Source organism: Bradyrhizobium sp. GW821-FHT13H05, assembly GCF_058804065.1.
Genome location: NZ_JBXAPO010000003.1, coordinates 838,913 through 895,409 on the forward strand (window position 1 = coordinate 838,913; position 56,497 = coordinate 895,409).

Consider the following 56,497-nt stretch of genomic DNA (forward strand, 5'->3'; position numbering starts at 1 on the left):
TGCGCGACAGCCCTTCGTGCCGCCGGATGATCTCGCAGATCTGCGCTCCGATGGTCAGCACCGGGTTCAGCGACGTCATCGGCTCCTGCAGGATGATCGAGATCCCCTTGCCGCGAATGCGGCGCAGTTCCCGCGATGACACCGTGGCGAGATCCTGTCCGTTGAACACCACCTGTCCGCCGGCGATCGAGGCGGTCGGCGGCAGCAGCCGCAGAATCGAAAACGCAGTCAGCGACTTTCCGCAACCGGACTCTCCGACGAGCGCCAGGGTCTTGCCCTGCTCAATGGCAAAGGTGATGCCGTGCACCGCCTCGCCGCGCGGAAAGCCGATCCTGAGATCGAGCACTTCGAGGACGGGATGAGGTCGTTGCGGCAGACTCATCGTGTCTCCGATCGCGGATTGAGGATGTCGGTCAACCGGTCGCCAATGATGTTGATCGAGAGCACCGTCAGCACGATCGCGAGGCCCGGCAGCGCGGTCAGATACCATTCACTGCGCAGCATGGTCCGGCCGCTGCCGATCAGGCTGCCCCAGCTCACCCGATTGGGATCGCCAAGATTGAGGAACGACAAGCCGGCTTCGGCAAGAATACCGTTCGCGACCAGCACCGATGTCGCCACGACCAGGGTCGGAAGCGCGTTCGGCAGGATTTCCCGGACGATGATCCGCGAGGTGCCATAGCCGAGGCCGCGAGCGGCCATGACGAAGTCGGCATCGCGCAATGTCATGAACTGGGACCGCGCCAGCCTGGCGATCATCGGCCAGGAGGCGAGGCCGATCGACAGGACGATCAGGAAGATCGAGGGGTCGCCGATCGCGAGAATGACGATCACCAGCAGGATCGCCGGAATGGTCTGGAATAGTTCGGTCAGGCGCACCAGGATGTTGTCGACGATGCCGCCGAAATAGCCCGCGAGCGCGCCGATCGTGGTGCCGATCACGAGGCCGATGAGGGCGGCGAAGAACCCGACCAGCAGCGAGACCCGCGCGCCATGGACAATTCCTGCGGCGAGGTCGCGGCCGAGCGCGTCGGTTCCGAGCGGATAGTCCCAGTCCTGTCCGGGCCACAGCAGCGCCGGCGCGACCATGTCGAGCGGGTCGGTAGGGTAGATCAGATTGGCGGCCAACGCGATCGCGACGACGCCGATCAACAGCATCGTCGCGAGACACAGGAACGGGTCGCGCAACCACGTCAGCAGCCATCGCCGCCGGGTGTTCATGACGCGCGTCGCAGCCGGCAGGGGAGCCGCGACCGGAGTGGTGGAATTGTCAGCGACGACATCTGTCATGGTCCATCCGTTTGCCGGTTGAAACTAGAGCTCGATCCGGGGATCGAGCCACATCACGATCCAGTCGATGATGACGTTGGTCACGATGACGACGACGCACGACAGCAACAGGATCCCCAGCAGCACGTTGAAATCGCGGGCGACCAGCGAATCCATGGTCAGGCGACCGAGCCCCGGCCAGTTGAAGACGGTTTCCACCACCACGGCGCCGCTCAGCAGGTTGGCGAGGTGGAGGCCCGCGACCGTGGTCACGGGAATCAGGGCGTTGCGCAGCGCGTGGCGGAATTGCAGGACGAGTGGGTGAAGGCCTTTGGCGGCCGCGGCGCGCATGAAATCCTGCCGCAGCACGTCGAGCATCGCGGCCCGGGTCAGGCGCGCATAGATGGCGACGAAGAATGTCGCAAGCGCAAGCGCCGGCAGGATCAGATGGAGAAGCCGGTCGCGCAGCAACGCGAGGCCGGTCATCCCGGCGCCAATCGTCTCGCTGCCGCCGGATGGCAGCCAGCCGAGACGCGCGGAAAACAGCACGATCGCCATCAGGCCGACCCAGAATCCCGGAGCGGAATAGAGCAGCAGGACGATCGCGGTCAGCAGTCGGTCCGGCCATTTATTGGCGAATGCCGCCATGATCCATCCGAGCAGGATGCCGAGCGTGACGGCAACGAAGAAGGCAGACAGCATCAGGAGCAACGTATTCGGAAGACGTTCCATGATGACGTTGATGACGGGCACGCCATAATTGCTCGACGTGCCGAGGTTGAGGACGGCAATGTTGGCGACATAAGTCATGAATCGTGTGGCCAGGGTCTGGTCGAGCCCGAGCGTCCGACGCAGCGTCTCCATCGTTTCCGCGGTCGCGGAGCCCGACATGCCTGCAATCGCGTCGGCGGCGTCGCCCGGCATCAGGTTCAGCAGCAGGAAGTTCAATGCGACGATGCCGAGGATGGTCGGGATCGCCTGGATCGCGACGCGACGAAGCATCTGTCGGGCGGGGCCGAAGGTCACGATCCCGCGCTCTCCCCGAACCGGCGATCGACAGTCGGCGGGCGGCGACAGGTCATACCGGCGCTCCCGTCACGATGTGACGCTCGAGAAAGTCCAGCCGGTCCTGACCCCAGTAGAGCTCGCCCTCGAACAGGTAGGTCGGTGAGCCGAAGACACCGCATTCGATCGCTCGAGCCCGGTTCTCCTTCCAGCGCTCGCCGACGGCTTGCGTCTGTTCGCCGGAAAGCAAACCCAGGCCGTCGTAGCCATTCGCATCGGCAATCTCGCGTCGAATCTCGGCGACGCCGATATCGGCGGCGCTCTCCCAGTATGCGCGCTGCAGCGCGAGGGCGAGCGGCAAGCTTTCGGCGCCGGTGGTTTCCGCCGCGACAACCATCATCGCGGCGGGTGTCGGGTCTTTCAGATCGCTCGGGCGGCTGTCCAATTGCATGTGGACGCCGAGATGGCGGCTCCATCGTCCAATCTCCGCGCGAACGTAGCGCTGGCGCACCGGTGGCTTGTTCTTCAGCGGAATCCAGCCGTGTTCGTCGATCGTGGTCATCAGCAGCGGCCTGATGCGCAAGTTGTGGCGCCCCGCCAAGGCGACCAGTCGCGCGGTGCCGAGATAGGCCCAGGGAGAACTGATGGAGAAGAAATACTCGATGACCTGCGTCATGTGACCGGCTGTCGCACCAGGCGCTCTATCGTGGAGTCCGTCGCCGCAGTGTGAGTGCGACATTCGAGCGGGGATTAGTGCAAATATCGCAGCCGTTCGCTATCGCTTTCGACACGCCTTTGGCCGGTCTTTTGCAATAGATCATTTCAAAAATGACGCTATTCACGGTGATGGGGCTCGTGCCAGAAATTGCGGCGCGCGAGGCATCATCGATCGCCTGGCATGGTTCGGCGGAGCCTGCGTGACGACGTCGATGCGATGCCATCTGTTGTGATCGGTCCCTTGTCGCGCACGGCAACGATAAAGGACCGAGATTGATGGGTGAGCCGAAGCTCAAGCTGTCTGCCGACGTTGGCGGAACGTTCACGGACGTCGTGCTGGAACATGGGGCGCGGCGCTGGACCGGAAAGGTTCTGACCACGCCATCGTCGCCAGAGGAGGGCGTCCTCCGCGGCGTGAGCGAAATTCTGGCGCGCGCGGACAAGGCCATCTCCGACGTCGACATCTTCATTCATGGAACGACCCTGGCGACCAATGCAATCATCGAGAGGCGTGGCGCGAAGGTCGCGCTCATCGTCACCGATGGATTTCGCGACGTGCTCGAGATCGGCACCGAAAGTCGCTACGACCAGTACGAACTGGCGCTGATACGGCCGAAGCCGCTGGTCGAGCGACCGCTGCGATTTGCGGTGCGCGAACGGATGGACGCACGCGGCGGCATCCGCCTTGCGCTGAACGGGGCGGATGTCGTGAACGTCGCGCGGCAGTTGAAGGCGGAGAAGGTCGAGAGCGTGGCGATTGCCTTCATGCATGCTTACGCAAATTCGGCGCATGAACGGGCCGCGGCGGATCTGTTGCGCTCGGAGATGCCGGATCTCTATATCACGCTGTCCTCGGAAGTATGTCCTGAGGTCCGGGAGTTCGAGCGGACATCGACTGCGACTACGAACGCCTACGTTCAGCCCCTGATGGATGGCTATCTGGCGCGCATGCAGAACAAGCTCAAGGCAATGGGCTTTGGCGGCGCGCTGTGCCTGATGACGTCAGGTGGCGGTCTCACCTCGGTCGAAACGGCGCGAAAGTTTCCGGTGCGGCTGGTTGAGTCCGGCCCGGCGGGCGGAGCGGTGTTCGCTGCGCAGATTGCGGCGCAGCTCGGCGAACGCAAGGTGCTCGCCTTCGACATGGGCGGCACGACAGCCAAAGTCAGCCTGATCGAGGACTTCCGTTCCGAAACGGCGCGTGTGTTCGAGGTCGATCGGGCGGCACGGTTTCTGAAGGGGAGCGGTCTGCCGGTTCGTATCCCCGTGATCGAGATGGTCGAGATCGGTGCCGGCGGTGGATCGTTGGCGCGACTCGATTCACTGAAGCGCGTGACGGTTGGTCCGGAGAGCGCATCCTCCGTCCCGGGGCCGGTTTGCTACAATGGCGGCGGATCCGATCCGGCGGTGACCGACGCCGACGTCGCGCTCGGCCTGATTGATCCGGCGAGCTTTGCCGGCGGCACCATCAAGCTCTATCCCGAGCTGGCGAAGGCGGCGCTCAAGAAGGTCATCGGGGATCCGCTCGGGCTCGAGGCGGAGATGGCTGCCTATGCCGTCTACGAGATGGTGTGTGAGAACATGGCCAGCGCCGCGCGCGTCCACACCGTCGAGCGCGGCGCGGTGGCCAGCAGCCACACGGTGATTGCGTTCGGCGGCGCCGCGCCGTTGCATGTGGCGCGGGTCGCGGAGAAGATCGGGGCCGATCGCGTGATCGTCCCGCCCAATGCAGGCGTCGGTTCTGCCGTCGGGTTTCTGGCGGCGCCGATTTCCTACGAGATGGTCAAGACCAAATACATGCGGCTGGAGGGGTTCGACGCCGCGGCTGCGACCGAATTGCTAAGCGGCATGTCGCGCGATATCCGCGCATGGGTGGAGCCGGCGGCGCAGGGCGAGCCGGTGGTCGAGCGCCGCGTTGCGTTCATGCGCTATGTCGGTCAGGGGCATGAGATTGCCGTCGAACTGCCGGTCCGTGATCTCCTGGCAACCGACACGCCCGCGTTGCGCGCGCGCTATGAGGCCGATTACGAGAAGCTTTTCCGCCGCTCGATTCCGGCGGCAGCGATCGAGATCATGGCTTGGTCGGTCAACGTCTCGACCATTTCGCAACTGCCCGAGCAGGTCCAGGACGTCGATTTGCATTCGGTGGCCGCGCCGGGTGAAAGCATCCGGATTTTCGACGGCAAGGCCGGCAAGGCGATCGACGTCTCGCGCTACCGTCGCGAGAAGCTGGCGGTCGGCGCTCGCCTGTCGGGGCCGGCGATCATCGCGGAAGAGGAAACCTCGACATTCGTCACGGAGAGTTTTGATGCCTGGATCGATGGCCTGGGGGCGATCGTGATGGAGCGGAAGGGGATGATGGCGTGAGCGAAGCGCGTCTCAATCTCATCGACAAGCAAATCATGTGGAGCCGCTTGATCGCGGTCGTCGAGGAGCAGGCCCAGACCCTGCAACGGACGGCTTTCAGCACCATCGTGCGGGAATCCGGCGATCTCGCCGCCGGCGTGTTCGATGCAAGGGGCCGGATGCTGGCGCAGGCGGTGACCGGAACGCCCGGCCACATCAATTCGATGGCATTGGCCGTCGGACATGTGATCGATCACTACCCGATCGCGACGATGCAGCCTGGCGATGTCTTCATCCATAACGACCCCTGGCTGGGAACGGGGCATACCAACGATTTTTCGCTGACGACACCCTGCTTTCGCGACAGCGAACTGGTCGGGTTCCTCGCCTGCAACAGCCATCTGATGGATATCGGCGGGCTGCGGGACATGTCGTCGTCGACCGACGTGTTCATGGAGGGGCTGTACCTGCCGATCCTGAGGATCGTCGATGGCGGCGTGCTCGACGAAACGCTGATGGCGGTGATCCGGGCCAACACCCGCCAGCCGGTGGAGACAATCGGGGACGTCTATTCCCTGATGAACTGCAACGATGTCGGCTGCACGCGCCTCCTGGAGATGATGGACGAGTTTGGGATCGATGAGCTCGACGAACTCGCCGATCACATCATTGATACCTCGCGCGCCGCGGTAAAGGCCGAGATCGCCAAACTGCCCAAGGGAACCTGGCGTTCGTCGCTGATGATCGACGGTCAGTCGGAGCCGATTGAGCTCATGGCGACGCTTACGGTCTCGGAAGGCAATATCAACGTCGACTACGCGGGGTCGGCGGCGATGACGCGGCACAATTTCAACGTGCCGTTCTGCTACACATTGGCCTACACCTCCTATGCGCTCGGCTGCATCATCGCCCGCGATATTCCCAACAATGCCGGCTCGCTCGAGCCGCGTACCGTCGCTGCGCCGCAAGGCTCGATCGTCAATGCGATCAAACCGGCCGCAGTGGTGGCTCGGCATCTGATCGGCCTGATGTTGCCGGATCTTGTGTTCGGCTGTCTGCGCCAGGCGATTCCGGATCGTGTGCCCGCTGAAGGCTCCGGCGTGCTCTGGAACATCGGCGCAAGCGGTCCGAGATCAAGTCCGCCGCGTTTTGGTGAAGAGTTCATGGTCGGTGTCGTCACGACCGGCGGCATGGGGGCGCTGCCGTTCCGTGACGGCCTGTCGGCGACAGGCTTTCCAAGCGGGGTGCGCGGTGGCCCGATCGAGATCTTCGAATCGATGTCGACGGTCATCGTCTGGCGCAAGGAATATCGCCGCGACTCCGGCGGCGCCGGCCGTATGCGCGGCGGCCTCGGCCAGCACATCGAGATGGAAAACGGCATCGACGAGCCGTTCTTCTTCAACTGCGCCTTCGAGCGGATCAAATTCGCACCGCGCGGCTTTGACGAAGGCCTGGACGGCGCCGTCGGCTATGTCGGCCTGAAATCCGGCGCCAAATTGCCGGGCAAAGGCCGTCATCTCGTCCCCGCCGGTGAGCGGGTTGTGATCATGTCGCCTGGCGGTGGCGGCATTGGCGATCCCAGGCAACGTGATCGGGGCAGCGTCGAGACTGACTTGAGAAACGGTCTGGTCTCGGCGCAAGCCGCGCATGAAGTCTATGGCTTGGAGAGAAAGCCATCCGACGCGTCGCGAACCGAGCCTCTGCGGGAATATCGGCATGGATAGAGCAGTGTCTTCGAGCCTTATCGACAAACAGATCATGTGGAGCCGTTTGATCGCGGTGGTCGAGGAGCAGGCCCAGACGCTGCAGCGGACGGCCTTCAGCACCATCGTTCGGGAATCCGGCGACCTTGCTGCCGGCGTGTTCGATGCAAGGGGCCGGATGCTGGCGCAGGCGGTGACCGGAACGCCCGGCCACATCAACTCGATGGCGTTGGCGGTCGGCCACGTGATCGACCATTATCCGATCGCGACCATGCAGCCGGGCGATGTCTTTATCCATAACGACCCGTGGATGGGGACCGGCCACACCAACGACATCTCGCTGACGACGCCCTGTTTCCGCGGCGACGAGCTGGTCGGCTTTCTGGCCTGCAACAGCCACGTGATGGACATCGGCGGGCTGATCGACCGGGTCAGTTCGACCGACGTGTTCATGGAGGGGCTGTACCTGCCGATCCTGAAGATCGTCGATGGCGGTGTGCTCGATGAAACGCTGATGGCGGTGATCCGGGCCAACACCCGCCAGCCGGTGGAGACGATCGGCGACGTCTATTCGCTGATGAACTGCAATGATGTCGGCTGCGTCCGTCTGCTGGAGATGATGGACGAGTTCGGGCTCGATGAGCTCGACGAGCTCGCTGACCACATCATCGATGCTTCGCGGGCCGCGGTGCGAGCGCAGATCGCCAAGCTGCCGAAGGGCACGTGGCATGCCACGCTCTCTCTGGACGGACAGAGCGAGCCGATCGAACTGAAGGCCGCGCTGACGATCTCCGAGGACACCATCCACGTGGACTACAGCGGCTCGGTCAAGATGACGCGGCACAATTTCAATGTGCCGTATTGCTACACGCTGGCCTACACGTCCTACGCGCTCGGCTGCATCATCGCCCGCGATATTCCCAATAATGCCGGCTCGCTGGAGCCGCGCACCGTCTTCGCGCCGGAGGGCTGCATTCTCAATGCCATCAAGCCGGCGGCGGTGATCTCGCGCAGCCAGGTCGGCTTGATGCTGCCGGACCTGGTGTTCGGCTGTCTGCGGCAGGCGATCCCGGATCGCGTGCCCGCGGAGAGCACCTGCGCCCTGTGGGGCATCACGATCCTCGGTCCCAGGACCAGTCCGCCGAAGCTCAACGACCGCTTTCAGGTTCAGGTTACGACGACCGGCGGCATGGGCGCGCTGCCGTTCCGCGACGGCATGTCGGCAACGGGATTTCCGAGCGGCGTACGTGGTGGCTCGATCGAGATCTTCGAATCGATGTCGACCGTCATCGTCTGGCGCAAGGAATATCGCCAGGACTCCGGTGGCGCCGGCCGTATGCGCGGAGGCCTTGGCCAGCACATCGAGATGGAGAACGGCATCAACGAAGCATTTCTCTATAACACCACGTATGAACGCGTCGATCATCCCGCACGTGGTGTCGGCGGCGGCGGATACGGGGCCGCCGGCGTGATCAGCCTTCGGTCCGGCAAGAGACTCGCCGGCAAGGGCCAGCATCTGATCCCCGCCGGCGATCGCGTGATCATCCTGTCGCCCGGCGGCGGTGGCATCGGTGATCCCGGCACGCGGGATCGTGCGATGGTCGAAGCCGATCTCGCCAACGAGCTGATCTCGCCCGAGGCGGCGCGCGAGCTCTACGGCCTTGGACTTGTCGCCGCGGAATAGGTGGTCTGGTGGCTTGGCCTGGCAGACGAGGAGTTGAAAGAGTGGCTGACATGAATCCCGACAGGCGTTCCGTCCTTGCAGGCTTGTGTTCACTGCCGGCGATCGGCATCGCCGCATCGTTCGGCCCGCTGGCTGCGGCCGCGGCGGCAGAGCCGAAAAAGGGCGGCGTGCTGACACTGGTCCAGGCCGGGGAGCCGCCGGCGCTGTTGTCGTTCGTGAACTCCTCCAGCCTGGTGTTCAGCGCCAAGGTGACCGAGGGATTGCTGGAGTTCGATCACAACATGAATCCGCAGCCGCTGCTGGCCACGGCCTGGGAGGTTGCCCCCGACGGCCTGACCTACACTTTCAAGCTGCGCGAGGGCGTGAAGTGGCACGACGGCGAGGAGTTTACGTCCGAGGACGCCGCCTTCTCGATCTCGGTCTTGAAGAAGCTGCACCCCCGCGGCCGCACCACCTTTGCCCAGGTCAAGGCGATCGAGACGCCGGACAAATACACCTTGATCCTCCGACTGGAAAAGCCGACGCCGTATCTGCTGGCGGCGATGTCGTCGGCGGAGTCGCCGATCGTGCCAAAGCATCGCTACGGCGATGCGGACCCTCTGGTGCACATCAACAATACGGCTCCGATCGGAACCGGACCGTACATTTTCAAGGAGTGGGTCCGCGGCAGCCACGTCATCTGGGAACGCAATCCGAGCTACTGGAACAAGTCTCTCCCCAACGTCGATCGCTTGGTGGCGCGTTTCATTCCCGATCCGGCCGCGCGCACGGTCGCCTATGAGGTCGGCGATGTCGATCTCGGCTATCGGACGCCGGTGCCTTATCGCGACGTCGAGCGCCTGACCAAGAATCCGAAGATTGCGGTTGAGGAGAAAGGTTATGCCTATGATCCGCCCAATATCATCATCCTCGAGGCCAATCTCGAAAACGAGTATCTGAAGGACCTCAAGGTGCGGCAGGCGATCGCCCACTGCATCAACCGCGAGACGATCTGCAAGGTCGTGTTCTTCGGCAACGCCGTTCCGTCGGCCGCGCCTGTCGTGCCCTACCACAAGGATTTTCACTACGAGAAGCCGTCGCCGTATCCGTTTGATGTCGCGGCAGCGGCGAAATTGCTGGATGAGGCGGGATATGCGCGCAAAGGCAGCGCCATGCGTTTCAGCCTGACGCTGGATTATACGTCCGAGGAACAGCGGGTGCTCGCCGAGTTCCTGCGGGCGGCGATGAGCCGTGCGGGGATTGGCGTTGAGCTGCGTGGACAGGACATGGGCACCCTGGTCAAGCGCATCTATGGCGAGCGGGCCTATGCGCTGCACCTCGCCTCGATCAGCAATCTGTTCGATCCGCAAGTCGGCGTTCAGCGTCTGTATTGGTCGAAGAATTTGATCAAGGGCGTGCCCTTCTCGAACGGAACGGCCTACAGCAATCCTGAAGTTGATGCGCTCCTGGAAGCCGCGGCCGTGTCGATGGACCGCGCCGACCGCATCGCAAAATGGAAGAAGATCCAGGAGATCGTCATGCGCGACGTTCCAAATTTTCCGATCGCGATGCCGTCATGGCTGACAATCAGCCAGAGCCGGGTGAGAGACCATTCCCCTAACGCCGAGGGCTTTGAGGGGTCGCTGTCGCAGGTCTATATCGCAACGTAGCGCCATCAATCCGAAGCTTTCGCATCGTCGAAGCCGCCTGTTCCTTGCCCAAACGTCGGTTAGGAGGCATCGCAAGCACGGCTCAGATCCGAGCAGCCGTGGCCGATTGTGTACAAGCAGGGCGATCGCGATCAAGCGGTCGGCAATTTGGACAGTCTCCATCGCAAACCCAACTGCTTGTCGCCCTGAAGGCGTGGCACACCATTTGCTTAGTTCGATCGTTGGACAGGAAACGGAGGGAGGGCCGCACAACAAGGGGTGGCAATGCGGAACGTTGGTACGAATGTCCGGTCTTCGATCGACGTCGACCGGCTCAATTTGATCGCGTCGTTCGTCTCCGTCGCGGAGCATCTCAGTTTTATCGCCGCCGCAAACGTCATCGGGACTTCGCCTTCGACGATCAGCCGCAAGGTGTCCCGCCTCGAAGATGCGTTGGGATTGCGACTGTTCGAGCGGACGACGAGACGTGTAGCGTTGACCGAAGCCGGTCGTCTCTATCACGCGCAATGCGTGCAGATATTCAATCATCTTGCCGACGCGGATGCGATGATCGCGTCGCTGAACTCGGAACCGAGCGGCCTGTTGCGGGTGAGCTTTCCGGTTGCCTTCGGCCGGCTCAAGCTGTCGGAGATCATCAGCGAGTTTCTCGACGCCTATCCGAAGGTCAGGGTCGAGGCCAACTACACCGATCGCTTCGTCGATCTCATCGAGGAGTCCTACGATGCCGTTGTACGGATCGGAAGCCTGCCCGATTCGACACTGATCGCGCGCAAGATTGCCGATAACCGCAGGCTCGTCGTTGCGTCTCCGGCCTATCTCGATCGGCACGGCGTCCCTCGCGAGCCGGCCGATCTCGCATCCCATCATTGTCTGAGCTTCAGCCACTATTCCGCATCTGGCAGTGTCTGGCGCTTCAAGCTCGATCAGCGGATCGAGGAGGTCAAGGTCTCCGGCGAGTTCAGGTCGGATAACTCCGAAGCGATCTACGAGACAGCGTTGCGCGACCGCGGCATCGGATTGGTCGCCAATTATCTTTGCCACGACAGCATCCAGAGGGGCGATCTCGTTCCGCTCTTGCCGGACTGGACCAGCGTGCCGGAGGCGGGCGTCTATGTCGCCTACAGCAGCAGCCGGCATCTCGCACCCAAGGTCAGGGTGTTTTCCGATTTTCTGGTGCAGAAGTTGAAAAATGTGCCGTGGTAGCGATCATTGACTGCGACCAGGTTCGGCTCGGGCAGGAAAGTTGGCGCCGCTTTTTGTCGCTGTTCCAGTCGCTGGCGCGCGCGACATGTTGTTGTGTCGCGCTACGATGCTGGAGGCCGGCTTGATGGAGAACCTGATCTATCGTGGTTCCGCCGACCGCTCTGTGCTGGCCGCATTTTGACCCGCCACCATGCCGGTCGCTTTGGCGGCCCTGTTCCGTGGTCATGAACCACCTTGCACAGTTTTGCTACAGGTCGACACGAATTGCAGCAATCTTCGCTGCAACAACGCGCTTGACATAATATCCGATCTCAACGACCGTAATGCACGAGCGTCGGGCAAGGCAGCCCGTCAACGCGAACAAGTTCAAACCATTTCCAACGCCACGCGCAAATGCGTGTTCGGTTGGCGGCGAGGGCGCCCTCGGCTTCACAGCCGGCGGGCGTTTTTTTGTTTTGGATCGAGTGATGATGCGAAGACATTATCGGATCGGCGTGATGTTCTCGACGACGGGCTCCTACAGCGTCGTCGCGCGCTCGATCCTCAACGGCGCGCTGCTCGCCTTCCAGGAGGTCAACGCCAGCAGCCCTGACATCGAGCTGGAGCCGGTCGTTGTCAACCCGTCCGGCGATCTCGCGCGCTATCGTTCGCTCAGCCTCGAGCTGCTCGGCTCCGGCATCCGCCAGGTGGTCGGCTGCTACACCTCGTCGAGCCGCAAGGAGGTGATCCCGTGCTTCGAGAAGTTCGACGGGCTGTTGTGGTATCCCTCGCACTACGAGGGTTTCGAGAGCTCCGATAACGTCATCTACACCGGTGCTGCGCCCAACCAGCACGTGCTGCCGCTGGTCGACTATCTGGCGTCCCGGGTCGGCTCGCGCGCCTTCTGCATCGGCTCCAATTACATCTGGGCCTGGGAGAACAACCGCATCTTCCGCGAGGCGCTGATTGCCCGCGGCGGCACCGTGCTCGCCGAGCGCTATCTTTCGGTCGGCGATACCGAGGTCGACCAGGTCATTGCGGCGATCATCGACCAGCGCCCGGATTTCGTCTTCAACAATCTGATCGGCACCAGCGCCTATGCCTTCTTCCGCGCGTTCCGCGCTGCCTGCCGGGCGCGCGGCATCGACCAGGCTGCGGAAATTCCCGTTGCCAGCTGCACGCTGTCGGAACCGGAATTGCCGGAGATCGGGCCCGACGCGATCGACGGGCATCTGTCGTCGAGCGTCTATTTCTCGTCGCTGAATTCGCCGGAGAATGCCGCCTTCATCGATGCCTATACGCAATCCTTTCCGGATGGACCGGTCTCGTCCGCAGACGCCGAGTCGTCTTACATCGCCGTCAAGCTGCTCGCAGCCGCATTGTCGCAGGCCGGCACGGACGATGCGCGCACGGTGCGCGGGGCCGTGGCCGATCAGCGGCTGCGGGCTCCGCAAGGCGAGGTCCGGATCGATCGGCAGACCTTTCACGCCTGGCTCACGCCGCGGATCGGCCGCTCGGCTGCGAATGGGCAGTTCGAGGTGCTGCTGGAATCCCGCGAGCCGATCGCGCCCGATCCCTATCTCGTCCAGTCGTCGCCGCGCTTTGCCAGCGCGATGCGCTCTCCGCTGTTGAAGGTGGTGCAATCATGAGCTCTCGACTGTTACAGAATTTCAAGGGCGGCCGCGCCATCGTCGTGACACGGCGAGGCGGATGGGAGAGCACGCTCGAAACGACGCTCGCCAAGCTCGGCGTCTCGACCGAATATCCTGAAATCATCGACGGTCGCGCGCAGATCGAGATTGCGAGCCTTCAGGCCGATCGCGATATTCTGTTCGTGGACGGCGATCTCGAAGGCGCCGTCGCGATCGAGGTCCATCCGGCCTCGCGGTTGCCGCCGGTACCGGTGATCGGCCTCGTCGGCGTCGAGGCGCCGAGCCGGTTGAAGGCGCTGGTCAATCTCGGCGCGACCTCGTTCCTGCGCAAGCCGGTGCATGGTGGCGCGGTTTACACATCCCTGTTCATGGGCATCAACCAGTTCCTGCTGCGCGCCGAAATGAGCGAGCGCCTGCGGGACCTCGAGGAACGCCGTCGCGGCCGTCGCGCGGTAATCCGGGCCGTGATCCTGCTGATGCAGCAGGGCGGCCTCGACGAGGAGGGTGCCTATTCCCAGCTCCGTCGCGAAAGCATGCGCGCGCGGCAGAACATGGAACTCTACTGCGAGGAGTTCCTGAGCAAGCGGGCGAAGCCGCCCGACACGACCGGCCGCACGACCGGCACCATGCTGCAAGGCGGCAACAAGCAAGCCATCTAGGAGAAGCAAAATGAGCAAGTCTGTATTGCGGGGGCTGCGTGCCGCAGCCCTCACGGGGACGCTTGTCCTCGGATCATCCATCGAATCAAACCCGGCCCTCGCGGCGGAAAACCCGATCAAGCTCGGCGTGCTGGAGGATCAATCCGGCGACTTCGCCGCCGCCACGATCGGCAAGGTCCACGCCATCCAGCTTGCCGCCGACGAGATCAACAAGGCGGGCGGCATCATGGGCCGGCCGCTCGAGCTCGTTCCCTACGACACGCAGTCCGACAACACGCGCTACCAGGAGTTCATGCGCCGCGTGCTCCAGCGCGACAAGGTCGACGTCGTGTTCGCCGGATTCTCCTCGGCCTCCCGCGAGGCGTATCGGCCGATCGTCGACCAGTTCAACGGCTTTGCCTTCTACAACAACCAGTACGAAGGCGGCGTCTGCGATGGCCACATGATCGTCACTGGCGCCGTGCCGGAGCAGCAGTTCTCCACGCTCATTCCCTACATGATGGAGAAGTACGGCAAGAACGTCTACACGCTCGCCGCCGATTACAATTTCGGCCAGATCTCGGCGGAATGGGTGCGCAAGATCGTCAAGGAGAACGGCGGCAAGATGGCCGGCGAGGAGTTCATCCCGCTCGGCGTGTCGCAATTCTCGCAGAGCGTCCAGAACATCCAGAAGGCCAAGCCCGACTTCGTCGTCACGCTGCTGGTCGGCACCGCACAGGCCTCCTATTACGAGCAGGCAGCCTCCGCCAACGTCAACCTGCCGATGGCGTCATCCGTCAACGTCGGGCAGGGTTACGAGCACAAGCGCTTCAAGCCGCCGAGCCTGAAGGACATGTACGTCACCACCAACTACATCGAGGAAATCGACTCGCCCAAGAGCAAGGAATTCTACGCCAAGTTCAAGGCGAAGTTTCCGAGCGAGCCCTATGTGAACCAGGAGGCGGAAAACTCCTATCTCGCCGTCTACCTGTACAAGCAGATGGTGGAGCGTGCGAAGTCGACCAAGCGCGAGGACATCCGCAAGGTGATCGCGTTGGGCGACGTCTGCATGGATGCGCCGGAGGGCAAGGTCTGCATCGACCCGAAGAGCCAGCACATGTCGCACACGATCTATCTCGCCAAGGTCGGCGCGGATCATTCGATCTCCTTCCCGAAGACCTGGGAGGACATCAAGCCGTACTGGCTGGGTGAGGCCGGCTGCGATCTTACCAAGAAAGATCCGATGGCCCAGTACACGCCGTCGAATCCGCCGCCGAAACCCTGACCCGGCGGTTGATCGCTCCGGCGTACCTGCACGCCGGGGCGATCACGGTTACCCGCGACGGCAACGTCGTCCCTCTCATCGATCTGGTTGGTTCATGGACATCGCGACGCACGTCTTCTCGGCACTCTATCAATTCGGTGACGCCTTCGCATTCCTGGTGCTCTCGGCCTGCGGGCTCGCGGTGATCTTTGGCATGATGGGCGTGATCAATCTCGCCCATGGCGAGTTCATCATGTGTGGTGCCTATGTCACCGCGGCGACCGTGCATGCCGGCCTGCCGTTGCCGTTGGGGATTCTGGCCGGGACGATCGTGTCCGCGCTGGTCGGCGTCTTGGTGGAGCTTGCGGTCATCCGTCATCTCTACGACCGGCCGCTCGACACCATCGTCGCCACCTGGGGGCTCAGCCTGATCGCGACGCAGGGAACGCTGATCATGGTCGGCTCGACCATGGCGGGCGTCGGCACGCCGTTCGGCAGCTTTCAGGTCGGCGACTACTCCTATTCGATCTACCGCATCGTGCTGTTCTGCTCCGCGCTCGGTGTGCTCGCCGCGCTCTATGCGCTGTTCAACTGGACGCGCTTCGGCGTGCTGGCGCGGGCGACGATCCAGGTGCCGCACATGGCGGCAGCCCTCGGTGTCGATACGCGCCTGGTCTACAGCCTCACCTTTGCCTGCGGTGCAGGGCTCGCCGGCCTTGCCGGTGGCCTCTATGCGCCGACCATGACGCTGGTGCCGACCATGGGGGCGACCTTCATCATGGAGGCCTTCGTCACCGTCGTGATCGGCGGCGCCGACGTCTTCCTCGGCACGGCGCCGGCAGGCGGCGTGCTTGCGGTGGTGAAATCGGTGATGACGTCCTGGCAGGGGCAGTTGTTCGGCCAGATCGGCCTGCTGGTCGCTGTCATCATCGTGGTCCGGGTTCTGCCGAAAGGCATCTCCGGCTTCGTGCTGCGCGAGCGCACCTGACGGAGTAATGGCGTCGTGACCGGTTTTTTCTCGCTGTTTCGCCGTCTCGAAGGCCCGCAGACCGTCGGTCGCGGTCCGGCCTTCTGGGGCTTGTTTGCAATCGTGATGCTGGTCGCGCTGGCCTATCCGCTGTTCAGCGACGGCTACACGGTCGGCAACACCGTCTACTTCTTCGTCTGGGTGTTTATCGCTCTCAGCCTGTGCCTGATCTGGGGCTACGGCGGCTCGCTGTCCTTCGGTCAGACCGCGTTCTTCGGCATCGCGGGTTATGGCTACGGCGTCCTCACCCTCAATTTCGGCGCGGCCTATGGCTTTACGCTGGTCGCCTTTGTCGCTGCGGTCGCGATAGCTGCACTGTTCGCCGTCCTGCTCGGCTACTTCATGTTCTTCGGCCGGATCGCCGGCGTCTTCCTCGGCATCGTCACGCTCGCCGTGACCTTGATGCTGGAGCGCTTCATGGCGCAGACCGCGGGGCCGGAATGGCATATCGGCAGCGCGCGGCTCAACGGCTTCAACGGCATGAGCGCGATGCCGCCCTTGACCATCCCCTGGCCGGGTGAGCCGATCGTTCTGTTTGCCGATGTTGGGCTCTACTATTTCGTGCTCGGCCTTTTGGTCTTCGTCTATCTGGCCTTGCGCATCCTGATGAACTCGTCGTTCGGCAACGTCATCGTCGCGATCCGCGAGAACCCCGAACGCGCGGAAATGCTGGGCTATGACGTGCGCAAGTACCAGCTCATCACCTTCGTCATCGGTGCCGCGCTCGCCGGGATATCCGGCGTGCTCTACACCGCGTGGGGCCAATACATCACGCCGTCGAGCATGGGCATGACGGCGGCCGCGCTGCCGCTGATCTGGGTCGCCGTCGGCGGCCGCAGCGACCTGACCTCGACCGTGGTCGGCACGCTGGTGGTGCTCGCCGCATTCCAGGCGCTCACCATTTACGGCAGCCAATATGCGCTCGTCTTCATGGGCGTGCTGCTGGTGCTGACCGTTCTCATCGCCCCGAACGGTCTCGTGCTCGGCGCAATGCACTGGCTCGCGCGGCTCGCCGCGCGCCTCACGCAGAGGGCCGGCTGATGTCGCTGCTTGAGCTTCGCAATCTGAATAAGCATTTCGGTGGCTTGCACGTCACCAACGCCGTAGATCTCAAGCTCGAGCCCGGCGAGATCCATTGCCTGATCGGTCCGAACGGCGCCGGCAAGAGCACGCTGTTCCGCCTGATCCTCGGCGAGCACCATCCCGGCAGCGGCGATATCTTGTTCGCGGGAGAGAACATCACGGCGCTCAAATCCTTTGCGCGGATTCATCGCGGCCTGTCGGTCAAGTTCCAGGTGCCGGGCGTCTTCAAGGGTCTGTCCGTCCGTCAGAACCTCGAGATCGCCTTGCAGAGCCGGCATCGCGGCGCCGAGCTCGAGGCCGAGATCGGCCGTTTGCTCGGCTTCCTTGGCCTCGAATCCGAGCAGGCACAAACGGCGGGTAATCTCAGTCACGGCCAGAAGCAATGGCTGGAGATCGGCATGGCGATCAGCCTGAAGCCGCGCCTGCTGCTGCTGGACGAGCCGACCGCCGGCATGTCGCCGGAGGAAACCCGCATGACCGGCGAGATGGTGCAGCGGCTCAATGCCGGTGGCATGACCGTGCTGGCGATCGAGCACGACATGGCGTTCGTGCGCCAGGTCGCGCAGCGCGTCACCGTGCTGCATCTCGGCCAGGTGTTTGCGCAGGGCTCGATCGACGAGATCGTGGCCGACGAGCGCGTGGCGGCGATCTATCTGGGGCAGGCCCATGCTTGATATGCCGCGCAAGGAAGTGATCCTCTCGACGCTGGCTCTGCGCGCCGGCTATGGCGGCAAGCCGGTGCTCCAGGGCCTCGAGATCGAGGTGCGGGAAGGCGAGATCGTCGCGGTCATCGGACGCAACGGCGTCGGCAAGTCGACGCTGATGAAGAGCCTGATCGGGCTGGTGCCGGCGATGAGCGGCTCGATCGTCTATCGCGGCGAGGCCGTGGAATCGCTGCCCGCACACAAGCGGGCGCGCCTGGGCATGGGCTACGTGCCTCAGGGGCGCGACGTGTTTCCGCGCCTGACCGTCGGCGAGAACGTCGCGGTCGGCGCCGCGATCAAGGGCGGCGGCATTCCCGAGGCGGGGCGGCGCAAGATCGTCGAGGCGTTTCCGATCCTCGAAGAGCGCTGGCACCAGCGGGCCGGCACCATGTCCGGCGGCCAGCAACAGCAGCTTGCGATCGGACGGGTGCTGATTGCCGATCCCAATCTGATCCTGCTTGACGAGCCGTCGGAAGGCATCCAGCCCAATATCGTCCAGGACATCGCACGCAACATGGTCGAACTCAACCGCAGGACCGGCGTGACCATCATCCTGGTCGAACAGAATCTCGACATGATCCGCGCCATGGCGCAGCGCTGCTACGTCATGGACAAGGGCCGCATCGTCGCAAGTCTCGACCGCCCCGCGCTCGACGACGAGGCGGAGATGCGCCGCCACCTCGCGGTTTGAAGAAACGACGCCTAACCAAGGAGAACAGCAATGGCCTGGCAAAATGATTCCATCATGGCACGCAAGGGCGTCGCCAAGGGCGAGCGCGGCAAGGAATACACGATCACCGAGACCGAGCAGGGCAAGTACCACTACGTCTACGGTCCCTATGTGAATCCCGTGCTCACCGTCGATCCCGGTGCAGTCGTCTCCGCCGAGACGCATGATGCGTTCGAAGGCGCGATCAAGAACGAGACCGACAGCCCATCCAAGATCCTCAACTTCCCGTTCCTCAATCCGCAGAACGGGCCGATCCACGTCAACGGCGCGGAGAAGGGCGATGTGCTCGCGGTCTATATCGAGAGCATCGTGCCGCGCGGACCGCAGCCGTGCGGCACCACCGTGGTCATGCCTGATTTCGGCGGCCTGGTCTCCACGGGACAGACCGCACTGCTCAACCCGGCACTGCCGGAGCGGGTCAAGAAGCTCGTGATCGATGCCAAGACCGGGACCAAGTGGAACGACAAGATCACGCTGCCCTATGAGCCGTTCATCGGCACCATCGGCACCTCGCCGGAGATCGAGGCGATCTCCTCGCTGGTCCCGGACTATTACGGCGGCAACATGGATCTGCCGGATGTCGGCGTCGGCGCCGTCATCTACCTGCCGGTCAACACCAATGGCGCGCTGCTCTATCTCGGCGATTGCCATGCCGCACAGGGCGACGGCGAGCTCTGCGGCGTCGCCATCGAGCATCCGACCGTGACCACGGTGCAGATCGACCTCATCAAGAACTGGACCATCGCGTGGCCGCGGCTCGAGACCCGCGATTTCATCATGACCATCGGCTCGGCGCGGCCGATGGAGGATGCGGCCCGCATCGCCTATCGCGAGCTCTGCCGCTGGATGGCGGCCGATTACGGTTTTGACGAGATCGACGCCTACATGCTGCTGACCCAGGCCGGACGCGTCCGCCTCGGCAACATGGTCGATCCCAAATACACGCTCGGCGCCTCCATCAAGAAATCCTATCTCGTCTGAGGCCGGCCGCATCATGTCCACCAAGCACAAGGTCGCCGCCGTCCAGTTCGAGCCGACCATGTTCGAGAAGGAGCGCAACGTCGCGCGCCTGCTCGAACTCTGCGAGCAGGCGGCGGCGGCTGGCGCCAAGCTGATCGTCACGCCGGAAATGGGAACGACCGGCTATTGCTGGTTCGACCGAGCCGAGGTCGCGCCCTTCGTCGAGACGATCCCGGGCCCGACCACGAACCGCTTTGCGGCGCTGGCGGGCCAGCACGGCTGCCACATCGTGGTCGGTATGCCCGAGGTCGACGAGGACGGCATCTACTTCAACACGGCCGTCCTGATCGGGCCCGACGGCATCGTCGGCCGCCACCGCAAGACGCATCCCTATATCTCCGAGCCGAAATGGGCGGCAGCGGGCGATTTGCACAACCAGGTGTTCGAGACGCCGATCGGGCGGATCGCGCTCCTGATCTGCATGGACATCCATTTTGTCGAAACCGCGCGGCTGATGGCGCTCGGCGGCGCCGACGTCATCTGCCACATCTCGAACTGGCTGGCCGAGCGCACGCCGGCGCCGTACTGGATCAGCCGCGCCTTCGAGAACGGCTGCTACGTCATCGAGAGCAATCGATGGGGGCTGGAGCGCACCGTGCAGTTCAGCGGCGGCAGTTGCGTGATCGCGCCGGACGGGCAGGTGACGGCCGTGCTCGACAAGGGCGACGGTGTACTGCTGTCCGAGATCGATCTCGATGCCGCGCGCGCGCGCCGCGTGCTCGGCGAGACCGTGCTCGTACAGCGGCGGCCGGAGCTTTATCCGGAGTTGCTGACTGACACCTTCAGCTGGAACCCGCGTGACTTCTTCGGCCTCTACGGCCACGAGCCCTGGCCGGCCGGCAAGACGTCGCAGGTCAGTGTCGCGCAATTTGCGCCTGGCGATGACGTCAGCCAAAATCTTATGGAGATATCAGCACTCGCGCGCAAGGCGAGGGCCGAGGGCGCGGAGCTCGTCGTCTTTCCGGAGCTTGCCTTGACGGGACTTGGCGATCCCCAGACATCGGCGCAACCGATACCGGGGCCGGCGACCGACAGCCTAGGCCGGCTCGCAAGGGAGCTCGGCCTGTATCTGGTCTGTGGCCTCGCCGAGCGGGACGGCGATCTGATCTACAACAGTGCCTGCCTGATCGCGCCGGATGGAGACATCTCGGTCTATCGCAAGACGCATCTTACTGCCGACGAGCAAAGCTGGGCCACTGCCGGTGACGATTGGACCGTCGTCGACACACCAATCGGCCGCATCGGGTTGTTGGTTGGTCACGACGCGTCTTTCCCGGAAGCGGGCCGGGTGCTGGCGCTGCGCGGCTGCGATCTCATCGCCTGTCCCGCCGCAATCAAGGGACGCTTCAGTTCGTCGCATGCCGGCACCGAGGTGGTGCAGCCGAAACCGATTCCGACCGGTCCCGATCCGCATCACTGGCATCATTTCCGGGTTCGTGCCGGCGAAAACAACCTGTTCTTCGCCTTCGCCAATGTCGTCGATCCCGAGCGCGGCTATCCTGGCTTAAGCGGTGTGTTCGGCCCCGATACGTTCGCGTTTCCGCGGCGGGAGGCGATCGCGGCCGACGGCACGGGCCTTGCAACCGCGCTGGTCGACACCTCAAATCTTGACAGCGTCTATCCGACCAATGTGGTGCGGCGAAAGGATCTGGTGTCGATGCGCATGCCGCACAGCTATCGTGGATTGGTCAAGGCAGCTGCGAATAACTACTGAACCAAGAAAAGGAAACGGGCCATGGATCTGGGACTTAAGGGCGCCAAGGTTCTCGTCACGGGAAGCACCAAGGGAATCGGCCGCGCCATCGCCGAGACATTTGCCACGGAGGGCGCCGATGTCGGCGTGTGCTCCCGCAATCAGGCCGAGGTCGAGAGCACGGTCGCTGCACTCAAGGCCATGGGAGTTTCGGCCTATGGTGGTGCGGTTGACGTCGCCGATGCGGCCGTGCTGAAGGCCTGGGTCGGCGATATGGCAGCAAAGCTCGGCGGCATCGATGTCGTCGTCGCCAATGTCAGCGCGCTTGCGATCGGACAGGACGACGAAAGCTGGGAGAAGGAGTTTTCGACCGACATGATGGGGACGGTCCGGCTGGTGAATGCGGCCATGCCCTATCTGGAGAAGAGCTCCGCCGGCGCGATCGTCACCATATCGAGCGTGTCCGGGCGCGAGGTCGATTTCGCCGCCGGTCCCTACGGCACCTTCAAGGCGGCCATCATCCACTACACCCAGGGGCTGGCCAATCAGCTCGCGGGGAAGAATATCCGCGCGAACTCCGTCTCGCCAGGCAATACCTATTTCGACGGCGGGGTTTGGAACATGATCAAGGACAACAATCCCGAGCTCTACAAGACCGCGCTGGCGCTCAACCCGACGGGGCGGATGGGCACGCCGCAGGAAATGGCCAACGCCGTGGTGTTTCTGGCCAGCCGTGCGGCCAGCTTCATTACCGGTACGAATCTCGTCGTCGACGGCGCGCTCACGCGTGGGGTGCAGTTCTAGCGTCGGTCGCGGAAAGTGCCGCTTTCCCGCGCTGCATTCATGGAGCTGTGCCTGCGACCTGTTCGATCGGCGTCGGTTGCAGGGCGCCTCAGGAACCGCCGGCGCCGGCCGAGCCGGAAGAGCGCGAGCGGCGCGCCTGAAGGATTTCGATGATCGCAAACATGACGATCACGACAATGAGGACGACGACGGACGCTGCGGCGATGACAGGGCTGACCTGGAGCAGGATTCCATCCCACATCTGCTTCGGCAAGGTCGTCTTGATGCCGCCGCCGACGAACAGCGCGATCGTCAGTTCCTCGAACGATTGCAGGAAGCCGGTCACGAAGCCGACGGCGAGGCCACCTGCCACGAGCGGCAAGGTGATGCGCCAGAAGGTGCGCAGCCGTCCGGCGCCGAGCGTCGAGGCCGCCGCGTCAAGCCTCCAGTCGTAGCCCTTGAAGGTCGCCAGCATGATCATGAACACCACCGGCATGGCGATAATCGTGTGACCGATGGTGATGCCGATGTTGCTCGCCACCAGCCCCATCCTCGCGAACAGATAGAACAGCGCGATCGCGATGACGATGGATGGGACCATCATTGGCGAGAGGCAGAGCAGGAATGCGATGCCGCCGAGTCGGCTGCGAGTCCTGGTGACCCCATAGGCCGCCATCGATGCGATCAGCAGCGTGATGGCCGCAGCCGCGAACCCGATGCCGAATGAACGGGTCATGGCGCCGAGCCAGAGCGGGGAGGCAAAGAACTGCTCGAACCAGCGCGCGCTCCAATTGGGAGGTGGAAACGACAGAAAGCTCGAACCGGTGAAGGCCATCGGAACAAAGGCGATGATCGGTGCCAGCAGCAAGGCGATCATGACCCAGGCATAGACCGAGAGCAGGACGCGCCCGCGCAGGCCGCGGATATTGCGCTTCCAGAGCTCCTCGATCGCGCCGAAAATCAGCCCGGCGGCGTTGACGATGGCAAGCCCGGCACGGCGCACCGGGCCGTCCGCTTTTGTCGTTCGGCCGCTGCCCGTCGTCACCGCCGACAGGTCGAAGATCCGGTCATAGATGAAGCAGATCGTGATGGTCGAGACCAGGAGAATCGCGGCGAGCGCGCTGCCGAGCTGCCAATTCTGCAGCTCGTTGATCTGCAGGATGATGAGCTGCCCGATCATGGTGTCCCTGGCGCCGCCGACGAGCGCCGGCGTGATGAAGAAGCCGAGTGAGGCCACGAGAACCAGGAGCCCAGCCGAAGCGACGCCGCGTACCGAGGGCTGGAAGAACACCTGCCAGAATGCGCGCGCGCCGTTGGCGCCGAGCGTCGATGCTGCCATCGTGAGGCGGCGATCGATCTGGTTCATGACCGGCAGCATCGTGACGACCGCCAGCGGCAGCAGCGTGTGCACCATGGCGAAGATGACGGTGGTGCGCCCGAACAGCAATTGATCTCCGCCCTTCAGGCCGATCGCGGCCATGGTCTTCGCCATGATCCCGTTGCGCCCGAGCAGCACCAGCCAGGAAAAGTTCTTGATCAGCGCGCTGGTCCAGAACGGCAGCAGGACGAACAGCGCGGCGATACGCTGCTGCCGGGGCGGCTTTTGCGACAGCCAATAGGCGAGGGGATAACCCAGCACCAGGCAGAACATCGTGGTCCAGCAGGCGACCTGGAATGTCGTCGAGAGCACGGCGAGATAGGGGCCGCCGTTCCAGATGCGCAGGAACGGCGCGAAGGTCAGTGCGCCCGTGACCTTGTCCATCACGCTCACGGACAACATCTGCGCGGTCGGCCAGACCAGGAACAGGGCCAGGAAACCGAGGCCGGGCAGCGCCAGCCACAGCGGATCGAGCTTGAGCTTGCGCGCCTTGGTGCGCGGATGCTCGGCAACTCCGAGAGACGTCGTCTCGGCCATCTTTCAGTGCTCTCGTTCGATCCGTCGCAGCGTGGTCATCTCGGTCTATGCGCGCTTGGCAAGCGGCGTCGTCGCCAGTGAGGTGTGGCGGTTCTCGGGGCGCGCGAGGCCAAGGTGCTCGCGGAGGGTCCGTCCTTCATAGTCGTGGCGGAACCGTTCGCGCCGCTGCAGCTCCGGCACCACCTTCTCGACGAAGTCGGTCATCGTGCTCGGCAGTGCGGCGAACGAGATCATGAAGCCGTCGCAGGCGCCTGCGTCGATCCAGGCTTCCATGTGATCGGCGACCTGGGTCGCGGTGCCGCAGAACGTCGCCTTGGCGCGATTGAATCGGCGCGCGATCTCGCGCAACGTCAGGCCTTGCCGGATCAGGCCGGCGATCTCGTCGAAATAGCCCTTGTGGAGGTTGGACGTCGCAGGAATCCGGCTGACCGGCACCGGCTCGTCGAGCGGCAGATCCGACAGATCGGTTTCGAGGTCCTGCGCGAGGCGCAAAACGCCGACGTCGGGATGGACCAGGTCCTGCCAGCGATCGAGCTTGTCGCGCGCCTCCTGCTCGGTCTCGCCGATCACGACCGAAATGCCCGAGGCGATCTTCAGGTCATCAGGCCGACGGCCAAACTTGACCATCCGGGCCTTGAGATCGCTGTAGAAGGCCTTGGCGGCGTCGAGATTGCCGCTCGAACCGAACACCACTTCGGCATGTTCGGCCGCGAAATCCCGACCCGTGTCGGATGCGCCGGCCTGGATGATGACCGGGCGGCCCTGCGGCGAACGCTCGATGTTGAGCGCGCCATGCACGGTGAAGTACTTGCCCTTGTGGTCGACCAGATGCTGCTTCTCGGGCAGGAAGCTCTGGCAGGTCTCCTTGTCGTAGACGAAGGCGCCGTCTTCCCAGGTGTCCCAGAGCGCCTCGACGACTTCGAGGAACTCCTTCGCCTTGATGTAGCGGTCGGCGTGCGGGGGCAGCCGTTCGAGACCGAAATTGCGCGCCGCGTAATCGTTGGCGGAGGTCACCACGTTCCAGGCGGCACGGCCATGCGAGATGTGATCCAGCGAGGAGAACAGTCGCGCAACATTATAGGGTTCGTAGAAGCTGGTCGATGCGGTGGCTCCGAGGCCGATACGGGTCGTCGCCCCCGCAATGGCCGAAAGCAGCGTGATCGGCTCCAGCACGTTCATGAACAGCGGCGACCGGCTCCAGGCTCTCAGATTTTCGGTGCGCGCCGCCGGTGTGTCCGCGATGAAGAAGAAGTCGAACTTGCCGCGTTCGGCGAGTTGCGCCATCTCGCGGTAATAGTCGATGTCGGTCGAGGCGTGCGGCCGCGCCTCGTCCATCAACCAGGATGCTGCGTGTGATCCGTTGGCGTGCACCAACGCGCCGATCACCATCTGCTTCTTCTTGCTCATGACCGTCCCTCGATGTTTTCCCCGCGTCGCAGGCGTTACTTCTTGCCGCCCATCAGGAGCCATTCCTGGAAGCGCTCCGAGACCTCTGCGTAGTTCTTGCCCCAATAGGCATAGTCGCGCACGGTGAGGCCTGCGAGATTTTCAGGCAGCGTCGGAAGCACCTTGGCGCGTTCGGGCGTGATGAACTTGTAAGCCTTGAGGTTGCTTGGACCATTGGCGACGATGCTGGAATAGGCGGCCTGGCGCTCGGGCTGCATGGAGAATTTCACGAACTCGCGGGCCTGCTTCAGCTTCGTCGTGCCCCGCGGAATCGACCAGCCATCGATCGAGTAGAGGCCCTTCCAGATGATGTTGACCGGAGCGCCGGAATCAATCGCGGCAAAGGCGCGCGCCGACCACGTGTCGGCCATGTCGACTTCGCCGTTCTGCAGGATCTGGGTGTTCTGCGCGCCGGCGGTCCACCACACCGCGACCTCGGAGCGGATCTTGTCCATCATCTTGAAGGCGCGATCGACGTCGAGGGGGTAGAGATCCTTCGGCGCCACGCCATCGGCGAGCAGCGCCGATTCCAGCACGCCCTTGGGATTGCGATACAGGCCGCGGCGTCCCGGAAACTTGGTCGTGTTCCAGAAGTCGGCCCAGCCTGTCGGGGCCTCCTTCTTGTAAACATCCGTGCGGTAGGCCATCACGATGCCATAGGCCGAGAAGCCGAACCAGTTCGGCATCAGCGCGCCCGAAATCAGCTCGTCGTCCGGACCCTTGGTGATCTCGAGCGGCTCGAGATAGTTCTTCTCCTGGGTCAGGCGCAGCACGTCGTCGGGGGTGACCATGCAGACGTCCCAGAGCTTGCTGTTCGTGTCGACGATGACCTTGAACTGCGTGACCGGGTCGGATTCGTGGGCAACACCTTCGACGCGGATGCCGGTGGCCTTCTCGAACGGATCATAGAAGGCGGTGCGCAGCGCGGCGCCCGGGGCGCCGCCGACGTCGGCGACGGTGATCTGCTCGGCTGCACCGGCCCGTCCGGGCCAGACAGCCGGCAGCGCGATGCCGGTGGCGGCCACGCCCGCTGTTTTCAGAAGCTTTCGTCGTGAGATGGGCGTGGTGGCGGACATTGCTGTTCTCTCCGTGATGCGCTGGTCGGGAAGGACACGACGTGATGGCGCGGTGTTACGCGCCCGACATTGATGGACTGCTTTCGAGGACCCGGGCCTGGTTACGGTCCCAACGGATAAAGACGCTTTCACCGATTTCGACCGGTAGCAGGCCGGCCGCACGACGCGCGGTGATCAGCGTGCCGCTGGCGAGCCGGACCAGAAGCCGCGTCTCCGAGCCCGCATAGATGCTTTCCTGAACACGGCCGCTCAGCAGCGCCTCGTCGCCGTTGCAAAGAACGAGCTTTTCCGGGCGCACCACCAGCGCAGCCGGTCGGCCAAGCAGCATATCGCAGCCGTCCGGGAGCGGAAGGACGCCATCGCGTGTTTCAAGGCATCCGTTGGCGGCAATGCTGCCATGGATCAGGTTGGATGCGCCGATGAAATCGGCGACGAAGACGTTGGCCGGCCGTTCGTAGATATCCTCAGGCGCGCCGAGCTGCTCGATCCGGCCTTCGTTCATCAGACAAATGCGGTCGGCCAGCGCGAGGGCCTCTTCCTGATCGTGCGTCACGAAGATGATGGTTGCGCCTGTTTCGCGGTGCAGCCGCTTGATCTCGATCCGCATGTCTTCCCTGAGCTTCTTGTCGAGCGCGGACAGGGATTCATCCATCAGGATCAGCGACGGCCGATAGACGAAGCAGCGCGCGAGCGCGACGCGCTGCTGCTGGCCGCCGGACAGTTCGCGGGGAAAGCGGTTGGCGAAGTCCGACAGCCCGACCATCGCGAGCGTCGCCTCGGCCCGGTTCTTGATTTCACCCACCGGCATTCGCCGCATCTGCAGCGGGAACGCGACATTCTCGCGGACCGTGAGGTGAGGAAACAGCGCGTAGTTCTGAAACACCACGCCGATGTCACGCTTGTCCGCGGAATTGTCGGTCTCGTCACGGCCGTCGATGATCAGCTGGCCGCCCGATGGTTCGACCAGACCGCAGATGATCTGGAGGAGCGTCGTCTTGCCGGACCCGGATGGACCGAGTACCGCGAGGAGCTCGCCGGCAACCACCTTCAGCTCGACCGGGCCGAGCACGGTTGCGTCGCCGTAAGCCTTCGAGATGCCACGAACGTGCAACTTGACCGTCGATACCGCCGGGCCGGTCAGCATCGATGCCGAGCTGTGATCCGGCACGGCGAGCCCGGCGGCCGTCTCCTGTGCGTCGCGCGACGATCGCCACAACATACGAAACACGTCGCTGCGGCGGCGGTTTCGAAGAGGTGGAGCGGCGCGGATCGCGTCCATTACAGATCCTGTCAGGTCAACTCGGACAAAGTAAGCCTTCGGGATCCGCAAGGTGTAAATTACGAAAACCGGGTCCTTTGCTTAGACGACGCCTAATCGATCTGGTTGCGGAATTATTGGGCGAACAGTGATCAACCATTGATCTTTCCGCCTTCGGCGTTGGCGATCGACCGCTATAGCTTTCAGGTAATCAGCGGCGACGATTTTCTTATTTTACCTCGGCAGTGGAATCCATAAGTCTCGCTTGCCTGACCTCGCCGCTCGGAGGAGCAATAGATGACGAATTCCGCCGCCTCGCCGGACGAGCAGCAGCTTCGAGTCGATCTCGCGGCCGCCTTCCGCAGCATCGCCAGGCTTGGCATGCACGAGGCCGTCGCCAACCATTTCAGCGCTGCGATCTCCGCCGACGGGCGCCGGTTCCTGATGAATCCAAAGTGGCGGCACTTTTCGCGCGTCAAGGCCAGCGATCTCGTTCTGTTCGACCTTGATGATGTGCAAGGCGTCAAGGGACGGCCGGACGTCGATCCGACGGCCTGGGCCATCCACGGCCAGATGCACAGGCAGCTGCCCCAGGCGCGGGTCGTGATGCATCTCCACCCGCCTTTCGCGACCACGATCGCATCGCTCGTTGATCCCCAGATCAAGCCGATCGATCAGAATACCGCGCGCTACTTCAATCGCCTTGCCATCGACGACCGCTATGGAGGCATGGCTGACAGCGAGCAGGAGGGCGCGCGCCTTGCCGCGCTGCTCGGTAACAAGTCGCGGCTGATGATGGGAAATCACGGCGTGCTCGTGATCGCCAACACGGTCGGGGAAGCCTTTGACGACATCTATACGCTGGAGCGCGCCTGCCAGATCCTGGTCCAGGCCTATGCGACGGGGCAGCCGTTGAAGATTCTGCCCGACGCGGTCGCCGAAAGCACGGCGCAGGATTGGGAGCAGATCACGGATTTCTCGATTGCGCATTTCGAGGAGATGAAGCGTCTCCTGGATGCCGAGGATCCGTCCTACGCGCATTGACTGCGGTTGCGGTGCGGTGCCCGGGATAGTGCGAACGAGATCGAGACGGGAGCGGACATGATACGAACGGGCGAAGAGTACAAAGCCTCCATTCGCGACAGCCGCGCGGTCTATATGAACGGCGAAAAGATCAAGGATGTCACCATTCATCCGGCGTTCAAGCCGCTGGTCGATCTCAGGGCCCGGATATACGACCTCCAGCATGCCCCGGAGACGCGGCATCTGATGACCTACCGCGAGGACGGAGAGGTTCACGCGGTCAACAACAAATTGCCGCTCAGTCAGCAGGATTGGTGGGACAAGCGCCGCGCGACCGACACGGTCCTGGAGGATGTCGGCGGCATCATCACGCGCGTCGGCGACGAGACGGTCGGCGAAATATGGTCATTGTTCGATGGGCAGGACGTGCTCAACGACGTCGATCCGCAATTCTCCAAGAACATTCGCAACCACATCTTCAAAGTTCTGCATTCCGATCCGTTCCATGTCTCGGCGAACACCGACCCCAAGGGCGACCGCTCGAAGGCTCCGCAGGACCAGGATCCCGACATGCTGCTGCATGTCGTCAGGGAGACCGATGCCGGCATCGTGGTGCGGGGCGCCAAGTACGAGACGGCAGCGGCCTACGCCAACCAGGCCTTCACCAAGCCGACCATCGCCAATTGGGGCGATGCCGCTTATTCCGATTATGCGGTCGGGTTTATCTGCGATCTCAACTCGCCGGGCCTCAAATTCATCTGCCGCACCGGCTTTGCGGGCAGAGCTCCGGCCGAAGACTATCCGCTGTCGAACCGGTTCGACGAGGTCGATACGCTGGTGATCTTCGACGACGTCGTGATCCCGTGGGACAACGTTCTGTTCTATCGGCACACCAAGGCGGCGGCCTATATTCGGGCGACGCTGCATCGCTATTCGGCGTTTGCGTTCGTGCAGCGAAACCTGAAGCTCGCCGACATGCTGATCGGCGCGGCGCTGTTCAACGTTCGCCAGACCGGGCTAGAGCGGCAGCAGGCGGTGCAGGAGAAGCTCTCGAAGCTTGCGATCTATCGCGAAGGGATCAATGCGCATCTGACGGCGGCGATCGCGCTGCCCGAGCGCAGCCCCGGCGGCCTGATGATGCCAAACCAGTCGCTGCTCTACACCGGGCGTGTGCTGGCCTGCTCGCAGCTTCACGAGATGATGCACGTCGCGCGCGAATTGTGCGGAGGTCAGATCTGCGTGACGCCGGACAAGGCCGCGTTCGAGGATGCCGAGACCGGCCCGTGGCTGGAGAAGTTCTACACCGTCAACGAGAATTGGGTCGCCGATGACCGGCGCCGGCTGTTATCCTTCGCGCGTGATCTGCTCAATTCCGACTATGCGGGTCATCGGTTGACGTTCCAGCTGTTTGCCCAATCGGCGCCATTCGCGCACCTTGCCGCAGTCTACCGAAATTTCGATTGGGACGGCCCGCTCGATTTCGTGCGCAGATCGGCGGGACTGTCGGAGAAGGTCATGAAAGAGAAGGGCGCCCGGACCGGTGATCGCGCCGTCAACCAATGGTTCGGACAGATCCGCGATGCGGCCGAATAGCGGGGAGGGGTATGACGTGTCAGCCATAAGCGTGCAACAGACGGAAATGGACATTCGGACGCAGTTCCTCGACGGCATGAGCCGGGCCGCATTTTGCGTCAACGTCGTGACGACGGATGGTCCGGCGGGACGCGCCGGCGTGACGGTCTCGGCGATGTCGTCGGTCTCTGCCGACGGCAGCACACCGACGGTGCTGGTCTGCATCCATCATCAAAGCAAGACGGCGACGGCCATCGTCGACAATGGCGTGTTCTGCATCAATATCCTGCGCGACGACCAGGCCGATATCGCCGATCATTTCGGTGGCCGCAGCAAGTTCGGCGGCGACGACAAGTTTGCGCATGGGAGCTGGCTCGCGACCGGGACCGGCGCGCCGCGCCTCGCCGAGTCCGTGGTAGCGTTCGACTGTCGGGTCGTGTCGTCCGAACGCGTCGGGACCCATCACATCTTCATCGGCGCGGTCGGCTCTGTGACGGTGGGCTCGGGCGCGGCCTTGATCTACGCCGATCGCGTCTACGGCCGTGCGCATCCGATCGCTGCGTCACAGGCGTAATCATTGCTTTCTTCACGACATCAGGACCAGTCGATGACCCACAAGCGTATTCGCAAGTTCAACACCAAGGAAACATACCCCGAGCAGAAACTGGACAATGATTTGTGCCAGGTCGTGGTCGCCAAGGGCAGCATGGTGTTCGTGCGTGGGCAGGTCGGCCAGGATCTCGACACCGCCGTCAATGTCGCGATCGGCGATGCCGCCGGCCAGACCGAGCAGGCGATGAAGAACGTCAGGACGTTGCTGGCCGAGGCGGGTGCAGAGCTCGGCGACATCTGCAAGATCACGATCTACATCACCGACCCGCGCTATCGCGAAGCGGTTTATCGCACGATCGGAGAGCACCTCAAGGGGGTGTTCCCGGTCTCGACCGGAATCGTGGTGTCGGCGCTGGCGCGGCCGGAATGGCTGGTCGAGGTCGACGTGACCGCAGTCATCCCCGACGGTCGATGAGGGCTGCATGACCTTCTCCCTGACGGCGCGTTGCCCGGACACTGGAATGTTCGGAATGGTGATCTCGTCCTCGTCTCCGGCGGTCGCGGCGCGCTGTGTCCATCTGCGTGCCAAGGTCGGCGCGGTCGCGAGCCAGAACATCACGGACCCCGCGCTTGGGCAGATCGGTCTCGACCTGCTGGCGCGTGGTTTGAGTGCGCGCGAGGTTTGCGACGCGCTGGTCGCGTCGACGCCGTTCATTGCCTACAGGCAGCTCGTGGTCGTCGATGCTCGGGGACGGACCATGTCGTATTCCGGCAGCAACACGCTCGGCATTCACGCCACCCATGACGGCGAGGGCGCGATCGCGGCGGGCAACATGCTCGCCAATGCGCAGGTGCCGGCCGCCATGGTCTCGGCTTACCAGGGCAGTGGCGGCAAGCCGTTCGTCGAGCGGCTGCTGTCGGCGCTTGAGGCCGGGATGGCCCAGGGCGGAGAAGCAGGTCCCGTTCATTCGGCGGGCCTCTGCGTGGTGCGCGACGTATCCTGGCCGATCGTGGACCTCCGGGTCGATTGGAGCGATGGCCCGATCGAGGCACTTCAGAAGCTCTGGTCGGTCTACCAGCCTCAGGTCGACGCCTACATCGACCGGGCGAAAAATCCCTCGGTCGCGCCCGGTTTCGGTGTCGCCGGCGACGACAGGACCTGACCTGTCGCGTACCCATGCTATAGTCGGCTTCGTGTAATCGGATGCAGGGGCCGAGCAGAAGCTGATGAGATATACGCTACGCCAGATCGAGTATTTCATCGCTACAGCGGAGACCGGGAGCATCACGCTGGCGTCGGAGCGCGTGAACATCTCGCAGCCTTCGATCTCGACGGCGATCGCGCATCTGGAGGAGGAGCTCGGAACCCAGCTGTTCGTGCGCCGGCACGCGCAAGGACTGTCGCTGACATCGGCAGGACGCGTTCTTCTGGTGGAAGCGAAGCGGCTGATCGAGCAGGCCGAGCAGGTCTATTCGGTGGCTTCCGAGGTGGGAGAGCGCGTCCGTGGCCAATTGTCTCTGGGAAGCCTGGTCACGCTGGCACCGATGGTGATGCCGGAGCTATCGCACTCGTTCACGTCCACCTATCCGGAATCGCGCATCATCCAGACGGTCGCCGACCATGAGCAATTGCTGGAGCGCCTGCTGCGCGCGGAGCTCGATGTCGCCATCACCTATGACCTCCTGATCCCCGACGAGTTCGAGTTCCTGCCGCTGGCGAGCCTGCCGCCGCATGTGGTGGTCAGCGAAGCCGGTCCTTTGGCGCGCCACTCCGCCGTGAGCCTCCAGGAGCTAGCGCGTGAACCGCTGATCCTGCTGGATCTGCCGATCAGCCGAGAATACTTCCTCAGCATGTTCATCAAGGAAGGTCTCGAGCCGAACATCGTGTCGCGTTCCACGCATCAGGACGTGATCCGGACCATGGTCGCCAATGGCTACGGCTATACGCTGGCGAACGTCCGGCCGCGCTGCGAGATTGCGCTGGACGGACGGCGTGTGTCCCGGGTTCGGTTGTCCGGCGACCACAGGCCGATGGTCATCGGCGTGCTGACCCTGGCGCAGGGACGGAAATCCCGACTGGTCGACATGTTCGAGCAGCATTGCCGCCGTTTCGTCTCCGACGCCTACATCCCGGGTATGGTCGCCCCTGTCATGGAGCGCCGCACCTTCCGCGGACTGGTGGAGGGCGAACAGAGCCGGCCCGAAAAAAGCACGCCGGACTGAGCGGCTGACGTCGCCGCGGTCTTGAGGTCCGGCAGCCCATATCGAAATCCGTCGAACTCCATAGGTTTTTTCGATTTTCGTCCAGATCGCACTGCTGGCTAGTGTTCGTGCGTCCGTGCGAGTTCCGACTGGTATGCGTCGTGCATCGTCACCGGTCGAAGCGAGAGCGGACTGTATTGGGCAGAGGTGTGAACGCATCCATGACGAAACCGACGATCTATTTCCTCAATGGTCCGAACGCCAATCTCTACGGCCTGGATCGCAGCGGAACCTATGGCCGCGAGAGCTTCGTCTCGATCAGGAAGCGCTGTGAAGATCATGCCGCCACGCTTGGGCTGACCCTCGATTTCCGTCAGTCGAACCATGAGGGCGTCCTCGTCGACTGGATCCAGGAGGCGCGGGAGAAGGCCGCGGGCGTCGTCATCAACGCTGCCGGACTCACTTACACCTCGGTTGCGATTCTCGATGCGCTGCTCGCATTCGAGGGGCCGATCATCGAGGCGCATATGAGCAATATCTGGAAGCGCGAGCCGTTCCGGCACCATTCCTATGTGTCGCGCGCGGCGACGGGTGTCGTTGCCGGTCTTGGCGCGCTCGGCTACGAGCTGGCCCTGACGGCCGTCTCGCGGCTGATCGCGGAGCGAACGGCTCAATGACATCCGAGTTGATGGCGTTCTACAGCGCCCACGATGATTTCGAGGCGTGGCGCGCAGCGCTTGCGGCCGAGGACGTCGAATTGCGCCAGGCCGATGATATCGAGGAGGTCGGCCGCGTCCGGCACGCGCTGGTCTGGAAGCCGCCGCATGGTTTTTTCGCGCGCTTTCCCAATCTCGATCTCGTCGTCAATCTCGGCGCCGGCGTCGATGCGCTGGTCGGGCGCTCCGACCTGCCTGACGTGCCGATCACCCGCCTGTCCGATCCGAAGATGGCGCGCATGATGGCGGGCTACGTGCTGTTCGCGGTGCTGCGTCATGCGCGCGGTATTCCGACGTTCGAACGGGCGCAGCGCCAGCGGCGCTGGCACTACATCCATCCGCGCGATCCCGAGACGATCAATGTCGGCGTGCTCGGTCTTGGCGAGCTCGGCCTGACCGCCGCGATGGAATGTGCACGGCAGGGCTTTCGGGTGCGCGGCTGGTCGAACTCGCTGAAGGCGGTCGACGGCATCGAGACATCGGCCGGCCCTGATGCGCTGGAGGCTGTGCTGGCGAGCAGCGATATCCTTGTCTGCATGCTGCCGCAGACCGCAGCGACAAGCGGGCTGCTGGATGCAGCCAGGCTGGCGCAGATGAGGTCGGGAGCTGCCTTCGTCAACGTGTCGCGCGGCAGTATTGTCGACGAGGCGGCGCTGATCGAGGCGTTGCGAACCGGCCATATCGCCGAGGCGACGCTGGACGTGTTCGCAACCGAACCGTTGCCGTCGGAAAGCCCGCTCTGGACCATGGACAATGTGCTGATCACACCGCATCTGGCATCGATCGCGCTGCCGGCGTCCGCTGCACGGCAGATCGGCGAGAATGTCCGTCGTTCCCGGACCGGCGAGCCGCTGCTAGGTCGCGTCGACCCCGGGCGGGGCTATTGATCCCGGCCCGAACAGGCCGCCGATCGCGAAGGCATCGCGCGTGTAGTCGGCGAAGCTCTGTACCGCCGGACGCGGCGTGTGCCGCTTCAGCCGCAGCACCGTGACGTGGGTTGGCGGCAAGGGCTCGACGATCGGGACCACGGCGATGCGGCTGCCGTCGTAGCCAACGGTCGTGCGCGGCACCGCATTGTGGATCGAATAGCCCTGGCCATGACCGATCAGCCCCCGGATCATTTCGAACGAGCGGCTCCGGAAGGCGACGCGCGGCTCGATTCCGGCGGCGGCAAACAGGCCGAAGAAGTAGTCGCGTGAATGCGGCAGGTCGAGCAGGATGAACGGCTCGTCGCGCAGTTCCCCAAGGCTGATTGCAGAGCGCCTTGCCTGCGGATGGTCGGCCGACAGCAGGATGTAGGGCGGCAGCTCGCATAGCTTGTCGCCCGCGATGTCGTCGGGCATGGCGAACGAATAGGAGAGGGCAAGCTCGGTCCGCCCCGACATCAGGGCGTCGATGATTTCCTGTTGGTTGCCTTCCTCGAGCTTGACCGAGATGCCGGGCTGTCGCTGGCGAAAGCCGGAGAGCAATCCCGGCATGAAGCGCGTGGCCAGGGTCAGGAAGCTCCCGACCACGATCTCGCCATGAAGCGTATTGCCGAGGGACTGTGCACTTTGCGCAAAATCGCGCGCATGGTTGAGTAACAATCGTGCATCGTTGACGAGACGCTGGCCGGCCGGAGACAACGTGACGCCTTTCGCCAGATGGCGCACGAAGACCTGAATGCCGAGTTCGGCCTCGATCTGGCTTAGCGCAGCCGAGATCGAGGGCTGCGAGACGTTCAGGCGTTTGGCCGCCTCGCTCACACTCCCCGCGTCGGCCGTTTCGACCATGTACCGAAGGGCGCGGAGAGAGAACCTCATCGCGTTTTCCTATGCATCTCCAAAGATAATTATATTTTCCTTATGCTAGCTGCTCCGGCACCCTTTCGTCCAGTGCAACAGGAGCCGATCGATGATCCGCACGGGCGAAGAGTACAAGCAGGGCATTCGCGATGGCCGCGAAGTCTGGATCGATGGTGAGCGTGTCAAGGACGTCACCACGCACCCGGCGCTGAAGCCGATCATCGACATCAAGGCGCGCATGTACGACATGGCGCATGAGGAGCGCTACAGCGGCGATCTGACCTATGTCGAGGGCAACGAGCGGCATTCGATCTTCTACCGGCCTCCGCTGGTGCAGAAGGACTGGCACGACAAGATCAAGGCCCTCGATCATTTCATGAAAGATGTCTCCGGCGTCGTTACGCGGGTCGGCGACGAGACCATCGGTGAGATGTGGTCGCTGACCGATGGTCGCGACGTGCTGGCCGAGATCGATCCGCGCTTCGCACCGAATATCGATCGTCATATCCGCGCTGTGATCGAGAAGGACGTCTTTCACGTCTCCGCCAACACCGATCCGAAAGGCGATCGTTCGCTGCCGCCGCAGCAGCAGGACCCCGATATGATGGTCCATGTCACGCGCGAGACCGACGCTGGCATCGTCATCCGCGGCGCCAAATACGAGACCGCGGCGGCCTATGCGGACCAGGCCTACCTGAAGCCCACGGTCGGCGCATGGTCGACCGAGAAGCTGTCGGACTATGCGGTCGGCTGCATCGTCAAGATGGGCGCGCCCGGCGTCAAGCACATCTGCCGCAGCGGTTTCGCCAGCCGCGGCAACCCGCAGGACTATCCGCTCGCCAACCGTTTCGACGAGGTGGAAGCGCTGGTCGTGTTCGACGACGTTCTGATCCCCTGGGAGGACGTCTTCTTTTATCGCCATACGCGCGCCGCCCAGTTCGTGCGCTCGACGCTGCATCGCTATTCGGCGTTTCCTTACGTGCTGCGCCTGCTCTATGTCGCCGACATGATGATCGGGGCGGCGATGTGGAATGCCAAGCAGACCGGCCTCGAAAAACTGCAATCGGTGCGCGAGAAGCTTGCCGATCTCGTCTGCTACCGCGAGGGCATCAACGCGCATCTCACCGCGTCGATCGCGATGGCCGAGAAGAGCTCCGGCGGGCTGTTGATGCCGCAGCAATCGATGCTTTACGCCGGACGCGTCTTTGCCTGCTCGCAGCTGCCGACGATGATGCACATCGCGCGGGAATTGTGCGGCGGCCAGATCTGCATCACGCCCAATGTGAGCGCGTTCGATGCCAAGGGCAGCGGAGAGTGGCTGAACAAGTTCTATTCCCTGAACGATCAGTGGCAGGCCGATGATCGCCGCAAGCTGCTTGCCTTCGCGCGCGACCTTCTCAATTCGGACTATGCCGGTCACCGTCTGACCTTCGTGCAATTCGCCCAGGCGCCGCACTTCAATCATCTGGCCGCTGTCTACAACAGCTTCGACTTCTCCGGCCCGCTCGATTTCGTCAAGAAGTCAGCCGGCTTGTCGGACCGCATCGATGGAAAGAGCGAATGAGCTGGCCTGCTGCGCGCGTGGATGCTGCCGCGGTCCATATCAGACTGCTGCTCGAACAGGCATCAACGGACGGAGCATGACTCTCGTTGTGACAAGCCTGGCTCCTGGAGGTCTCGCCAAGCTGACGGAGATCGACATGATCGCTGAGGCTTCGATGATTTGATCGCGTCAGGGCTGATTGACCGTCAGCTTTTCACAACATCAGCGCTGATCTCTCGGGAGAGGGATCGGTGCGTCTGTTTGTGCTTTTTCGCATGTATTTTCAATGTGTTATGGATCGAAATGGCATGCCGTTTGCTTGACCGTTGATGTCAAACATTGTTGGGAGGGTTCGAGATGAAAAATGTCCTGAAGCACTTCGTGATGGCGCTGTCGTCGGTGCTCATCATCGCTGGCGGGGCGTCCGCTGCCTCAGCTGAGGAGAAGCTCGTTGTCAGCACCTGGGGCGGCAGCTTTCGCGATTTGATCGACGAGTCGATCGCGAAGAAGTTCACGGCGGAGACCGGCGTCAAGGTCGAGTATGTCACGGGCGGCACGATGGACCGGCTCAACCAGGCCAAGCTGGCTGCCGGCAAGCCCGAGAGCGACATCACCTTCACGACTGCGCATGTCGGCTGGCTCTACGCCAATGACAATCTATTCGAGAAGCTCGATCTCTCGAAGATCCCCAATGCCGCGCATCTGGTGGAACAGGCCAAGATCAGCCCATACCACATCGGTGCCTGGGCCTATGTCTATACGATCGGCTATCTGCCGGATCAGTTGCCGAAGGGCGTCAGCTTCGACAGCTGGGAGGGGCTTTGGAATCCGGCGCTGAAGGGCATGATCTCGTCACCCGATTTCGATCCCAGCCACGTGATCGCCGTTGCCGCAAAATTGTCCGGTGCCGATGCGGCACATTGGGAGGCCGGCAAGGACAAGCTGAAAGCGCTGAAACCGAACTACAAGGCGTTCTACACCAACGACGCCAACAGCCAGCAGATGTTCGCGACCGGAGAGACGCCGGTGCAGGTGGTGCTGTCGATGAACGCCTATTACATGCGTGATCAGGGCGTTCCGATCAAGCTCGTCATTCCCAAGGAAGGCGCGGTGCTCGGCGTCGACACCATGGGCATCACCAAGGGCACGGCCAAGGCTGATCTCGCCTACAAATTCATGAATATCGCACTCGATCCGGCGGTGCAGGCACAGATCGCCAATCTCAAGAAGGGAAGTCCGGTGGTCGACAACGCCAAGCTCCTGCCGGAGGTTGCCTCGCTCCCGGGCGTGTTCACGACGCCCGATCAATGGGCACATCAGACCCTCATCATCGATCACAAGCTGCGTGCCGAAAAGACCGCCGAGTGGCGGAAATGGTTCGCCGAAAACATGATGGCTCCCTGAGCGAAGGCAGCGGCCCGGCCGAAGCCGGGCCGCAATGTCCCGCGCGGAGTTCGCCAAGGAGTCGTCATGACCAAGCGCCCGTTTCTGGGATGGTTCGTCTCGCCGGCCGGGCTTGTCGCGCTGGGGCTGACGGCCGCGATGGCGGCCGTGTTTCAGTTCAGCATCAGGACCTATATCCCGGGCTCGCTGGAGGTGGGCGGGTTCACGTTGCAGAATTTCGCGGCCATGCTCCGGCCGCTCTATGCGCTCGCGTTCTGGAATACGATCCTGCTCTGCTTCGAGACGGCGGCGTTCACGTTGTTCCTGGCCTATCCGCTGGCCTATGCGCTAGTTCGCACCAGAAGTTCGGCGGTGCGCTCTTTCATTCTGATCGCGGCGGTGACGCCGTTGTTCCTGGGGGAGGTGGTGCGGACCTATTCCTGGATGATCGTGCTCGGCAATAACGGCTTCCTGAACACGCTGCTGGTCAAGCTCGGCCTCGTCGAGCGTCCGGTGCAGATGATGTTCACGGCCGGCGGTGTGATCGCTGCGCTGGTCCATGTGACGATGCCGATCATGGTCATCATGCTGGCCGCAGGTCTGTCGCATATCGACCGGAATTGCGAGAAGGCGGCGGAGAGCCTCGGCGCGGGACCGATCCGCGTCTTTCTGACGATCACGCTGCCATTGTCGATGCCGGGCATCGTCGCCGGCTTCTCGACGGCCTTTGCCTGGACGTTCAGCGCCTTCGCGACGCCGCAATTGATCGGCGGCGGCAGGGTCAGCACGGTATCGACGCTGATCTATCAGCTCGGCTTCTCGTCCTTCAACTTTCCCTTTGCCGCGAGCCTGTCGATCATCGGCCTCGCGCTGTCCCTGGCCGTCATCGCATTGCTGAGGCAGGCGACGAGGCCGCTTGAACGACTGGCGAGCGCGACATGAAACGGTCCCCCGCCGTCATGGCGCTGAGATGGTCGGGGCGCGTGCTCGTCGCCGCGATCCTGCTGTTCGTGCTGCTGCCCGGCATCGTTGTTGCCGTGACTGCGTTCAACGACCGTGCAATTCTGGCGTTTCCGCCGCAGGCATGGTCGCTGCGCTGGTTCTGGCGGGCATTCTCCTACAGTGATTTTGGCCGGGGCTTCTGGAACGGCCTCACGGTGACGTTATGGGCCTCGAGCATTGCGCTGGTCGTCGGCGCAGCCTTTGCGATCGCGATCCATCGCTATAATTTCGTGCTCAAGTCGGTGCTCGAAAGCATCCTGCTGTCGCCTCTGATCATTCCGCATTACACCATCGGCCTCGGCGTGCTGATCCTGGCCTCGCAGACCGGCGCGGGGCGCGGTTTTCCGCTTGTCATCCTGACCCATGTGCTGCTGGTGCTGCCATTCGTGATGCGCAGCACCTTCATCTCGCTGGAAAATCTTGACAGCCGGCTTGAGCTTGCGGCGTCCAGCCTCGGCGCGACACCGGGCCGTATCTTGCTGACCGTGACGATCCCGCTGCTGCTGCCGGGGCTGGTGAGCGGCTGGCTGTTTGCCGCGATCCTGTCGTTCAATGAGTTTACGGCCACGCTGTTCGTCAGCAGCCAGGCGACGCAGACGTTGCCGGTTGCGATGTACAATTATGTGCGCGAGTTTGCCGATCCGACGCTGGCTGCACTGTCGGTGATCTATATCGCCGTCACCGCGTTGCTGCTGAGCCTCGCCAACGCCTTCCTTGGTCTCGAGAAGATCCTCAATGTTGATGCACACTGATCGGATGGGCGTAGCCGCGAGCGGCGAGGCGGGCCGGCAAGGCCGGCCAGCGGTGCAGCTCGACGGCGTGACCAAGCGCTTCGGCGACTCCATGGCCCTTCATGAAGCCTGGCTCAAGATCCAGCCGAGTGAGTTCATGACCCTGCTCGGGCCATCCGGCTGCGGAAAGACCACGCTGCTCAATCTCGTTGCCGGCTTTCTCGAAGCCGACAGCGGCGAAATCTTCATCGAGGGCGCTCTGGTCACCGAGACGCCCGCCCATCAGCGTGAGATCGGCATCGTCTTCCAGAATTATGCGCTGTTTCCGCATATGAATGTCGCCAACAATATCGCCTACGGGTTGAAGACCCGCGGGATCGACAGGAAGGAGATTGCGCGCCGGGTCGACGAGGCGCTGGCGCTGGTGAAGCTGGACGGATTCGGTGACCGCAAGCCGCGGCAGCTGTCGGGCGGCCAGCAGCAGCGCGTCGCACTGGCGCGCGCGCTCGTGATCAAGCCGAAGGTGCTCCTGCTCGACGAGCCGTTCTCGGCGCTCGACAAGAATTTGCGCGGAGCGATGCAGGTCGAACTCAAGCAGATCCAGCGCGAGCTCGGCGTGACCACGATCTTTGTGACCCACGACCAGGGCGAGGCGCTATCGATGTCGGACCGCATCGCGGTGATGTCGGCGGGGCGGATACGCCAGATTGCCGCGCCTGGCGACGTCTACCGCCGTCCTGCGGATCGTTTCGTTGCATCCTTCGTCGGCGATGTGAATGTTCTGACTGGATGTCTCGTCGAGCGGCGCGGAGAGGTGGCCATCGTATCCGTTGGTGACATGCGTCTCGAGGTTCCGGCGGCGCCGCTCGCGCAGGCGGCGATGGGTGATGTCGTGGACGTCTTCATCCGGCCGGAGCATCTGGCCGTAACGTCGGCAAGCACGCCGGCGGCGCTGCGTGGAACGGTGACCACGCAGGTCTTTCAGGGCGATCACATCGACCTCTACATCGACGTCGCCGGCGTTGCGCGCGAGCCCGTCCTGTTGCGCGCCCCGGGGATCGCGGCGCTGTCGTCCTGTCCCGTCGGCACCGAGGTCGGATTGATGGTCGGCTCCGACGACGTCGTGGCGTTTCCGCCCGAAGCGAGCGAGTAGCTTCGCCGGCGAAGCGCAGCAGGTCCATCCTCTCAAAAGGGTTTCGAGGCGGGCCCATAGGGCGTCGTTCTCCTGGGGCGGCCGGCTGGTGCGCGGGCAACCTCAGGGAGTGGACAGCGCTAACCTCTGTGTAACGAACGGTATGCCTCGCACCGCAATCCGGTGCCTCAATCCGGTGCCTGCCCGTACGGGCGATTGACAGGCAATTATTACATGTCTAAAAATATGCAAATTCATATAATTCACGAGACGCCTGAATGGACGCGCATCCGCTCAAGCTCAAGGTCAGGTCGTATGCCGCGGAGACGCCGTTCATACGGAGCCTTGTGTTTGGCGTGGAGGAGGGCGTTTTGCCGCGATGGCAGCCGGGCGCACATATTCGCGTCGCGCTCCCGAATGGAGGCGACCGGCCGTACTCGCTGATGGCTCTGCCGGGCCTCTCCGAGGGTGCGCTGGCGCTCGGGGTGCTGCGCGAGGAGGCCTCGACCGGCGGCTCGCAGTTCATGCATGCGCTGAAGGTCGGCGATGTCGTGAAGGCAAGTGCGCCGGCGAACAATTTTCATCTGCATGAGGGAGCCGCGCCCGCGCTGCTGTTTGCCGGCGGAATTGGCGTCACGCCGATCCTGTCGATGGCGGCAGAGCTCACCGCCCGCGCAACGCCGTTTCGCCTGCATTACGCGGGTCGCACCCAGGGACTCTTGGCGTTCCTGCCGCATCTGCACGAGATTTGCGCCGAGCGGCTCTCCATCCACTACGACAGCGACGAGTCCCGGCTGGACATCGCGGCGGCGCTCGGCGATGCCGCCGCAGAGTCTCATATTTACGTCTGCGGTCCGGCGGGCATGATTGAAGCGGTCAAGGCGGCCGCACTCGCCGGGGGCATTCCGGTGGACCGCGTTCACTACGAGCTTTTCAAGGCGGAGCAGCCATCCTCGCCCGACATGCCCTTCAAGGTCGAGATCAAATCGACCGGGCAGATCGTCGGCGTCGCAGCCGGGCAGACCATCATCCAGGCGCTGGAGGCGGCGGGGCTCGACGTGCTCTACGACTGCCAGCGCGGCGATTGCGGCATCTGCCAGTGCGGCGTGATCGCAGGGGTGCCCGACCATCGCGACGTCATCCTCAGCGACGACGAGAAGGCCTCCAACAAGGTCATGCAGATCTGCGTGTCGCGCGCGAAGTCGGAACGTCTGGTGCTGGATTTGTGAGGGAGGCGAGGGACGCCATGGCGAAATACGGAAGGGATGCCCACGCGATTGCCGCGCTGGTGCGCGAGGCCGAGGTGCATCGCGACGTCTATGTCGACCCCGAGATCTTCGAGCTCGAGATGGAGCATCTGTTTCCGAATAGCTGGATCTATGTCGGGCACGCCAGCCAGCTATCGAAGCCCGGCGATTTCATCACCGCCACGATCGGCCGGCAGCCGGTGCTGGCGAGCCGCCACACCGACGGCTCCATCCATGTGTTCTACAACCGCTGCCCGCACAAGGGCGTGAAGATTGCTTCCGAACCCTGCGGCAACACCGGAAAGTTCTTCCGCTGCCCCTATCACGCCTGGTCGTTCAAGACCGACGGCTCGCTGCTCGCGATCCCCTTGAAGAAGGGCTATGAGGGCACCGGCTTCGGCGACACCCAGGCCAATGAGGGCCTGTCGAAGGTCAGGAACGTCGTCATCCATCGCGACTTCATCTTCGCGCGGCTCAGCGATACCGGCGTGTCCTTTGAGGATTATTTCGGCGAAAGCCTTTCGACCATCGACAACATGGTCGACCGCTCGCCGGAAGGGAAGCTCGCCGTGATGGCGACGCCGATCCGCTACATGCACACCTGCAATTGGAAGATGCTGGTCGAGAACCAGACCGACACCTGTCATCCGATGGTGGCGCATGAGAGCTCGGCGGGCACCGCGGTCAAGGTCTGGAAGCGCGAGCAAGGCTCCTCCACGGAGACGCCGATGGCGGTGCAGCTCTACGGTCCCTTCATGAGCCCGTATGAGTTCTACGAACAGAGCGGCATCCGGATCTGGCCGAACGGCCACGGCCATACCGGCGTCGCCAACTCCATCCATTCCAACTATCAGGATATTCCGGGCTATCTCGATCAGATGGTCGCAGCCTATGGCGAGCCGCGAGCGCACGAGATCCTCGGCGAAGTCCGGCACAACACGGTCTATTTTCCGAACATCATGGTGAAGGGGGCCGTCCAGATCCTGCGCAATTTCATTCCGATCGCGGTCGACAGGACGCTGGTCGAGAGCTGGGTCTATCGCCTGGTCGGTGCACCCGACAAGCTCTACGAGCGGGCGCTGATGTATAACCGCTTCATCAACGCGCCGACCTCGATCGTCGGCCACGATGACCTCGAAATGTACGAACGGGCCCAGGAAGGGCTGAAGTCGAACGGCAACCAATGGGTCAATCTGCGGCGGCTCTACGAGAACCATGAGGAGCAGGACGTCACGGCCGTGATCAACGGCACCTCCGAGCGGCAGATGCGAAACCAGTTCCACGCCTGGGCGAAATTCATGACCATGGACATGGACAAGCGCGTCGAGGCCGCGGAATGATCAGCGAGAAGACCATCACGGACCTCATCTATCTGGAAGCCGAGCTGCTCGACACGATGCAATGGCAGGCGTGGCTCGATCTGTTTCACCCGGAAGGACGTTACTGGATGCCGCTCGAATGGCAGCAGCAGGATCCGGTGCTCCAGCCGTCGCTGATGTACGAGGACCTGCTGCTGCTCAAGGTCCGGGCCGAGCGGTTGGCCGGCGAGCGGACCTTCAGCCAGAAGCCGAAGAGCCGCTGCCATCATCTGCTCCAGGCACCGCGGATCGTGGCCTGCGATGCGGAGGCCGGCGTGTTCAAGGCGCGGACGTCCTATATCTACACCGAGACGCGCGGCGATCTGCTGGAGCGTTACTCGGGATGGGCCTCGCACGAATTCGCAGAGGTCGGCGATGCCCTGAAGATCAAGCTCAAGCGGGTCGATCTCGTCAATTTCGACGCGCCGTTCGGCAACATCCAGCTTTTCATGTGAGACGATCTTGACCGCTGCGACCACAGTCTACGCCCGCTTTCATGAAACCGCGCAGCGCCGCGGCGATGCGGGCTTCCTCAACGTGCTGCCGGAGACATCAGGCATCTACGGCATCGCCGCGGGGGAAATCTCTTACCGCGCGATGCTCGATCGGGTCGAACGCTGGCGGTCGGCCTTTGCGAGCCGCGGCTATGGCGAGGGTCACCGGGTCGGGCTGCTGCTCCAGAACCGGCCGGTCTTCATCGAGCTGTGGTTCGCCCTCAATGCGCTCGGCGTCTCCGTGGTGCCGATCAATCCGGATTTGCGGCTTAGCGAACTCGAATACATCATCGCGCATTCCGAGATGAATGTGGCGTTCGTGCTCGCCGAGCGGCGCGGCGAGGTGGAGCTGGCGGCGCATCAGGCAGGCTGGCCGATCCCGGTGGTGACCGACAGTGACGACGTGCCCGAACCCTTCGGCGGCGCGCGGCCTTCGACCGCCGGAAACGAGGCGAGCGAATGCGCACTGCTCTATACGTCGGGGACGACGGGGCAGCCCAAGGGCTGCGTGCTCACCAACACTTATTTCCTGCATTCCGGCAACTGGTATCGCGACGTCGGCGGGCTGATCTCTCTCAAGCCCGACGTTGAGCGCATGATCACGCCGCTGCCGCTGTTCCACATGAACGCGATGGCGGTGTCGCTGATGGCGATGCTGTCGGTCGGTGGCTGCCTGACCATGCTCGATCGCTTCCACCCGCGCAGCTGGTGGGCATCGGTGCGCGAGAGCCGCGCCACCTGCCTGCATTATCTCGGTGTGATGCCGTCGATGCTGATGAGCGCGCCGCCATCCGAGCAGGACCGCGCGCACAGTGTGCGCTTCGGCTTCGGCGCCGGTGTCGACAAGCTGCTGCATGCGCCGTTCGAGCAGCGCTTCGGCTTTCCCCTGTTGGAGGCCTGGGCGATGACGGAGACGGGCAGCGGCGGCGTCATCGCCGCCAATGTCGAGCCGCGAAAGATCGGCACCTCTTGCTTCGGCCGCCCGGCGCCGGAGGTTGACGTTCGCATCGTCGATGACGGCGGCAATGACGCGCCGGTGGGAATGCCGGGCGAACTGCTGGTGCGGCGGGCGGGCGCGGACCCGCGCTACGGCTTCTTCCGCGAGTACCTGAAGAATCCGACCGCCACCGCCGAGGCGTGGGACGGCGGCTGGCTGCACACCGGCGATATCGTGTCGCGCGATGCGGACGGCGATCTCCATTTCGTCGATCGCAAGAAGAACGTCATCCGCCGCTCCGGCGAGAACATCGCCGCAGTCGAGGTCGAGTCCGTCCTCAACCGCCATCCCGCCATCCGGCAGGCCGCGGTCGCGGCGACGCCTGATCAGGTGCGCGGCGACGAGGTTGCAGCGGTCATCATCACTGAAGAGGCCGGCGCCGACCGCGCGCTCGCCGAGGACATCGTCCGCTGGAGCCTGGAGCAGATGGCCTACTACAAGGCGCCGGGCTGGATCTGCTTCGTCGACAGCCTGCCGCTGACCGCAACCGAGAAAATCCAGCGCGGCGGTTTGAAGGATTTTGTCGCCAAGCTGATGCGCGATGGAGCTTTCTTTGATCTCCGCGACCTCAAGAAGCGGCAGGTTTGATCATGGGCGAGATCCGCACCACACTCATCACCGGCGGCAATTCGGGCATCGGCGAGGCGCTGGCGAAAAAGCTCGTCGAGCGCGGACAGCGCGTGGTTTCGGTCGGGCTGGAGAAGCCCGCCTGGACCCATGCTCTGCTCGCGGCTTATTGCGCCGACCTGACTAATATCGAAGAGACGCGCGCGATCGCGCAGGAGATTGGCCAGGATCACAGCATCGATTGCCTTGTGCACAATGCCGGCATCATCCTGCCGAACCTGCTGCCGGATGCGAAGCCGGAAGATATTCTGATGCTGGCGCAGTTGCATCTGGGCGCGCCGATGCTGTTGACCCAGGCGGCGCTGGAGGGGATGCGTGCGCGCCGCTTCGGGCGCATCGTGTTCGTCTCTTCGCGCGCGGCGATGGGGGCGGCGACACGCTCGGCCTATGCGGCGACCAAGGCCGGCGTGCACGGCCTGGCGCGGACCTGGGCGCTGGAGCTCGCCGCTGGTGGCATCACCGTGAATGTCGTAGCCCCAGGGCCGATCCTGACCGACAATTTCTGGGGCATCATCCCGAAAGGCTCCGAGCAGCAGGAGCGGATGGCGCGCAACGTTCCGGTCGGGCGGCTCGGCTCGCGCGAGGATGTCGCGCACGCCATCGAATTTTTCCTCGACGAGCGCTCCGATTTCGTGACCGGCCAGGTTCTCTATGTCTGCGGCGGCACCAGCCTTGTAGGCCTCGGCCCCTAGATCTGGTTCTGCCGTATGTTCTCGACCATCTTGGCCAGCACGCGTGCGCAAACCTCGATGTCGTCGGGCTCGATGCCTTCGATCAGCTTGTCGTAGTTGTTCGCCATGATCGGCCAAATCTTGCGCAGCAGTGCCTCGCCCTCCGGCGTCAATCCCACGACACGCCGACGCTGGTCTTCCTCGGCGATCTCGCGCTTGACGAGGCCTGATGACACCATGGACTCGACCATGCGGCTGGCGGTCGACTGCTCCGTGACGGCGAGGACGGCGATCTCATTGACGGTGAGGGTCTTGTAGATGAACAGCACCGACAGCGTCCGGAACACGACGTTGTTGACGCCGTGCTCGCTCAGATCGCGGTTCTGATCGAGGTTCCAGCGATTGGCGAGCCGGTTGAACAGATACGGAATATAGTTCTGCAGCTGGTCTTTCGTCCGCGGCGGACCCGATTTCCATCTGCTCTTGGATTCTTTGGCCATTATTTCTTGCGACTTTGCTTCTTGCTCTCGGAGCGAAGTTTCGAGGAGAGAGATCGCAGCACCGACAACGCGGTGTCGAGCTCGTGGGTCGGGATGTTCTCGAGCCGCGTGCCGAGGTGCTTCTTGTGAACGGCGACCGCCTTCCTGAACAGGGCTTCGCCCTTCGGCGTCAGGCGCACGATGAACGACCGGCGGTCCTCGCTCGACATCTCCCTGCTGATGAGGTCGTCGGCGAGCAGGCGCTGCACCAGGCCCGAGACGTTGCCGCCGGAGACTTTCAGGTTCTGCGACAATTGCCCGAGCGCGAGACCATCCCGGTAGCGATCAAGCTGAGCCAGCACGTCGAATTTTGCGAGCGACAGGCCGAACTCGGAGCTCAGCATCGCATTCAGCGACGCGAACAGCTCGCCATGCAGCGACAGCAATTGCAGCCAGAGCCGGGTTTCAACCTGCCCAGGGACGGGAACAATGTTCTCTTTGAGTGCTGCCGGCATTGCATGACCATCGAGGACAAAGTGTCTCGTCAATTGGAGGAATTATCGCGGATCTTTCGCTCCGATTAGCAACCTGAGAATCGTAGTCAAGATGCCCGATCCTGACGTCTTGTGGGGCGAACGGCAATCCAATCCCGCGTCCCCCTCCGGTGGAATCATGCAAAAGTCTTGATGGTCTGGATCACGCCGTCGAGCTCCTTGCCGGCGCTGTCTTTCAGTGCGGCCTCGCGCAGGCGGCGCGCCCAGTCGGCGGCATCGTCGCGCCGCTCGACCAGCTTGATCGCCGCCAGCGTCTTGTCGAATTTCGACAGCCCGCGGGCGTGGGTATCGGAATAGCCCTTCACCAGGCGGCGGCATTGCAGGATTTCGACACCGAGCTGGTAGTTGGTGCCGACTGCTGCGGTCGCGGCCTTGAGCCATTCATCCCGATGCGCCGTCTCGATGGCGTGACGCAGCGAGCGGCGGCGCAGGCCGCGCAGCCCGGCCACCACATAAAGCGCCAGGAACCAGGGCAGCGAATAGGTTCGCACCCGGCGCCCCTTGTTGACGCGGCGATCGAGCCAGCCGAGCAGGCGCGGCTTGTTGCCAAGCCAGCGGCTAAAGCCCGCGGGCAGCATGCCCATGACCTCCTCCATGCGGGGATGCATGAATTCCGTGGTCTGGAGCAGCTGGCCCTCCGACATATCGAGCTCGCTCTCGATGCGCGCGCGGCGACCGGCGCGGGTCTTGAGGTCGGCGACGCGGATGACGTCGTCATAGGTCATCGCGTTGGCGAGGTACTTTGCCGCGGCTTCCGTGAAAGCGTAGCCCTTGTCGGCACCACCAGAATTCCGGTCGGCCGCGTGCAACGTTTTGAGGATGTCGAGATATTCGCCGCCATAGGCGATGTCCTGGAAATCGACCACCTTCGTCAGGCCGGCGCGGGCCATCGCCAGCGCGGGCTCGGGCAGCTCCTGCTTCAACCTCGCGACCAGCGCGGCGAGATCCGGATCTGGCGTCACGGCGGAGGGGACGGTGTCGGCCTGTTTCGGCTCTGCCAGCGCTGCAACTTCCGGAGCGCCGTTCTTGACCCGGTCAAAGGCCGCTTCGAAGGTGCGAATGCTGGCCTTGGCGCCTTTCTCGCCGGCGCGGATCACGTCGAGATAGCTGTCGCGGCTGAACGGCAGCACGCTGGTCGCGGCGAGTGCGCCGAACATCGCCGCCGAGATGACGCTGCCGTTGGCGATGGCGAGTGCGTTCAAATCGAAGATGATCTCGGTCTTCGCGGCAATCCCGATGGCGCCAGTGACGGCGCCGCCATCGGCAATGCCGTTGCCCGGCGCGATCTTCTCGCCGATCGCAAGCGACCGGTGGTTGGACGCGATCAGCGTGGTGCGGTCCGGCGTCACCAGGCCGCGCAGGATCGATCGGCCGGCCTCCATGAACTCCGCCGCCATCACCACATCGACGTCGCCGGGCGTCGGCATCAGCGACAGGATCGGCTTGCGGCCGTCGAGCGGCGGCATCGCCTCGATGTAATAGATCGTGGCGCCGGTGCGCTGGGCGACGCCGGGCACCGAGGTCGATTGCGCGACCCAGCCATGGTTCTCGGCAAGCTGCACGATCCAGTCGGTCAGCACGCCGCCGCCCTGGCCGCCCATCGCGACGATCGCGATCGAGATAGGCCGCTCGGTTGCCTCGCCTGCGGCGGGAAGGGCCAGCCGGACCGTCTCGTCTCTCATGCCAACGCCTCGAGAGCCGGGCGCCGGCGGTCGCGCCGCCGTTGCAGCCAGCCGATGACACTCATCGCGACCTTGGACTTGAACTTGTCCCAGCCGGTCGGATTGTGAATGACGTCGGCGCGATAGAACGAGGGGCAGAGCACGGCGGCTTCGGAGACCTCGCCGCAATTGCCGCAGCCGACGCAGGAATTGTCGATCGCCGCCACGGGATCGTCGCGCAGGGGATCGTCGAGCTGCTTCACCGACAGCGACGGGCAGCCGGAGAGCCGGATGCAGGCATGGTCGCCGGTGCAGACGTCCTCGTCGACGCCAAAGCGCTCCTTGACGACGCGCGTCCCGTCCTTGATCGCCTTTGATATCTGCGGCTTCACGCGGCGCTGCTTGTTCAGCATGCATTCGGAGGAAGCGACGATGACCTTCGGGCCCTCGTCCTTGGTCGTCAGCGCGTCCTTCAGAATGTCGCGCATCTTGCCGACATCGTAGGTGCGGTCGAGCTGACGCACCCACTGGCCGCCGATGCCCTTCACGGCCTTGGTGATCGAATTGTTGGTATCGCGCCGCGTGTTGACCGCGCGCGACGACAGGATGTCCTGACCGCCGGTCGCCGAGGTGTAGTAATTGTCGACGATGAGGAAGACGCCGTCATGCTTGTTGAACACGGCATTGCCGATGCCGCTGGTCAATCCGTTGTGCCAGAAGCCGCCGTCGCCCATCACGGCGATCGAGCGCTTGTCGGCCTTGACGTTGAAGGCCGAGGTCGAGGCCGGCCCAAGGCCGAAGCCCATGGTGGTCGCGCCGATATTGAACGGCGGCAGGATCGAGAACAGGTGACAGCCGATATCGGCCGAGACATGGTGCTGGCCGAGCTCTTCCTCGACCAGCTTCATCGCGGCGAAGATCGGCCGCTCCGGGCAGCCGGTGCAGAGCCCGGGCGGGCGTGCCGGCACCACCTGCTTGAGCTTCTCGACCGCGGGATGATTGAGCACGGGCGCTGCGTCCGGCGCCGGCGGCCGGTTGCCGAGCAGCCGCGGCTCGGTCTTCTCCAGGAATTCTCTGACGCCGCCGAGCAGGACCTGCGCAGTGTAGTCGCCGCCCATCGGCAGCACGTCCTTGCCATGGATGCGCGCATTGATGTCCCTGCGCCGCAGCACCGTGTTGATCGCCTGCTCCAAATATTCCGGCTGGCCTTCTTCGACGATCAGGATGGCCTCCTTGTCGAGGCAGAACTCGGCAACCTCGGTGTCGATCACGGGGTAGGTGACGTTCATGACGTAGAGCGCCACTTGCGTGTTGCCGTACGCGTCCGACAACCCCAGATATTGCAGCGCGCGGATCACGTTATTGTACATGCCGCCCTGCATGATGATGCCGACCTTGGCGTGCTTCGGTCCCATCCACTCATTCAGTTTGTTGTCGCGGATGAAGTCGATCGCCGCGGGCATCCGCGTCTTGATCTTCTCCTGCTCGTGCTCATAGGCCGCCGGCGGCAGCACGATGCGGTTGACGTCGCGCTTGGGATTGTTCAGCGCGTCCTTGATGGTGTGGGCCGGCTTGCGGTTATCCTTGCAGGCGAAGCTGCCATGCATGTGACAGGCGCGGACGCGCACCTCCAGCATCACAGGCGTGTTGGAGACCTCGGAGAGCTCAAAGCCCTTCTCGATCAGATTGACGATGCACTCATGATCGGGGCGGGGATCGAGCAGCCACATCTGCGATTTCATCGCGAACGCATGCGTGCGCTCCTGCATGATGGAGGAGCCTTCGCCATAATCCTCGCCGACGATGATCATGGTGCCGCCGGTGACGCCGCCCGAGGCGAGATTGGCGAGCGCGTCCGAGGCGACGTTGGTGCCGACGGTGGACTTCCAGGCCACTGCGCCGCGCAGGGGATACATCACCGAGGCCGACAGCATTGCGGCTGCGGCCGCCTCGTTGGCGGAGCTCTGGAACACGACGCCGAGATCGTCGAGCACGTCCTTGGCGTCGGCGAGCACGTCCATCAGGTGCGAGATCGGCGAGCCCTGGTAGCCGCCGACATAGGCGACGCCGGATTGCAGCAGCGCCTTGGTGATGGCGAGGATGCCTTCGCCGCGGAACGTATCGCCATCGCCGAGCCGGAGATCCTCAACCTCGCGAGCAAAGGAACGTTCAGCCATTGCACCCTCCAGAAATATGCGTTAGCATACGTTTATATGTGAAGTAAGTCAACGCCGCGCCATGCTATCACGCTTGCGGACCTCCGCTCCGACAAGGCGGCGCGAAGCTGGTCGCGAGGGCGATGCCGCGGCGCAGGGCCCGGGCATGACGAGCTTGGTCACCATGTTCTAGCTAGCTGAAACGACAAAACAGGACTTGGAGGACAGGATGCGCGAGAACATCATCGGCCGGGCCAATGTCGAGGATACCCCCGAGCTCAAGGCCTACTACAAGGACCTCGAAAAGTACGAAGCCGGCGCGCTGTGGACGGTCGCCAACAAGATCGAGCCGTGGGCGCCGCAATCGGCGTCGATTCCCGTGCTCTGGCGCTACAACGATTTGCGCGAGCATGTGCTGCGCTCGGTCGAGCTGGTCTCGCCGGAGAAGGCGGGGCGGCGGGTGATCTACCTCAACAATCCCGGCCGCCGCGACGTCTCGGCCGCGGTCGGCTGGCTCTATTCGGGATTGCAGGTGATGCATCCCGGCGAGGTCGCAACTGCGCATGCGCACTCGGCCTCAGCGCTGCGCTTCATCATGGAAGGGGCGGGCGCCTACACCATCGTCGACGGTCACAAGATGACGCTGGGCGCGCGGGATTTCGTGCTGACGCCGAACGGCACCTGGCACGAGCACGGCGTCGAAGCCAGCGGCTCGGTCTGCATCTGGCAGGATGGCCTCGACATCCCGCTGGTCAACGCACTGGAAGCCAACTTTTTCGCGGTCCATCCCAAGGTGCAGCAGGAGGACTCCGGCTACCCCGTGGACGGCACGACCAAGACCTGGGGCAATCCCGGCCTGCGGCCGGCCGGCTCGACATGGTCGAAGGGCTATTCCCCGATGTTCAAGTACGAGTGGGAGCCGACCTACGAGTCCTTGCGGAAATACGCGGCCGCCACCGACGGCTCGCCCTATGACGGCATTCTCATGAACTACGTCAATCCCGTCACCGGCGGCCATGTGATGCAGACGATCGGCGCCAGCATGCAGCTGCTGCGGCCGGGCGAGAAGACCAAGTCGCACCGTCACACCGGCAGCTTCATCTACCAGGTCGCCAAGGGCAGCGGCCACTCGATCATCGCCGGCAAGCGGTTCGAATGGCAGGAGCGCGACATCTTCTGCGTTCCCTCCTGGGCCTGGCACGAGCACGGCAATGCCTCGGACAGCGAGGATGCCTGCCTGTTCTGCTTCAACGACCTGCCTGTCATCGAAAGCCTCGGCTTCTACCGGGAAGAGGCCTATGGCGACAACGCCGGTCACCAGCCTGTCGCGGCCTGACATCCCCACGCAGAATTCAACCGAAAGAGCCGGATAAGATTCGATGCGCCTTGTTACCTACGCCTTGGGCTCCAGCGGTGCCCGCCTCGGAGTCCTCGTTGATGGATTGGTCGTGGACGTCGAGCACCTCGGCGCGTCGCATGGTCTTGTGTGGCCGAGCGACATGCTGTCGTTCATCGACAACAGCGTGACGCTGCTGCCGGCGCTGAAGGAGCGTCTGGACGAGGCCGATGGACGCTTGCCGGCCGGGTCCGCCGTTCCGGTCGAGGATGTGAAGCTGCAGGCCCCGATCCCGCGGCCCCGCAAGAACATTTTTGGCATCGGGCTGAACTACCGCGCGCATGTCGCGGAATCCGCCAGGAGCCTGGATACCGACAAGGATCTGCCGAAACAGCCTGTCGTCTTCTCCAAGCCGCCGACCTCCGTGATCGGCCCGGGCGGCGCGATCCAGCACAATGCGAAGATGACGCAGCAGCTCGACTGGGAGGTCGAGCTCGCCGTCATCATCGGCAAGACCGCGACCCGCATCGCGACCGACAAGGCGATGGACCACGTGTTCGGCTATTCGGTGATGATCGACATTTCCGCACGCGACAATCGCCGCGCCGGGCAGTGGATCTTCTCCAAGGGCATGGACACCTACGCGCCGTTCGGCCCCTGCATCGTCACCGCAGACGAGATTCCAGATCCGCATGATCTCAGGCTGTGGCTGACCAAGAACGGGGTCATGAAGCAGGACTCCAGCACCAAATACATGATCTTCGACATCCCGGTTTTGATTTCCGACATCTCGTCGGGCATGACGCTGGAGCCGGGCGACATCATTGCAACGGGAACGCCCGAAGGCGTCGGCGCCGGCAGGACTCCCCAGGAATGGCTGTGGCCGGGTGACGTGATCGAAGCAGGGGTCGACGGCGTCGGTGTCATCAGGCACCCCGTCGTTGCGATCTGATGACGAATTTCGCATTCGATCGCGAGCTCAGGTTCGGCGACTGCGATCCTTCCGGCATCGCGTACTTTCCGTCCTACCTGAACATCCTCAACGGCGTCGTCGAGGAGTTCTGGGCGACAATCGGTTTTCCATGGCCGGAGCTGATCACGATCAGGAAGATCGGGACGCCCACGGTGCACCTCGCTTGCGACTTCTCCCGTCCCTCGATGTTCGGCGATCTCCTGACGTTCAATTTGCGCATCGCCAAAGTCGGCGGATCATCGCTCCATCTGGAGCATGTCGTCTCCGGCGGGAACGTCATGCGCTGGCGCGCCCGCCAGATCCTTGCCGCGACGTCGCTGGTCGATCACCATGCGATCCCCTGGCCCGATGACATTCGCACCGCACTGATGGCGCATGTGAGCGCGGGCGAGGGCGCTGAGGCAACGCCGGCATGATCTCGCTGTTCATGACATTCTCCGATTCCACAGGCGAACCGCGAATTCATCCTGCCGAGGTTGACGCCGTAGCTAGGCTGGTCGGGTCGATCCCTGATATGGCCGAAGGCCTGCTGTTCACACCGCTGGAGCAATCGGTCGATCATCCCTACAAGGCCGACGGCTGCGGCCCCGCATTTGCGCTTCAGCTGCGCTTTCCGGACCTGTTCGCGTGCGAGGCGGCGATGGACCGTGGCGGTGTCCTTGCGCGCCTTGCAACGGGTGCCGGATTATCCGGCCTCACCGGACTGGACGTCACCCATCAGGTGATGCTGACGCGTGCGTTCCCCGTCGATGTCGCCGAACATCCGGCGGGAACTACAGCGCCCTGCAGTTACCTCGTCCACTATCCCGGCCCGGCCGAGGACATGAACGCCTGGAACGTGCATTATCTGGAGCACCATCCATCGATCATGCGGACCTTCCCCGATGTCCGCCAGATCGAGATCTACACCCGCATCGATTGGGTCGACCGGCTGCCGTCGCAGCGCGTCGAGCACATGCAGCGCAACAAGCTGGTGTTCGACAGCCCGCAAGCTCTTGCGCATGCGCTCGGCTCGGACGTGATCACGCGCATGCGGGCGGACTTCGTGAAATTCCCGCCGTTCTCGGGCGGCAACAAGCATTTTCCGATGCTGACGCGGGTGGTGCGGCCGAAGCCCTAGAGAGCGGAGAGCGAGAACGAATATGGCGCGAGCCGATAAATGCGGATTGATCGCCAGATGTCCGCCTTGGTGCTCATCTCGGACTCAAGTCACACGTCACCGCACTTCCGAAACGGGCCAAGAAGCGACGTCCGCTGCCTCGTCATCGGCCGAGAGCCGCATCGAGAAACTTGAACGTGGGAAGCATCTGCGTGGCCATGAAGGCCGGATCCTCATGAGCGGCACCCGACAAAATCGTGAGGGTGGATTTCGCTCCCTTCTTCAGCAGTTCGTCGTTGAGCCGGATCGCTTCGGCTGCGGGAACGCTGGTGTCGGCATCGCCGTTGGCGATCAAGATTGGCGGGATGATTTTTGCTGCAGAAATGTAGTGAGCAATACTCAAGTCGTCGACCTCAATCGCGCCATACCAGATAACGGCGGCTTGGACCGCGCCAGAGACGTCGGTGCTACCGAGAGCCGGATCGTCGAAAATCGTCGGATCGTCTCCGGTCGCCGCCAGCATCGCGGCGATGAAGCCTCCGGCCGAGTTGCCCCAGACTGCGAACTTTCCGGGATCAAGACCGTACAGTGCCGCATTGGCGCGAAGAAAGCGCACGGCGGCTTTGCCGTCTTGAACTGCGGGACGGGCAAAATCGACGAAACGGTCACCAGGACGGCGAAGGAGGCGGTAGTTGAGACTGACGACCGCATAACCTTCGCGGGTCAGCGCGGCGACGTCTGGGACCTGGATTTGATAAGGTCCGTCTGGCCCTTTTGGTTTGGGTGCAGGGCCGAAATTGCGTCTGGGCATGGAGTGTTTGTCGCCGACACGGAAACCGCCGCCGTGAATCCAAATCACCAATGGTGCCGGCCCGTTTTTCACCACAGGCAGATAGAGATCGAGCTTCTGTGACGGGGACTGGGTCGCATAGGGAAGATCGGAAAAAGTTGGTTCTATGGGCTGGGAATACTGATATCCGGCGGAATCGGGCGAGGTCTCCCCGCCAAAGGCCAGACTCACGGAAAAAACCGAGACCAGGATTGTCGCTACAAACAGACCCAATCGGACAGCCATGAATAATCCCCCAGTCTGGCGACGAAAGCCGATCTTCCGCGATCTTGTAGGATCGTATTCTAATCGAGCTCAATAGCCCGCTGGGCATAATATTGAAGTGCTCCCGCGTCGGCAGGGGGTCAAAGGCGCGTGTCGATGATCATCTGGCACAAGTCCGTTCACCCCTCCCACCTCTTCGGCTGGGGCCGGCAGCCGACATCGAGCCCTCTCAAAGCCCGCGATGCCGTAAAATCGACATACACAAAACACGAGATGCGGATCGGGCCATCATGGGGAATGGTCGCGGAGA

51 protein-coding genes (1 of these 51 only partly in view) are annotated in these 56,497 nt (G+C 63.3%); 37 read left to right on the top strand and 14 right to left on the bottom strand.

Features of this window, described 5'->3' with window-relative positions; genetic code table 11:
- The 4 genes from AC1RR3_RS12870 to AC1RR3_RS12885 form a co-directional block, all read right to left on the bottom strand.
- On the bottom strand, positions 1–382 hold the beginning of the coding sequence (locus tag AC1RR3_RS12870; RefSeq protein ID WP_492823166.1) for an ABC transporter ATP-binding protein. It extends 641 nt beyond the left edge of the window; the window shows 382 of its 1,023 coding nt (coding positions 1–382); the start codon lies at positions 380–382; its stop codon lies off the left edge, out of view.
- On the bottom strand, positions 379–1,290 hold the full coding sequence (locus AC1RR3_RS12875; protein ID WP_492822956.1) for an ABC transporter permease: 912 nt from the start codon (positions 1,288–1,290) through the stop codon (positions 379–381). Before AC1RR3_RS12875 ends, AC1RR3_RS12870 begins: the two co-directional genes overlap by 4 nt.
- 24 nt (positions 1,291–1,314) lie before the next feature.
- Complete coding sequence (locus tag AC1RR3_RS12880; RefSeq protein ID WP_492823168.1) at positions 1,315–2,271, bottom strand: ABC transporter permease; 957 nt, start codon at positions 2,269–2,271, stop codon at positions 1,315–1,317.
- A gap of 76 nt (positions 2,272–2,347) precedes the next feature.
- Positions 2,348–2,950 (bottom strand): 2-hydroxychromene-2-carboxylate isomerase, encoded by a 603-nt coding sequence (locus AC1RR3_RS12885; RefSeq protein ID WP_492822958.1) that lies wholly within the window; start codon positions 2,948–2,950, stop codon positions 2,348–2,350.
- Positions 2,951–3,264: 314 nt separating this feature from the next.
- Between AC1RR3_RS12885 and AC1RR3_RS12890 the strand changes: the two genes are divergently transcribed.
- The 15 genes from AC1RR3_RS12890 to AC1RR3_RS12960 all read left to right on the top strand — a co-directional run bounded on the left by AC1RR3_RS12890 (position 3,265) and on the right by AC1RR3_RS12960 (position 22,167).
- Positions 3,265–5,355 (top strand): hydantoinase/oxoprolinase family protein, encoded by a 2,091-nt coding sequence (locus AC1RR3_RS12890; RefSeq protein ID WP_492822960.1) that lies wholly within the window; start codon positions 3,265–3,267, stop codon positions 5,353–5,355.
- Positions 5,352–7,058, top strand: a complete 1,707-nt coding sequence (locus AC1RR3_RS12895) for a hydantoinase B/oxoprolinase family protein (RefSeq protein ID WP_492822962.1) — start codon at positions 5,352–5,354, stop codon at positions 7,056–7,058. Before AC1RR3_RS12890 ends, AC1RR3_RS12895 begins: the two co-directional genes overlap by 4 nt.
- The gene (locus tag AC1RR3_RS12900; RefSeq protein ID WP_492822964.1) at positions 7,051–8,721 is read left to right on the top strand and encodes a hydantoinase B/oxoprolinase family protein; all 1,671 of its coding nucleotides are present in this window, start codon (positions 7,051–7,053) and stop codon (positions 8,719–8,721) included. The genes AC1RR3_RS12895 and AC1RR3_RS12900 overlap by 8 nt, the downstream gene beginning before the upstream one ends.
- A 50-nt stretch (positions 8,722–8,771) precedes the next feature.
- Positions 8,772–10,370 carry an ABC transporter substrate-binding protein gene (locus AC1RR3_RS12905; RefSeq protein ID WP_492823170.1) on the top strand — a complete coding sequence of 533 codons (1,599 nt, stop codon included), beginning with the start codon at positions 8,772–8,774 and terminating at the stop codon, positions 10,368–10,370.
- Between the two features lie 264 nt (positions 10,371–10,634).
- On the top strand, positions 10,635–11,573 hold the full coding sequence (locus tag AC1RR3_RS12910; protein ID WP_492822966.1) for a LysR family transcriptional regulator: 939 nt from the start codon (positions 10,635–10,637) through the stop codon (positions 11,571–11,573).
- A 467-nt stretch (positions 11,574–12,040) separates the two neighbouring features.
- Positions 12,041–13,201 carry a transporter substrate-binding domain-containing protein gene (locus AC1RR3_RS12915; protein ID WP_492822968.1) on the top strand — a complete coding sequence of 387 codons (1,161 nt, stop codon included), beginning with the start codon at positions 12,041–12,043 and terminating at the stop codon, positions 13,199–13,201.
- The gene (locus tag AC1RR3_RS12920; RefSeq protein WP_492822970.1) at positions 13,198–13,863 is read left to right on the top strand and encodes an ANTAR domain-containing response regulator; all 666 of its coding nucleotides are present in this window, start codon (positions 13,198–13,200) and stop codon (positions 13,861–13,863) included. Before AC1RR3_RS12915 ends, AC1RR3_RS12920 begins: the two co-directional genes overlap by 4 nt.
- Positions 13,864–13,873: 10 nt before the next feature.
- Positions 13,874–15,127, top strand: coding sequence for an urea ABC transporter substrate-binding protein (locus tag AC1RR3_RS12925; RefSeq protein WP_492822972.1), 1,254 nt, complete (start codon positions 13,874–13,876; stop codon positions 15,125–15,127).
- Between the two features lie 94 nt (positions 15,128–15,221).
- Positions 15,222–16,094: an ABC transporter permease subunit gene (locus AC1RR3_RS12930; RefSeq protein ID WP_492822974.1), complete on the top strand. Its 873-nt coding sequence runs from the start codon at positions 15,222–15,224 to the stop codon at positions 16,092–16,094.
- Positions 16,095–16,109: 15 nt separating this feature from the next.
- Positions 16,110–17,174 (top strand): branched-chain amino acid ABC transporter permease, encoded by a 1,065-nt coding sequence (locus AC1RR3_RS12935; RefSeq protein WP_492822976.1) that lies wholly within the window; start codon positions 16,110–16,112, stop codon positions 17,172–17,174.
- The gene (locus AC1RR3_RS12940; protein WP_492822978.1) at positions 17,174–17,890 is read left to right on the top strand and encodes an ATP-binding cassette domain-containing protein; all 717 of its coding nucleotides are present in this window, start codon (positions 17,174–17,176) and stop codon (positions 17,888–17,890) included. Before AC1RR3_RS12935 ends, AC1RR3_RS12940 begins: the two co-directional genes overlap by 1 nt.
- A 1-nt stretch (position 17,891) precedes the next feature.
- On the top strand, positions 17,892–18,611 hold the full coding sequence (locus tag AC1RR3_RS12945; RefSeq protein WP_492823172.1) for an ABC transporter ATP-binding protein: 720 nt from the start codon (positions 17,892–17,894) through the stop codon (positions 18,609–18,611).
- A 30-nt stretch (positions 18,612–18,641) separates the two neighbouring features.
- Positions 18,642–19,631, top strand: a complete 990-nt coding sequence (locus tag AC1RR3_RS12950) for an acetamidase/formamidase family protein (RefSeq protein WP_492822980.1) — start codon at positions 18,642–18,644, stop codon at positions 19,629–19,631.
- 13 nt (positions 19,632–19,644) lie between these two features.
- Complete coding sequence (locus AC1RR3_RS12955; RefSeq protein ID WP_492822982.1) at positions 19,645–21,384, top strand: nitrilase-related carbon-nitrogen hydrolase; 1,740 nt, start codon at positions 19,645–19,647, stop codon at positions 21,382–21,384.
- A gap of 21 nt (positions 21,385–21,405) precedes the next feature.
- Positions 21,406–22,167, top strand: coding sequence for an SDR family NAD(P)-dependent oxidoreductase (locus AC1RR3_RS12960; RefSeq protein ID WP_492822984.1), 762 nt, complete (start codon positions 21,406–21,408; stop codon positions 22,165–22,167).
- A gap of 88 nt (positions 22,168–22,255) precedes the next feature.
- Here AC1RR3_RS12960 and AC1RR3_RS12965 read toward each other — a convergent pair whose 3' ends face one another.
- Genes AC1RR3_RS12965 through AC1RR3_RS12980 form a run of 4 tightly spaced genes read right to left on the bottom strand, consistent with a single transcriptional unit; the run spans position 22,256 to position 27,862 of the window.
- Positions 22,256–24,061 carry an ABC transporter permease subunit gene (locus AC1RR3_RS12965; protein ID WP_492822986.1) on the bottom strand — a complete coding sequence of 602 codons (1,806 nt, stop codon included), beginning with the start codon at positions 24,059–24,061 and terminating at the stop codon, positions 22,256–22,258.
- Between the two features lie 45 nt (positions 24,062–24,106).
- The gene (locus tag AC1RR3_RS12970) at positions 24,107–25,468 is read right to left on the bottom strand and encodes an LLM class flavin-dependent oxidoreductase (RefSeq protein ID WP_492822988.1); all 1,362 of its coding nucleotides are present in this window, start codon (positions 25,466–25,468) and stop codon (positions 24,107–24,109) included.
- A 35-nt stretch (positions 25,469–25,503) separates the two neighbouring features.
- Positions 25,504–26,583, bottom strand: a complete 1,080-nt coding sequence (locus tag AC1RR3_RS12975) for an ABC transporter substrate-binding protein (RefSeq protein WP_492822990.1) — start codon at positions 26,581–26,583, stop codon at positions 25,504–25,506.
- Between the two features lie 55 nt (positions 26,584–26,638).
- Positions 26,639–27,862 (bottom strand): ABC transporter ATP-binding protein, encoded by a 1,224-nt coding sequence (locus AC1RR3_RS12980; protein WP_492822992.1) that lies wholly within the window; start codon positions 27,860–27,862, stop codon positions 26,639–26,641.
- A gap of 276 nt (positions 27,863–28,138) precedes the next feature.
- On the opposite strand from AC1RR3_RS12980, the gene AC1RR3_RS12985 reads away from it, so the two are divergent.
- The 8 genes from AC1RR3_RS12985 to AC1RR3_RS13020 all read left to right on the top strand — a co-directional run bounded on the left by AC1RR3_RS12985 (position 28,139) and on the right by AC1RR3_RS13020 (position 34,793).
- Entirely contained in the window at positions 28,139–28,885 is a 747-nt protein-coding gene (locus AC1RR3_RS12985) for a class II aldolase and adducin N-terminal domain-containing protein (protein ID WP_492822994.1), read from the top strand.
- A gap of 57 nt (positions 28,886–28,942) precedes the next feature.
- Positions 28,943–30,457: a 4-hydroxyphenylacetate 3-hydroxylase family protein gene (locus AC1RR3_RS12990; RefSeq protein ID WP_492822996.1), complete on the top strand. Its 1,515-nt coding sequence runs from the start codon at positions 28,943–28,945 to the stop codon at positions 30,455–30,457.
- 46 nt (positions 30,458–30,503) lie between these two features.
- Positions 30,504–31,010, top strand: a complete 507-nt coding sequence (locus tag AC1RR3_RS12995; RefSeq protein WP_492822998.1) for a flavin reductase family protein — start codon at positions 30,504–30,506, stop codon at positions 31,008–31,010.
- A gap of 33 nt (positions 31,011–31,043) precedes the next feature.
- A complete protein-coding gene (locus AC1RR3_RS13000; protein ID WP_492823000.1) occupies positions 31,044–31,463 on the top strand; it encodes a RidA family protein in 420 nt (139 codons plus the stop codon).
- Positions 31,464–31,470: 7 nt separating this feature from the next.
- Positions 31,471–32,151: a DUF1028 domain-containing protein gene (locus AC1RR3_RS13005; RefSeq protein ID WP_492823002.1), complete on the top strand. Its 681-nt coding sequence runs from the start codon at positions 31,471–31,473 to the stop codon at positions 32,149–32,151.
- 64 nt (positions 32,152–32,215) lie between these two features.
- A complete protein-coding gene (locus tag AC1RR3_RS13010) occupies positions 32,216–33,211 on the top strand; it encodes a LysR family transcriptional regulator (RefSeq protein ID WP_492823004.1) in 996 nt (331 codons plus the stop codon).
- Between the two features lie 200 nt (positions 33,212–33,411).
- Entirely contained in the window at positions 33,412–33,867 is a 456-nt protein-coding gene (locus tag AC1RR3_RS13015; RefSeq protein ID WP_492823006.1) for a type II 3-dehydroquinate dehydratase, read from the top strand.
- The gene (locus AC1RR3_RS13020) at positions 33,864–34,793 is read left to right on the top strand and encodes a 2-hydroxyacid dehydrogenase (RefSeq protein WP_492823008.1); all 930 of its coding nucleotides are present in this window, start codon (positions 33,864–33,866) and stop codon (positions 34,791–34,793) included. Before AC1RR3_RS13015 ends, AC1RR3_RS13020 begins: the two co-directional genes overlap by 4 nt.
- Here the strand turns inward: AC1RR3_RS13020 and AC1RR3_RS13025 are convergent.
- Positions 34,761–35,708 (bottom strand): LysR family transcriptional regulator, encoded by a 948-nt coding sequence (locus AC1RR3_RS13025; protein WP_492823010.1) that lies wholly within the window; start codon positions 35,706–35,708, stop codon positions 34,761–34,763. The genes AC1RR3_RS13020 and AC1RR3_RS13025 overlap by 33 nt on opposite strands.
- 91 nt (positions 35,709–35,799) lie before the next feature.
- Between AC1RR3_RS13025 and AC1RR3_RS13030 the strand changes: the two genes are divergently transcribed.
- From AC1RR3_RS13030 to AC1RR3_RS13075, 10 genes are all read left to right on the top strand, one after another.
- Positions 35,800–37,254 (top strand): 4-hydroxyphenylacetate 3-hydroxylase family protein, encoded by a 1,455-nt coding sequence (locus AC1RR3_RS13030; RefSeq protein ID WP_492823012.1) that lies wholly within the window; start codon positions 35,800–35,802, stop codon positions 37,252–37,254.
- 336 nt (positions 37,255–37,590) lie between these two features.
- Positions 37,591–38,637, top strand: coding sequence for an ABC transporter substrate-binding protein (locus AC1RR3_RS13035; RefSeq protein WP_492823014.1), 1,047 nt, complete (start codon positions 37,591–37,593; stop codon positions 38,635–38,637).
- 66 nt (positions 38,638–38,703) lie between these two features.
- Positions 38,704–39,558, top strand: a complete 855-nt coding sequence (locus tag AC1RR3_RS13040) for an ABC transporter permease (RefSeq protein ID WP_492823016.1) — start codon at positions 38,704–38,706, stop codon at positions 39,556–39,558.
- The gene (locus tag AC1RR3_RS13045; RefSeq protein ID WP_492823018.1) at positions 39,555–40,370 is read left to right on the top strand and encodes an ABC transporter permease; all 816 of its coding nucleotides are present in this window, start codon (positions 39,555–39,557) and stop codon (positions 40,368–40,370) included. The genes AC1RR3_RS13040 and AC1RR3_RS13045 overlap by 4 nt, the downstream gene beginning before the upstream one ends.
- Positions 40,354–41,502 carry an ABC transporter ATP-binding protein gene (locus tag AC1RR3_RS13050; protein ID WP_492823020.1) on the top strand — a complete coding sequence of 383 codons (1,149 nt, stop codon included), beginning with the start codon at positions 40,354–40,356 and terminating at the stop codon, positions 41,500–41,502. The genes AC1RR3_RS13045 and AC1RR3_RS13050 overlap by 17 nt, the downstream gene beginning before the upstream one ends.
- Positions 41,503–41,759: 257 nt before the next feature.
- Positions 41,760–42,710 carry a PDR/VanB family oxidoreductase gene (locus AC1RR3_RS13055; RefSeq protein WP_492823022.1) on the top strand — a complete coding sequence of 317 codons (951 nt, stop codon included), beginning with the start codon at positions 41,760–41,762 and terminating at the stop codon, positions 42,708–42,710.
- Positions 42,711–42,727: 17 nt separating this feature from the next.
- Positions 42,728–44,068 (top strand): aromatic ring-hydroxylating dioxygenase subunit alpha, encoded by a 1,341-nt coding sequence (locus AC1RR3_RS13060; RefSeq protein ID WP_492823024.1) that lies wholly within the window; start codon positions 42,728–42,730, stop codon positions 44,066–44,068.
- Positions 44,065–44,541 carry an aromatic-ring-hydroxylating dioxygenase subunit beta gene (locus AC1RR3_RS13065; RefSeq protein WP_492823027.1) on the top strand — a complete coding sequence of 159 codons (477 nt, stop codon included), beginning with the start codon at positions 44,065–44,067 and terminating at the stop codon, positions 44,539–44,541. The genes AC1RR3_RS13060 and AC1RR3_RS13065 overlap by 4 nt, the downstream gene beginning before the upstream one ends.
- Before the next feature lie 7 nt (positions 44,542–44,548).
- Positions 44,549–46,165 carry an ATP-dependent acyl-CoA ligase gene (locus AC1RR3_RS13070; RefSeq protein ID WP_492823029.1) on the top strand — a complete coding sequence of 539 codons (1,617 nt, stop codon included), beginning with the start codon at positions 44,549–44,551 and terminating at the stop codon, positions 46,163–46,165.
- A gap of 2 nt (positions 46,166–46,167) precedes the next feature.
- On the top strand, positions 46,168–46,896 hold the full coding sequence (locus AC1RR3_RS13075; RefSeq protein ID WP_492823031.1) for an SDR family NAD(P)-dependent oxidoreductase: 729 nt from the start codon (positions 46,168–46,170) through the stop codon (positions 46,894–46,896).
- Here the strand turns inward: AC1RR3_RS13075 and AC1RR3_RS13080 are convergent.
- From AC1RR3_RS13080 to AC1RR3_RS13095, 4 genes are all read right to left on the bottom strand, one after another.
- On the bottom strand, positions 46,893–47,375 hold the full coding sequence (locus AC1RR3_RS13080; RefSeq protein ID WP_492823033.1) for a MarR family winged helix-turn-helix transcriptional regulator: 483 nt from the start codon (positions 47,373–47,375) through the stop codon (positions 46,893–46,895). The two genes, AC1RR3_RS13075 and AC1RR3_RS13080, sit on opposite strands and share 4 nt — an antisense overlap.
- On the bottom strand, positions 47,375–47,869 hold the full coding sequence (locus AC1RR3_RS13085) for a MarR family winged helix-turn-helix transcriptional regulator (protein WP_492823035.1): 495 nt from the start codon (positions 47,867–47,869) through the stop codon (positions 47,375–47,377). Before AC1RR3_RS13085 ends, AC1RR3_RS13080 begins: the two co-directional genes overlap by 1 nt.
- Positions 47,870–48,024: 155 nt before the next feature.
- Positions 48,025–49,590, bottom strand: coding sequence for an indolepyruvate oxidoreductase subunit beta family protein (locus AC1RR3_RS13090; protein WP_492823037.1), 1,566 nt, complete (start codon positions 49,588–49,590; stop codon positions 48,025–48,027).
- Complete coding sequence (locus AC1RR3_RS13095) at positions 49,587–51,746, bottom strand: thiamine pyrophosphate-dependent enzyme (protein WP_492823039.1); 2,160 nt, start codon at positions 51,744–51,746, stop codon at positions 49,587–49,589. Before AC1RR3_RS13095 ends, AC1RR3_RS13090 begins: the two co-directional genes overlap by 4 nt.
- A 208-nt stretch (positions 51,747–51,954) precedes the next feature.
- Between AC1RR3_RS13095 and AC1RR3_RS13100 the strand changes: the two genes are divergently transcribed.
- Genes AC1RR3_RS13100 through AC1RR3_RS13115 form a run of 4 tightly spaced genes read left to right on the top strand, consistent with a single transcriptional unit; the run spans position 51,955 to position 55,154 of the window.
- On the top strand, positions 51,955–53,061 hold the full coding sequence (locus AC1RR3_RS13100) for a cupin domain-containing protein (RefSeq protein WP_492823041.1): 1,107 nt from the start codon (positions 51,955–51,957) through the stop codon (positions 53,059–53,061).
- A 43-nt stretch (positions 53,062–53,104) separates the two neighbouring features.
- Positions 53,105–54,013, top strand: a complete 909-nt coding sequence (locus AC1RR3_RS13105; protein ID WP_492823043.1) for a fumarylacetoacetate hydrolase family protein — start codon at positions 53,105–53,107, stop codon at positions 54,011–54,013.
- Complete coding sequence (locus tag AC1RR3_RS13110; protein ID WP_492823045.1) at positions 54,013–54,450, top strand: acyl-CoA thioesterase; 438 nt, start codon at positions 54,013–54,015, stop codon at positions 54,448–54,450. Before AC1RR3_RS13105 ends, AC1RR3_RS13110 begins: the two co-directional genes overlap by 1 nt.
- Positions 54,447–55,154, top strand: a complete 708-nt coding sequence (locus AC1RR3_RS13115; RefSeq protein WP_492823047.1) for a hypothetical protein — start codon at positions 54,447–54,449, stop codon at positions 55,152–55,154. Before AC1RR3_RS13110 ends, AC1RR3_RS13115 begins: the two co-directional genes overlap by 4 nt.
- A gap of 142 nt (positions 55,155–55,296) precedes the next feature.
- On the opposite strand, the gene AC1RR3_RS13120 is transcribed toward AC1RR3_RS13115, so the two are convergent.
- On the bottom strand, positions 55,297–56,208 hold the full coding sequence (locus tag AC1RR3_RS13120; protein WP_492823049.1) for a prolyl oligopeptidase family serine peptidase: 912 nt from the start codon (positions 56,206–56,208) through the stop codon (positions 55,297–55,299).
- Between the last annotated feature and the right edge of the window lie 289 nt (positions 56,209–56,497).

Excerpts from the sequence above, each read along its gene's own strand:
- AC1RR3_RS12960 (WP_492822984.1), top strand. The coding sequence starts at position 21,406 with ATGGATCTGGGACTTAAGGGCGCCAAGGTTCTCGTCACGGGAAGCACC.
- AC1RR3_RS12940 (WP_492822978.1), top strand. The coding sequence starts at position 17,174 with ATGTCGCTGCTTGAGCTTCGCAATCTGAATAAGCATTTCGGTGGCTTG.
- AC1RR3_RS12955 (WP_492822982.1), top strand. The coding sequence starts at position 19,645 with ATGTCCACCAAGCACAAGGTCGCCGCCGTCCAGTTCGAGCCGACCATG.
- AC1RR3_RS13015 (WP_492823006.1), top strand. The coding sequence starts at position 33,412 with ATGACGAAACCGACGATCTATTTCCTCAATGGTCCGAACGCCAATCTC.
- AC1RR3_RS12930 (WP_492822974.1), top strand. The coding sequence starts at position 15,222 with ATGGACATCGCGACGCACGTCTTCTCGGCACTCTATCAATTCGGTGAC.
- AC1RR3_RS12880 (WP_492823168.1), bottom strand. The coding sequence starts at position 2,271 with ATGCTTCGTCGCGTCGCGATCCAGGCGATCCCGACCATCCTCGGCATC.
- AC1RR3_RS13100 (WP_492823041.1), top strand. The coding sequence starts at position 51,955 with ATGCGCGAGAACATCATCGGCCGGGCCAATGTCGAGGATACCCCCGAG.
- AC1RR3_RS12995 (WP_492822998.1), top strand. The coding sequence starts at position 30,504 with ATGGACATTCGGACGCAGTTCCTCGACGGCATGAGCCGGGCCGCATTT.
- AC1RR3_RS13075 (WP_492823031.1), top strand. The coding sequence starts at position 46,168 with ATGGGCGAGATCCGCACCACACTCATCACCGGCGGCAATTCGGGCATC.
- AC1RR3_RS13005 (WP_492823002.1), top strand. The coding sequence starts at position 31,471 with ATGACCTTCTCCCTGACGGCGCGTTGCCCGGACACTGGAATGTTCGGA.
- AC1RR3_RS13060 (WP_492823024.1), top strand. The coding sequence starts at position 42,728 with ATGGCGAAATACGGAAGGGATGCCCACGCGATTGCCGCGCTGGTGCGC.
- AC1RR3_RS13035 (WP_492823014.1), top strand. The coding sequence starts at position 37,591 with ATGAAAAATGTCCTGAAGCACTTCGTGATGGCGCTGTCGTCGGTGCTC.
- AC1RR3_RS13065 (WP_492823027.1), top strand. The coding sequence starts at position 44,065 with ATGATCAGCGAGAAGACCATCACGGACCTCATCTATCTGGAAGCCGAG.
- AC1RR3_RS13050 (WP_492823020.1), top strand. The coding sequence starts at position 40,354 with ATGTTGATGCACACTGATCGGATGGGCGTAGCCGCGAGCGGCGAGGCG.
- AC1RR3_RS13105 (WP_492823043.1), top strand. The coding sequence starts at position 53,105 with ATGCGCCTTGTTACCTACGCCTTGGGCTCCAGCGGTGCCCGCCTCGGA.
- AC1RR3_RS13090 (WP_492823037.1), bottom strand. The coding sequence starts at position 49,590 with ATGAGAGACGAGACGGTCCGGCTGGCCCTTCCCGCCGCAGGCGAGGCA.
- AC1RR3_RS13020 (WP_492823008.1), top strand. The coding sequence starts at position 33,864 with ATGACATCCGAGTTGATGGCGTTCTACAGCGCCCACGATGATTTCGAG.
- AC1RR3_RS13040 (WP_492823016.1), top strand. The coding sequence starts at position 38,704 with ATGACCAAGCGCCCGTTTCTGGGATGGTTCGTCTCGCCGGCCGGGCTT.
- AC1RR3_RS13120 (WP_492823049.1), bottom strand. The coding sequence starts at position 56,208 with ATGGCTGTCCGATTGGGTCTGTTTGTAGCGACAATCCTGGTCTCGGTT.
- AC1RR3_RS12900 (WP_492822964.1), top strand. The coding sequence starts at position 7,051 with ATGGATAGAGCAGTGTCTTCGAGCCTTATCGACAAACAGATCATGTGG.
- AC1RR3_RS13110 (WP_492823045.1), top strand. The coding sequence starts at position 54,013 with ATGACGAATTTCGCATTCGATCGCGAGCTCAGGTTCGGCGACTGCGAT.
- AC1RR3_RS12965 (WP_492822986.1), bottom strand. The coding sequence starts at position 24,061 with ATGGCCGAGACGACGTCTCTCGGAGTTGCCGAGCATCCGCGCACCAAG.
- AC1RR3_RS13000 (WP_492823000.1), top strand. The coding sequence starts at position 31,044 with ATGACCCACAAGCGTATTCGCAAGTTCAACACCAAGGAAACATACCCC.
- AC1RR3_RS12875 (WP_492822956.1), bottom strand. The coding sequence starts at position 1,290 with ATGACAGATGTCGTCGCTGACAATTCCACCACTCCGGTCGCGGCTCCC.
- AC1RR3_RS13085 (WP_492823035.1), bottom strand. The coding sequence starts at position 47,869 with ATGCCGGCAGCACTCAAAGAGAACATTGTTCCCGTCCCTGGGCAGGTT.
- AC1RR3_RS12975 (WP_492822990.1), bottom strand. The coding sequence starts at position 26,583 with ATGTCCGCCACCACGCCCATCTCACGACGAAAGCTTCTGAAAACAGCG.
- AC1RR3_RS13030 (WP_492823012.1), top strand. The coding sequence starts at position 35,800 with ATGATCCGCACGGGCGAAGAGTACAAGCAGGGCATTCGCGATGGCCGC.
- AC1RR3_RS12945 (WP_492823172.1), top strand. The coding sequence starts at position 17,892 with ATGCCGCGCAAGGAAGTGATCCTCTCGACGCTGGCTCTGCGCGCCGGC.
- AC1RR3_RS13010 (WP_492823004.1), top strand. The coding sequence starts at position 32,216 with ATGAGATATACGCTACGCCAGATCGAGTATTTCATCGCTACAGCGGAG.
- AC1RR3_RS12925 (WP_492822972.1), top strand. The coding sequence starts at position 13,874 with ATGAGCAAGTCTGTATTGCGGGGGCTGCGTGCCGCAGCCCTCACGGGG.
- AC1RR3_RS12910 (WP_492822966.1), top strand. The coding sequence starts at position 10,635 with ATGCGGAACGTTGGTACGAATGTCCGGTCTTCGATCGACGTCGACCGG.
- AC1RR3_RS13025 (WP_492823010.1), bottom strand. The coding sequence starts at position 35,708 with ATGAGGTTCTCTCTCCGCGCCCTTCGGTACATGGTCGAAACGGCCGAC.
- AC1RR3_RS12990 (WP_492822996.1), top strand. The coding sequence starts at position 28,943 with ATGATACGAACGGGCGAAGAGTACAAAGCCTCCATTCGCGACAGCCGC.
- AC1RR3_RS12905 (WP_492823170.1), top strand. The coding sequence starts at position 8,772 with ATGAATCCCGACAGGCGTTCCGTCCTTGCAGGCTTGTGTTCACTGCCG.
- AC1RR3_RS13055 (WP_492823022.1), top strand. The coding sequence starts at position 41,760 with ATGGACGCGCATCCGCTCAAGCTCAAGGTCAGGTCGTATGCCGCGGAG.
- AC1RR3_RS13045 (WP_492823018.1), top strand. The coding sequence starts at position 39,555 with ATGAAACGGTCCCCCGCCGTCATGGCGCTGAGATGGTCGGGGCGCGTG.
- AC1RR3_RS12885 (WP_492822958.1), bottom strand. The coding sequence starts at position 2,950 with ATGACGCAGGTCATCGAGTATTTCTTCTCCATCAGTTCTCCCTGGGCC.
- AC1RR3_RS13115 (WP_492823047.1), top strand. The coding sequence starts at position 54,447 with ATGATCTCGCTGTTCATGACATTCTCCGATTCCACAGGCGAACCGCGA.
- AC1RR3_RS13095 (WP_492823039.1), bottom strand. The coding sequence starts at position 51,746 with ATGGCTGAACGTTCCTTTGCTCGCGAGGTTGAGGATCTCCGGCTCGGC.
- AC1RR3_RS12915 (WP_492822968.1), top strand. The coding sequence starts at position 12,041 with ATGATGCGAAGACATTATCGGATCGGCGTGATGTTCTCGACGACGGGC.
- AC1RR3_RS12950 (WP_492822980.1), top strand. The coding sequence starts at position 18,642 with ATGGCCTGGCAAAATGATTCCATCATGGCACGCAAGGGCGTCGCCAAG.
- AC1RR3_RS12985 (WP_492822994.1), top strand. The coding sequence starts at position 28,139 with ATGACGAATTCCGCCGCCTCGCCGGACGAGCAGCAGCTTCGAGTCGAT.
- AC1RR3_RS12980 (WP_492822992.1), bottom strand. The coding sequence starts at position 27,862 with ATGGACGCGATCCGCGCCGCTCCACCTCTTCGAAACCGCCGCCGCAGC.
- AC1RR3_RS12970 (WP_492822988.1), bottom strand. The coding sequence starts at position 25,468 with ATGAGCAAGAAGAAGCAGATGGTGATCGGCGCGTTGGTGCACGCCAAC.
- AC1RR3_RS12920 (WP_492822970.1), top strand. The coding sequence starts at position 13,198 with ATGAGCTCTCGACTGTTACAGAATTTCAAGGGCGGCCGCGCCATCGTC.
- AC1RR3_RS13080 (WP_492823033.1), bottom strand. The coding sequence starts at position 47,375 with ATGGCCAAAGAATCCAAGAGCAGATGGAAATCGGGTCCGCCGCGGACG.